The sequence below is a fragment of the Halalkalirubrum salinum genome (assembly GCF_005543295.1).
GTDB lineage: Archaea > Halobacteriota > Halobacteria > Halobacteriales > Haloferacaceae > Halalkalirubrum > Halalkalirubrum salinum.
On record NZ_SRSG01000017.1, the window covers coordinates 54879 to 98281 of the forward strand.

Consider the following 43403-nt stretch of genomic DNA (forward strand, 5'->3'; position numbering starts at 1 on the left):
GCGGGAATGGACACGAACGTAATCGGGCGGTATCGAGTCCTGAACGCGCCCGATCCGCAAGAGCCAGATATTGATCTTATCTATGTTCGCGGAGTGACCGAGGCGACCGAGGGAAACGGGAACGGAATCGGCCTTGCCGATATCACGCGGCGGGCGGCAATTGAGGAGCTCTCACTCAAAAAGACGTACGCAAACGCAATCACGAGTGGCTCCCTATCGAAAGCGTCTGTACCGCTCGTAGCGCCCGACGACGAACTCGCGCTCGCGGTTGCGTGCTCTGCGCTCGGAGGATACGACCCCGAGACAGCGCGGATCGCGTGGATTGAATCCACCGCCGAACTAAGCGACATGTGGGTCTCAGAGGCGCTACTCGGATCGCTTCCAGACGGCGCAACTGTCATGGAAAAAGCGACGCTCTCGTTCGAGGACGGCACGGCAATCTTCGAATCGACATGACGATCGCAGGTCAGCTCATCCACACAACGATCGGATGTACTGGCCGACGTGATCGTCCATGCGACGTTTGAACCCGTTTTGGCGGGCGAGCCGATCGAGTTCACGGCTCACGTAGGTCCCGTACTGGACGGCCTTTTTATCCGCGGTGGCGATCCGATCGGGAAGTGTCCCTGCGGCGATCCGTCTGAGCGCAACTTTTCGCGCTGTCGGCGTCGCAAGGAGTGACGCCGGGAGCCGCAACGCCGCAGCCACGACGCGATCGTGGAGATAGGGGGTGACTGGTTCGACGCCGGCCGCACCCAACGCGAGCACGTCGCGTTCGAGCTGGTTGGGAAGGGTTCCGAGGATTTCGCGGACGGCTCCACGGACCGTGGTCGCCTCAACGCGGTGGTCGTCTGCCGGCTCGACGTGTTTCGCGTAGCCGCCGAACAGTTCGTCCGCACCCTGTCCGAGTGCAAGCCGATCGTACCCGTCGTCGGCTGCAGCCTCTGCGACGAGGAATAACGGGAGCGCAATCGCAATATCCATCGGATTCGTTCGGCCGATCGCCCGGGCGAGTCGCGGGACCGCCTCAATGAGGTCGTCGTGAGAAAGCGAAACGACTCGAAGCTCGCGGTCCATGAGCGACGCTGCCTCTCTCGCTGCCTCAATGTCGTGTGAGCCTGGAAAGCCAGCGACGTAGCAGGGGGCGGCCTCGAATCCGGATGCGACGAGTGCCGAGTCGACCCCCCCGGAAAAGGCGACTGCGACCCTTTCGGGATCGATCGACCCGAGCGTCTCCTCGATCGCGACGGCGAGTCCGTCGATCCCAGCGCGCTCTGAGCGCACCTCGGGCTCAGGGAGCGACCATAGCTGCTCAACCCCATTCTCGGCCGTCGCGATCGAGCCCGCAGGGAACGACACCGGATCTGAAAGTTCAGTCTGGTCGAACGCGATCGATGTTGATTCCGGCGACTCGACGCCGTCAGCGGCCTCGTAAAACAGCGGCTGTCGGCCGAGTACGTCGCGGACGATCGTCGGGCCGTACTCGGTGTGTTCGAGCCGCCCCCCAAACCCCGCGGTCCCCGGAAGCGGGTCGGCGTGATCAATCGACGTAACAACGGTCTGTTCAGTTGCGCCGCGGAGCATCGACACAGTCACAGGAGATCGCTAATCGCCAGGCGAATACGCCGTTTTACACCGCCTGCGGCCTGTTGAAAACTGATGTGCCAGGGCGTTCGTTGCCCGATCACGCTCGTCCGGCCGGTCCGAATCGCCTCAAGAATCGCTTCCTCGGAACGATCGTCCACCCCGACTTCTGTAACCGCTTGCCCGACCATTTCGGAGATGTGGGCGTCGCTGCCGGCAGTCATGGGAAGACCATGTTCGATCGCAAACTGCTCGGCTTTGCGGTTCGCCAGTCCGGTCAACAGCCGTGAGTTGTACACTTCGATCGCGTCAGCGCTCGCCAACTGCCCGGTCGAAATGTGTGGCGCGACGCCGTGGCGGGACTTTTGAAACGGGTGGGGAACGACCGCAATACCGCCTTGCTCGCGGATCCGATCGAGCGTTTCGTCGTAGGATAATCCGGCGGGGACGCGCTCGGAGATCCCGAATGCGAGGACGTGACCCGCCGCGGAGGTGACTTCCATCCCGCGGATACCAACGAGCCCGTACTCCTCGGCGAGGTCAGCAGCAGCGAGGCTCGCGTCGATCTCGTCGTGATCAGTAACTGCGATCGCGTCAAGCCCGACAGCCTGTGCCTGCTCCAACAGCAGTTCGATCGGATCCCGGCCGTCGTACGAGAGCGCGGAGTGAGTGTGGAGCTCGACGGTTAACACAGCTCTCTGTAAGCGGGATGACCTCAAAAATCGCCCGATACGATTCGTCGTTGAGCGATCCCGCCAATCGCGTCGTGGTCTGTGATTGCAATCGCGTCGTGGTCTGTGATTGCAATCGCGTCGTGGTCTGTGATTGCAATCGCGTCGTGGTCTGTGATTGCAATCGCGTCGTGAGAAATACTCTCGACCGAGTCAATTCGCGCCCTTCAAGCGCTACGGAGCGATGGTGCAACGATGAGCACAGTCACGATCGCCGCAAGAATTACGCCAACACCGTACAGTTGGGTGAGGAGATCTGATTGTGTCATTTCGAGACCAATAACCACCGCACCAGCGATCGCAAGCAGGATGCCAACCGCACCCCAGATAGCGTTCTCGTTCATATGCGGGTCTCACACTGCGGCGTTTGAATAATCAATCGGTTTAATCCCGTAGGACTCGTCAGGTTTGGCGTATGCACGTGGCGATCGTGACGGTGGGAGACGAACTGCTCTCGGGTGACACGACGAACACGAACGCGACGTGGCTGTGTGCCCGCCTCGACGAGCGCGGGGTCATCGTCGAGCGCGTGACGACCGTTCCCGATCGGATCGAGGACATCTCTCGGGTTGTCAATGAGTACCGCGCGGACTACGATGCGGTGATCGTCACCGGTGGCGTCGGACCGACACACGACGACGTGACGATGGACGGCGTCGCCGCAGCGATCGGTCGAACAACAGCGCCCAACGAGGCGGCGCTGTCGTGGCTCACAGAACACGGCGGCTACAGCGCCGACGACCTTACCGAAGGGACCACAGATCTGCCCGCGGGCGCAGAGATGATCCCAAACGATGTAGGCGTCGCACCGGGAGCGATCGTCGAAGACATCTACGTCCTACCGGGTGTCCCCGCGGAAATGAAAGCGATGTTCGAGCGAATAGAAGGTCACTTCGAGGGAAAACCAACCTATTCAACGGTCGTCGCCATCGACGAGCCCGAAAGTACGCTCCTCGATCGGTTTACCGCGCTTCGCGAACAATTTCCAGTCGGCGTCGGAAGCTATCCGGGCGAGCACGTCCGGGTGAAACTCACCGGCGCAGATCCCGAAGTAGTCGAAGCGGCTGCCGCGTGGCTGGCGGAGCGATCGGACGTGCTCGAAGACGAACCCACAGAAGAGTGAGACGATCGAGTAGCGTAATCAGCGGTACAAGACGATTCAGTGACGAAATCAGCGGTACAGGTAGGCGAGCCACGCGACGACACTAACGATTCCGACGAGCAGGATCGCTGCGGCGGTTGCCTCGGTCGGGAGCGGTCCCATCGGCGCTTCGAGCGGTATCATGTGCGATCGTTGCACAAGCTCTGATTAAAATCATTCGAGTCAGTCGGCACCACAACGCGCCACTGGCCCCCAGACATTTTGGTCCTCGACGCAAACTACCAGTATGAAGATTGGCGTCGTGCTCAACCCGATCGCCGGCATGGGCGGTCGAGTCGGGCTGAAGGGAACCGATGGGAAGGTTGAGGAGGCCCGGGAGCTGGGCGCAGAACCCCGATCACCCGATCGCGGCCGGCGAGCGATGACAGCACTGTACGAGCGACTCCCCGATGCGGAGATATACGCTGTTGGCGGTCCGATGGGGGCGTCGATTGTGCGTGAGGCGGGCTACGACCCGACGATCGTGTATGAACCGACAGGCGCAGAAACCGACGCAGCAGATACGAAGGCCGCCGTCGAGGCGCTTGACGACGAGCGTGTCGAGTTAATTCTGTTCGTGGGCGGCGACGGGACGGCGACCGATGTCTCGACCACGCTCGCCGATCGCGACAGTACCACGCCGATATTGGGCGTGCCCGCCGGGGTAAAAGTGTACTCGTCGGTATTTGCGGTGTCTCCGGAGGATGCCGCCTCGATCGCCGCGACGTTCGATCGAACGGAAAAACGCGAAGTCATGGATATCGACGAAGACGAGTACCGACAGGGGGAGGTCCACACCGAGCTTCGGGCGGTTGCGACGGTCCCGGTGGCAGACGACCTCCAGTCCTCGAAACAGCTTGGGGGTGGCACCGTGGAGGCGCTTGTCGCAGGCGTCGTCGATGATATCGAGCCGGGTGTAACCTACGTGCTGGCCCCCGGATCGACGGTTGGTGCGGTCAAGGAGGCGCTCGGGTTTACCGGATCGCCGATCGGCGTCGACGTGTGGCGAGCGATCCTGACAGACAAAAACGATCCTGCGGCACGCGACACCCAACGGGAGTGGGAGGGCGAAGTTATTGTCAAAGACGCTTCTGAGTCGGATATTTTGGACGCGCTGGGCGATCGGAACGTGATCGTGGTATCGCCAATCGGCGGTCAGGGATTTGTGTTCGGACGCGGCAACCCACAACTCTCGCCGACGGTGATCAGACAGTGTGATATCGAGATCATCGCCTCACGATCGAAACTCGACGGGCTTCGGACACTGCGGGTTGACACGGACGATCCAGAACTTGACGAAGCACTCCGCGGTTGGACGAAGGTTCGTGTCGGCAGGTTCGAACAACGGATGATGAAAATTACCTAGCAATCAGACGCAGCGGGGGTTATTACATTATTGTCCCTTTGATATCTCGGCTTCTCCTTTGATATTACCGGGGATATACTTTGCATATAGACAAGATTAAGGTCACCCCCGCGATATCAAATGGCATGGAAACGCGGAAAGTCCAGCGGCTCGGCCCGTCGACGCTCGCGATGACGCTCCCTGCGGAGTGGGCTCGCGAGCACGGCGTCAACAAAGGCGATGAAGTCTCGATCCGTCTTGGTGGGAAGGGAACACTCACCGTCCTCCCGAAGTCGGCGGACACCGAAGAGTCAGAAGCGATCATCAAGGCAGACAACCTCGACGCAGGGGCCCTAGAGCGGGCGATCGTCGCCCAGTACGTGCTCGGTCGGCGCGTGATTCACGTCCGAAAAGAAAGCGGCGCGCTCGAAAGCGAACATATCAATGCGGTCTACCAGGCAGAGACACAGCTCATGGGTCTCGGGGTAATTGAGGAAACGCCTGAAGACATTTCGATCCGATGCTCGGTCGATCCCGAGGATTTCACCCTCAACAACCTTCTCGAGCGGCTCGAAAACACTGGTTCGACGATGCGCGGAGAGGCAATCAAGGCGATCGCCCACTCGAATCCCGACCTCGCCCAGCGTGCGTTGAACCGCGAACGACAGGCGAACAAGATCTTTGTCCTGTTGTTGCGGCTCATCTTCACCGCTTACCAGAATCCGAACCTCTGTCGAGCGGTGGGATTGGAGTCGAGCTTCCCGCTCATTGGGTACCGATCGGTGGCGAAGAACCTCGAACTAACCGCAGACAACGCCGAAGACATCGCAGATATCGTCCTCGAAGCGGAGGGCAACTCCCTGGATGTCGACGACTCGACAATCCGACGGATCCGTGACTTTACCGATCAGGTCGACGAGATCACGGCCCTGGCGGTGCGGGCAGTGGTCGAACGCGACTACGATCTGACCGTCGAGTGTCGCTACCGGTTCAAAGCGATCTCCGACAAAGAAGACGAGCTACTCAATGACCTCCCTGAGCTGTCGAACAACGAGCTACTGCAGGTCAGAGAGGTACTCGTGAGCCTCCAACAGACCGCCCAGTACGCGATGCGAAACGCCGAGATCGCAGCCAACCTCGCGCTGAACGAAGAGTCAGAACACGTCGAGATCATCTGAGCCGATCTGTACTAGTGGACGCATCAGGTCGATCGTTTTACTTTTTCGAGCACTCGGACTGACTCGATCGCCGTCCCCGGATACTGGCCGTCAGCGTCTTTTTCTGCGGCTTTGACCATATCCCAGACGACGTTGAGTCCGGTCGTCACGCCTTCGAGGGCCTCCATTTCACAGCCCGTCTTACCGGTCGTCTCGACCGCGACAGTGGCGACGATTCGGTCGTCGTGGACATCAAACTCCGTGTCGACGTTCGTGATCGGGATCTGATGGCACATCGGAATCGTCTCCCAAGTGTGTTTAACCGCCTGGACCGCGCCGATCCGGGCCGTTGCGAGCACGTCACCCTTTGCGAGATCGTTCTCGCGAATTGCGTCGATCGTCGACGCCGACAGGAGAATCTCGCCGGCGGCGACCGCCCGTCGAGTCGTGTCCGGCTTCGACCCAACGTCGACCATGTTGACGCTCCCCGAATCGTCAGTGTGCGTAAGTTCGTCACTCATCAGTGCGAAAAGCGTCCGGGACCCGATCGATTAAATCCGTCGCCACCAGTCCGGATCCGCGATCGTCGACAACAAGATCGCCCGCGCGACCGTTCACGTACGCCGCGATCGAGGCCGCCTCGACCGCCGGTTCGAGACAGAACATCGACGCCGAAACCCCAGCGAGCACGTCGCCGGTTCCGCCGACGGTCATCGACGGATTCCCCGTCCGGTTGACGCGAGTCGTCTCGCCATCTGAGACGATATCATACGCACCTTTGAGGAGGATCGTGGCGTCGAGGCCGCGATCGGTCAGTTCACTCGCGAGATCGACGGCCGCATCCCGGCGCGAGCGCCAGGTGTCGCCGGGATCGTCGCCGCCCATCTTCTGGAACTCCCCGGCGTGTGGCGTACAGACGAGTTCGGAATCCGTGTCGAGGTCTGCAATGACAGCGAGTGCGTCAGCGTCGACGACTGCTTGGCCCGTATAGCTCGCAAGGAACGATCGCACAGCCGCCAGTGTGGTATCCCGTGCGCCCAACCCAGGACCAATAACCGTCACATCGGCCGTCTCTGCGGTCGCCCGGACCGTCTCGAGCGCAGTCGGTGTCAGGTGGTCACCCGGATACGAGCGGACGATCAGATTCTCGGAGAATCCCTGGATCGTGTCTGCGATCGCACTCGGAACCACGAGATATGCGAGATCCGCCCCGGCACGAAGCGCTGCCTGGGCGGTTAACGCTGGAGCACCGGTATACGGACCGCCACCGACGACGGCGACTGTGCCGTGATCGCCTTTGTGGCTGTGCGATCGGCGCGCCTCTCGCTGGATGTCGCCGGGGCCGACGAACGTTTCGGCGGCCGTCGGGATGCCGATGTCTGCGACGGTGACATCGGCGTCGATCGACGTGAGTCCGGGCTTCATGTCGTGAAAGGTCACGACGGCGTCAGCGTCGATCGCTCGGCCCGCGGCCTCGCCGGTGTCGGGATCGAGCCCGGTCGGAACGTCAACTGAGACGACCGTCGCGTCGGCGGCGTTGATCGCGCTGACGGCGCTCGCTTCCGGCTCACGTAGTTCGCCCGCGACGCCAGTACCCAGTATTGCATCGACGATGACGTCGGCATCATCAAGCGCGAGTGAGTCGATCGCGGTACTGTCGCGGATCGTTCGCGTCGAGAGTTCGGCGCGATCGAGTGCCTCCCAGTTCTCGCGGGCGATGTCGGTCCCGATACGTTCTGGACGACCGAGGAGAACGGTTTCAACATCGTACGCCGAGAGAAACCGCGCGGCGACGAACGCGTCACCGCCGTTGTTGCCGCGACCACAGCAAAGGACGACCCACGATCCAGGTTCAGCGTGGTCTTTAATTGCCGTCGCGACAGCGTTGCCGCTCGATTCCATCAGCTGTTTCCGGGGAACCCCGAGCGCGGCCGCGTTCGCATCGACCGCAGCCATTCTGCCAGCACTGATCATACACGCGGATTCGATGGGCAGGTGGTTAAGCGTACGTTGACTGCGACACGTCCACACCGAGGTCTTCGAGCACTGCAAAGAACGCAGGGAACGAGACGTCAACGTGCTCGGCACCAGTGATAGTTGTGGGCCCCGTTGCGACGAGTCCGGCGATCGCGAGCGACATAATGATGCGGTGGTCGTGATAGCCGTCGACCGTCGCACCGTGGAGATCGCTTTCGCCGCCGTGGATTGTCAGCGAGTCCTCGGTTTCAGTGACCGATGCGCCCATCCGTTCGAGTTCGGTTGCCATCGCGGCCACGCGATCGGTCTCTTTCAGACGAACGTGCGCACAGTTTTCGATGACCGTCTCGCCGTCGGCAACCGCGCCGAGCGCCGCGATCGTCGGCAAGAGATCGGGGGTGTTTCCCACGTCGACAGTCGTTCCAGACAACGAAGATCGCTCGATCGTAATCTCGCCTGCCTCGCGGTCCCAAGAGATCGACGCGCCCATCCGTTCGAGGATTTCCACAATCGCGCTGTCACCCTGTGCGCTCGGATACGCACCCTCGACGATGACTGCCTGGTCGGGCGCTGCGGCGATCGCCCCTGCGGCTAAAAGATACGACATCGACGAGAAATCGCCGGGAACGTGGTAGCTCCCGCCAGCCGGCTCGTAGGCCTGTCCGCCCGCCACTGAAAAGCCGTCCGCACCTGCAGATCGAACGCCACCAGCGCCGGTCGCCCCGATCGGCTCGGCGGTGATACCAAAGTCCGCCAGTACTTCGAGGGTGATGTCGACGTACGGCGCGGATTTGAGTTCGGTCGTCAATTCGATCTCGATCCCGTCTGCTGTGACGGCACCTGCCATGAGAAGCGCCGAGATGTATTGCGAGGAGACGTCGCCGGGGATCGACACCTCGCCGCCTGCGAGCGGGCCCTTGATCGCGAGCGGTGCCTGGCCGTTCGCCCGAGTGCTCTCGGCGCGGACGCCGAGATCCGACAGCGCGTCCAACAGCGGCCCGTGCGGGCGCGATCGCAGGGACTCGTCGCCGGTGAGGACGGTGATTCCGTCGGCCAGCGCCGCGGCAGCCGTGACGAGCCGTGTTGTTGTCCCGCTGTTCGCACAGTCGATCACGTCCGCAGGGACGGCAGGCTCGCCCGCGAAGCCGTCGATCGAGAGCGGTCCCTCGTCCGTGCGATCGACCTGCCCGCCGAAGGCCTCGACCGCCCGCATCGTGGCCTGGGTGTCTGCGCTGTCGAGAAAGCCGTGGACGGTCGCGCCGTCGCTGTAGCCGGCTGCGAGAATCGCCCGATGGGTGTAGCTCTTCGACGGCGGTGCTCGAACCCTCCCTTCGACCACTGATGGAGTGACTTCCGCGTTCATATCCGATCGTCTCTCCGTATCCGTATGAGACTACCGAAGCCGGGAAGTATCTGCGTGGACCGATCTCTCGGATTTGGGACTCTCTGCGTGGATCGATCGCCGCTATGCTAACCAATTAGAGGGTCAATCACCAACTTTGCGATATGCAGCCCGATCTTTCGCGTCTAGACGAATACCTATCCGATCGTGACATCGACGGCTACCTCGTCGACGCTGCGAGCAGCGACTCGACCCAGCGATACCTCTCGGGATTTGATGCACCCGATCCATTCGTCACCCTCTACGCTGACGGTGCGGTCCACCTGCTCGTGTCTGGATTGGAGTACGGCCGAGCGAAGTCCGAAAGCCACGCGGCCACGGTCGTCCGGCCAGCCGAGTTCGGCCTCGAGGAGTATCGCGAGGAGTACGGCACGGCAGGAGCACGCGATCGCGTCCGCGCAGACTTCGTTGCCGACCACGGCGTCAGTTCGGTCGCGGTTCCTGAGCGGTTCCCCGTCGGTGCCGCAGACGGACTCCGCGAACAGGGCGTCGAGGTAGCCGTCGATTCCTCAGACGTGATCACAGAGATCCGATCGGTCAAAACCGACGCAGAACTCGATCACGTCCGCGTCGCCCAGCGGGCCAACGAGGCCGCGATGGCCGCGGCTGAGGCGTTGCTTGCGGCCGCTGCCGTCGAAGACGGACAGCTCGTTCACGAGGACGAACCGCTCACGAGCGAACGAGTCAAGACTGCGATCGAGATCGCACTGCTCGAACACGGCTGTGCGCTCGATGAGACGATCGTCGCCTGCGGCGCAGACGCCGCGGATCCGCACAACCGCGGGAGCGGCCCATTGCAGGCCGGTGAGCCGATCATTATCGACATTTTCCCACGCGACAAATCCACGAAGTATCACTCGGACATGACCCGGACGTTCTGTAAGGGCGAGCCGACCGAGACCGCCAAAGAGTGGTACGAGCTAACCGAAGCAGCGCTCGACGCTGCGCTGGCGGCGATCGAGCCGGGTGCGACGGGTGCGGACGTCCACGCTGCTGCCTGCGAAGTGTATGAAGACGCCGGCCTGCCGACGTTCCGAACCGATCCGACCACCGAAGTCGGATTTATTCACAGCACCGGCCACGGAGTCGGGCTCGACGTGCATGAGAAGCCCGGGTTGAATCCTCGCGGCGAGGAGCTACAGCCCGGACAGGTCATCACGATCGAACCCGGCCTCTACGATCCTGATGTGGGCGGAGTCAGAATCGAGGATATCGTTTTTGTCACGGAAGACGGCTACGAGAATATCACCGACTATCCGGTCGAGTTCGTTGTCGAGTGACTAACAGCAGCGAACGCGTCTCGAAAGTGAGCCACAGTAACGGACGCGTCCCCAAAGATACCCCCCACGGGCAACCGGGAACGCAACCGGTTTGACCCTCTCCGGATAACCGCAGACAGTGAACTGGCGGTACCGGCACACAGCGCTTGTCCTCTGTACACTCGCGTTCTTCGCGACGATGGTCGCTCGGTTGGTGATAAGCCCGGTCGTCTCGTTGATCGGCACCGAGTTCACGGTGTCGAACGGCCTCGTTGGGCTTGCGCTCTCGGCAATGTGGTTCGCCTACGCGCTTTCGCAGTTTCCAAGCGGCATCCTCGGCGATCGTCTCGGCGAACGCACGGTCATTCTCACCGCAGTCGGCCTCACCGCGGTGTCCAGCCTGCTGTTAGCGGTGTCACCGACGTTCAACGCCTTCTTTGCGTTCGCGATCGTCCTCGGAGCCGGGGCGGGACTGCACTACAGCGTCGCGACGACGTTTCTCTCCCGGCAGTACGACAACATCGGCCGGGCGATCGGCTTTCACGTCGCTGGCGGTCCCGCCGCTGGGCTGCTCGCACCGGTGTTGGCTGCAGCCGTCGCAGCGCGGTACGGCTGGCGCGAAGCGTTGTTCCTCGGAACTGTCGTTGCGGTCCCCGTGTTCATCCTGTTTGCGTGGAAGATTCGCCCGACAGAGCCACGTCGCCCCGAGCAGCCAATCGGCGAACGCTTTCGGCTTGGTCCGCTCGTCGAGTTACTCTCACGTCCGGAGATCATCTATACGACGATCCTGGCAGTGCTGGGTGCATTCTCTTGGCAGGCGACCGCCTCGTGGCTGCCGACCTTTCTTTCGACCCATCATGGGCTCTCGACGCCAATGGCAAGCGTGTTATTCTCGGCGTATTTCGTGATCCACGGCGCAACCCAGCCGATCACGGGCTGGCTGTCCGATCGCTTCTCTCGAGACGCTGCCGCAATGATCACAATGAGTGTCGGAATCGTCGGCTATGCCGGGATCGTCCTCGCTGACGGACTGTTGCAGGTCGCCGTGGCGATTCCGCTCGTCGGCTTAGCGATGAGCTGGGGTGCGCCGGTCCAATCGCGCTTTATTGACCGCCTTTCAGACGCCGAGCGAAACGCCGGCTTTGGGCTCGTTCGAACCGTCTACATGACGGTTGGTGCAAGTGGAAGCGGGGTCATCGGCGCGCTCTCGGAGTGGTTCGGCTGGGGGGTCGCGTTCGGAGCGATCGCCGCCGTGCTCTCTATTGGCTTTTTAATCCTGCTTGCGAACCGCACGCTTCGGCTGGGGTTGTAGCTGCCCTGTGCGCCGCGCGGTCGAAAGACACTCTTTCAGCTACGTGCTACCTGAGATATGAGTCGAGAGGACGGAACTGCGAAGACAGTCGCCGTGATCGCCACCGCCCCGGAGGGCGTTCAAAAGTACACTGCACACATCTCCGTGGATGCGGGCGGCTCGATCGCCGCGGTCGATGCGGGTGCGCTCGAACGCTTCTTTGAGGTCGTCGAAGGCGGCTCCGGGTCGGCGTTCGCTCGCGTCCGGGCTGTCGACATGACCGGCGAGGCCCGAAACCTCGAGGGCGAAGATCCCCTGTTTTCGGTGACATTCGACGAGCCTGTCGCCGCCGAGTCGATCTCGCTACGATTCGAGACGCTTGTTGGCCACGACGGCGAGACGATCCCGACCGAATCGGTCCGCTTCGAGGTCGTCGACTGATGCTTTCAGCCCGCGTCTCTTCACCGAACGGCTTTTGCTCGATCGACCGCACGAACGGGTATGGAACTGCTCGTTGTCGGTGCCGGCGAGATGGGCCGATGGCTCGCCGATACTGTCGAACTCCCAATCGCGTTCGCGGATCTCGATCAGTCGATCGCCGCTGATGCCGCCGCGAGTCGCCCAGACGCACGCGCTGTCGATCCCGAGACCGACGAGCGGTTCGCCGCAGTGTGTCTCGCAGTGCCGATCTCGGCGGTCGAGTCGGCGATCGAGGCGTACGCGCCAAATGCGGCCGACGCGATCTTTGACATCTCTGGAGTGATGACCCCCGCGGTCGAGGCAATGGACGAGTTCGCGGCCGATCTCGAACGCGCGAGCTATCACCCGCTTTTTGCGCCGCCGCGCGTTCCAGGAAACATCGCGGCAGTGTCGCACGCGATCGGGCCAACCCTCGAAGTCGTTTCCGCGGATTTCGAGGCCGCCGGCAACACCGTCTTTGAGACAACACCCGAGGAGCACGATCGGGCGATGGAGAGCGTGCAGGCGGCTGCCCACGCGGCAATTTTGTCGTACGCGCTGGCCACAGAGAACGTCCGCGCAGAGTTTTCGACACCCGTCTCAAAGCGCCTCGGCGGACTCGTCGGCACGGTCACTGAAGGCTCGCCGGACGTGTACGCCGAGATCCAGTCGGCGTTTTCGGGGGCCGATCGGGTCGCAGAGGCGGCCGCCGAGATCGCAACCGCCGATCGCGATCGGTTTGTCGAGCTGTATCGAAACGCAGGTACCGACACGGCGGCTCGACAGAGACATGACTGACGGACAACCAGCGCTCGCACTACCTGGTGAGCAACGATGATCGACAGGGAGGCCGTCCGATCGAACGCCAAATACCTCCGACGAGTCAGACCGATCGACCCAGAAGAGATCGCCGAGTACATCGAGGGCTACCCGCACCCGGCGGTCGTCCGCCAGACACTCCGGGAGGAGGCGTTCGATCTCGGGTTGTGCGAACGCGAAGACGGGACGTTCGTTCCCGTCGACGAGGAGCCACTGCCCGCGCAGGGGTGGTCCCCAACCGCGTTCCCCGAAGAGTACGCGTTCGCACTCGAGGACCTCCTCGTCGACGCCTACGGCGCGAACTGGCACGTCGGCGACAGCGGCGATCGCCTGCGAGCAGCGATCCGGCGGCTCAAAGCGGACTACTACTTCGGCAACGACGTCGAGTACGACGCGGTCGCCGCCCACGGCTACGCGATCTACCACCTGCCGGATTACTACGCCGTGATCGGCTACGTGCTTGAGACGATCGCCGAGCGCGGCTTGCTCCCGAAACGCCTGCGGGTTCTCGACGTGGGTGCGGGGTCCGGCGGGCCGGCGCTGGGACTCGCCGACTACGTCGGGGAGGACGTGCTCATCGAGTACCACGCGATCGAACCCAGCGCTGCCGCCGGCGGGTTGAAACGATTGCTCGAAGAGACCGGACGAAACGTTCACACAAAGGTCCACGAGACGACGATTGAGTCGTTCTCTCCTGAGTCGATCGAGTCGATCGACTCGACTGATTTGAGCGAGAAGACTAACTCGATCGAGCCAGCCGATCGTGAGGAGTCCGGAGCCGAGACGGACGGACCCTTCGACCTCATCCTCTTTGGAAACGTCTTGAGCGAACTCGACGATCCGGCCGCTGCGGTCGAGCGATCGCTCTCATGGCTCGCCTCCGAGGGCTCGCTCATCGCCTTCGAGCCGGCAGATCTGAACACCGCGACTGGCCTTCGAGAGGTCGAGCGCGCAGTCGCGCCACCGGATGGCGACGTAACCGTCTATGCGCCGACCCTGCGACTGTGGGATGGGATGGGGCCGAGCGATCGCGGCTGGTCCTTCGACGTTCGTGACGACTTGGCGGTCCCACCGTTCCAGCAGCGGTTGGCCGACGGTTCGACAGATGGCTCTGACCACGGTGACAAATTGGCCGGCGGCGACGAGTCCGACGACACTGGTCCGGAGGCGTACATCAACACCGACGTGCAGTTCGCCTACAGCGTTCTGCGGACTGACGGCGAGCGTCGGTTCCAAGTGCGATCGAACCCACGGCGCTACGCACGGATGGCCGACATGGAATCACACGTCACCGATCGCATCGACCTCCTTTCGGTGAAGCTGAGCCACGATCTCACCGACGGCTCTGCGGATCGAAACGCCCTGTTCAAGATCGGCGATGGGAGTCAAAAGCTCGAACACTACGCGGTGCTCACACGAGAAACGACGTTGAACAGCGATCTGCAGGCGGCTGCGTACGGCTCCGTGTTGGCGTTCGAAAATGTCCTCGTTCTCTGGAACGATGACGAGGGAGCGTACAACCTCGTCGTTGACGATGAGACGATTGTCGAGGCGATCGCCGGACGGTAGCGATATCCGACAGCTACTCGAGCCACCTATGCAGGCGTCGGGTTCATACCAGTAGAACCCCTAGATGTGGGTATGTCAACTGAGATTGCGACATTCGGCGGCGGCTGCTTTTGGTGCATCGAAGCCCCGTTCAAAGAGATCGACGGTGTGGAGTCGGTCATCTCCGGATACGCCGGGGGCCACGTCGAGAATCCAACGTACGAGCAGGTCTGTTCTGGCAATACCGGCCACGCCGAAGTTGTCCAGGTCGAGTACGATCCCGATCGACGCAGCTACGCGGATTTGCTGGAAGTCTTCTTCACGGTGCATGACCCGACCCAGCGAAATCGTCAGGGGCCGGACGTTGGCAGTCAGTACCGATCGGCGATCTTCTATCACGACGAGCGCCAGCGCGAGGAGGCTGAGGCATTCATTCAAGAACTCGATGCCGCTGACGCGTACGACGACAGCGTCGTTACCGAGGTCGAACGGCTTGAGACGTTTTACGAGGCCGAGCCACACCACCAGGACTACTACGAAAAGAACCCCAATCAGGCGTACTGTTCGTTCCACATCCCACCAAAGCTCGAGAAGGTACGATCGAAGTTCGCCGATCGGCTAAAGCCTGAACAGGTCCACTAACTGCTGTTAGCCTGTCGTCACTGTCGATGAATCCGTTGTGCGGGTTAACCGCCTGACTGCGCGAAGCGCGACGATCGCGATCAGGATCTCGGCAGCGCCGACAACGACAAACGCCGTGAGATAACTGTACGTGTCGGCGACAGAGCCACCGATTAGAAACCCAGCCAGGAAGCCAAGGCTTCCGAAAACGTTGAACCCACCCATCGCGACCCCACGCTCACCTGGCGGAACCGTATCTGTCACGAGTGCCATCGTCGCTGGCGCGACAAGCGCGCCGCAAACCCCGACGAGAATCATGAGTGCGATCGCAACCTCGACGATCGGTGCGAGCCCGACCGCAATAATCGCGCCCCCATAACAGACCGAGCCGATCACGACCGGGACGAACCGGCCGATCCGATCGGACAACGATCCCAAGGGGTATTGTAGCAGCGCAAACGGGAGGAAAAACGACGCGAGCGCGATCCCCACGCCGGCTGCGTCGAGCCCAAACACGTCGCTGAAGTAGTAGACGCCGACAAGCGAAAAGAAGCCAGCCGTGAGCCGATCAATAAACCCGAACGCGTAAGGGATCTGTAACGCTGGCCGATCGCGGAGCGTCCCTAACACGGCAGTCAGTGACGGCCCGCCCAACGGAGCCCGATCGGTGACGGTCGCCGCAGTCGCTCCAGCAACAACGAGCGCGCCTGCCCCGGCATACACTGGCGCGAACGGATCTACCGCGGCGAGTTGTCCGCCAACAACGGAGCCGATCGCCGCGCCGAGGCCGATCGCAATTCCCGCTGCGCCCATGTTCCGACCGTGTCCGCCACTGAGATCCATAAGCATCGTGATGGAGAGCGAGAACGCACCGATCGTGAATGTGCCGCCGACAACTCGCAGGAGCAACACCGCCTGAAAGCCCGCGTCGATCGACGCCAGAACGGGCAACAACAGGTAGCTACTGGCCCCACCGATCGCGCCGAGGACGACGAGCGGTGTCCGCCGGCCGAGCGTATCGCTGGCCGCACCCCAGACGGCCGCGAAGGCCACGAAGGCACCGAACTCCGCGACGAGAAACCACATACCAGCGCTGATACCACCCGGTGCCCCGAGGGCAACGACCAGCCCATCGAGCCCGGGATACAATAGTACCTGCGAAACCAACACCGTCCAGACGACGATCGCGAGCCGAATCCGATCGAATCGAGGCTCGCGGTCCATACTCGTTGTTGGAGATCCTGACGGAAAGTGTGTGCGCTACTCGAACTTGATGACCGAAAGTGTGTGCGCTACTCGAACTTGATGACCGAAAGTGTGTGCGCTACTCGAACTCGACGGTTGGGGTCCCAAAGAATGCCGTCTCATAGCCTTCGTGTCTGGCGATCTGCGTCGGGGTTTCCACAGAAGCAGTGACCGCCGAGTCTGCGTTCAGATCGGCTACTGACGCGCCGTAGTGGAACCCGAGTTCGGGATCGATCGCCGGCGAGAGTCGGATCGAATCGCCGCCCTCGACTGAGGCCGCTAATCCAAGAAGCGGAATCGCCAGATCGTTGTACCGCGTTCCCGCCGTGACCGCAAGGTATGGCTCTGAGCCAAAGCGATCGGCGTCGATCGCCGCAGCCCGATACTGGATATCGTCCGCCAGCGCGCTTCCGAGCCGATCGTCAGGGAGTTCCTCGACGAAGCCAAGTGGCATTCCTCCCATCGACATAACCTCAAGCGCGCCCGGTTCGCCCTGTCGGTCGGGGTATTCCTCGAAGGACAGGTCGTTGCGATCGGATTCACTGTACTCGAAGTCGATCGAAACGGTCGTTGCGCCGTCGAAGCGGCCTTCATAGTCGCCGTATGCGGTCCCGGAGATTCCTTCGATCGTTACCTCAGCGGTGTAGGTGCCGTCGCCGTCGAGGTGGTAGTTGTCGCCGTAGTGAAAGCCCATCTGCTGAGAGAGCATCGGGTACACCGTCTCGCGTTCGTTTACATCGTTGCCGCCGGTGACGGCGACGTTGACCCCCGAAACCGGCAATGCGGTCTCGGTTTCGGTATCCCAGACGCCGACCATCAGGTGTACCGCGTCCTCGGCTTCGACGTCGAACTGGCGGGCTTCGTAGCCTGAATCGGTCGAAAAGACCCGCCAGAACCGGTGCGGGAACGTATACATGAGTGCCACCGCGAGACCGTTGTCGGCCTGCCCGCGCCCGGTCATCTGCATCGCTTCGGTGTGCGTTGGGACGTAGATCGCATCGGGGCGATCCTCCACGAGCGGCGGTTCGCGGCCGTACGTTGTTTCCCCGAGCACCGAAATTCCGTCGGTGCAGCCAGCGAGCCCCGCGGCAATAACAGCCCCTGAGCTGGCCAGAAGCCTCCGTCTGTGCATATAGCTGGTAGTTGATCCGGTCGGTTACGGGTTCTGGTTCAGTCGTCGAAGGCGGGGCTCGAACCGAATACGTTAGCTGTCTGTAGTACCAAAATCGCCTATGGACGGTGTCGCACCGGCTCACAGCGTCACCGGCGGCACTGCGCTCTCCGTGATTACGATCGCGGGGGTGCTGTCGGCGATCGTCTTCGGTATCAGCGCCGCGGCGTTCCTCAGACGGCGATCGGCCGCGTACCTGCTGTTGACGATCGCGTTTGGGCTCTTGTTCGCCCGCTCCGCGGTCGGGTTCGCATCGCTCACGGGGATGATCCTGGACGGAACGCATCACCTCCTCGAACATGCGATCGATGCCCTCGTGGCTGTGGTCGTCATCGCAGCCGTGTACTATGCCAGACAAGCCGAACGGCGCGCGTCGAGATCTCCCGAGTCGAACGGGTACAGCGATGGGCCGAGAAAACCATGAAGCCGAACCGAACACGACTACTCCCGAACACAATACGAATTAGTGACAACGTATGAACGAAACACGACAACTAATCGAACGACACGTCCGCGAGCGTCCAGGTATTCATTTTAATGGTCTCGTCCGCGAACTGGAATTGGCACCTGGACAGGTACAGTACCACCTAAAGCGACTGCTGAGATCGGACATTCTCGTTTCGGAACCGCGTGATGGGCGGACCCACTACTTTCCGCCGTCGTACGATCCCTGGGAACGACGCGTGCTCTCGCGGTACCGCCGCGAGACGAGTCGAGACATCCTTACGTGTTTGTTAGAGAACGGGCCAATGCGATCGACCGAGGTCACAAACAGCGTTGGTATCGCTCGAAGCACCCTCTCGTGGCATACGACCCGGCTCGCAGAAGACGGAATCGTCGAGCGGGATAAAGATTCCCGTGGTCGTACGATCCTTTCGCTGGCAGATCCACAGTCGACTGCAGCGTTGTTAGACGAGGTGACTCCGTCGAAGACAGCACGGGCGACCGATCGGTTCACGCGGCTGTTTGACGGTTTATTTGAAGGGTGAACCGATGGGAAAGCGTGACGCTGGGCGATCGCGACGATCCTTCCTCAAAGCCGCTGTCGCTGTCGGCGGAACCGCAGCGCTGTCGGCTTGTCTCGAGCGGTTCGATGATGAGGAACCGATCCCGACCGGTACAGACGATCCCTCGTCACTCCCGACGGGCCAACACGAATGGAACGACACACTCGATCGCGACGAAGCGGGCAACGTAGTCCTCCCCGAACATCATCTACTGCTGTACCTCTCGATACGCGGCGATGGTTCGCCGACTGAGGACGATCGCGAAACCGTTGGGGCCGCCCTCGGGACGATCGAGCGCGCCTACGAGCGGAGCAACCGGGGCGCGATCGCAGAGATCGGCTACTCGCCGGCGTACTTCAATCGCTTCGAAACCTCGTTACCAGAATCTGTCGACCTCCCCGAACCCAAGACACTCTCATCGATCGAGGACCCGACCTTCGACACCCAAGACGCGCTGTTGCACCTCACCTCCGATCGGGGCGAAGCGCTGCTGGCGATCGAGGCTGCGATGTTCGGCGAAGAGGGCGATCGTCCCGACGCACTCAACGAGATTTCGGTGTCCGATCGCCTCGGCGAGGTGTTCACCGTCGCAGATCGCCGAACCGGATTTATCGGCCCGGGCCTTCCCGCGGCGAACCAGGATATCGACGGAATCCCAGACGGCGATCCAGTCCCCGAGGCCTCGCCGCTGTTTATGGGATTCAAAGCTGGATTTATTGGAAATCAGGCCAGCGAGTCTGCGGTGGCGATCGAGGCGGGGCCCTTTGCCGGGGGGACGACGAAACACGTCTCTCGGATTAGACAGGAACTCGACAAGTGGTATCCAGAAAACGACTACGAGACGATGGTCGCTCGGATGTTCAGTCCTGAACTCGCAGATCGCGGGGCAGTTGAAGGCGTCGGCGAGAATCTCGGCGAGAGCAATGGAATCACTCCAGAAGTGTTCGATCGCATCCGCGAACACGCAAAAGAGTATGGGCTCGTCGGGCACGCCGAGAAGGCCGCGCGAGCGAATCGTGATGAAAACGGCGAACCGCTGTTGTTGCGTCGACACGTCGAGTCGACCGACGGCGACGTCGCCGCGCTGCATTTCCCGTCGTATCAGCGCGAGATTTCTGCCTTCGATCGGGTACGAGAGGCGATGAACGGCGCCGATCTCACCGACATGCCACAGATCCAACAGCGGGTGAACAACGGAATTTTGCGATACATTTTCACGACTCACCGGGGGAACTTCCTAGTTCCGCCGCGATCGCTGCGGTCACTGCCAACACCGACTGGCGATTAGCTGATAATTGCTCTGTTGAAATCCTCTATCGCTGATATTTTGTTGGGACCGTGCTGAATATAGAGCGCGTATGCAGCACCGAAGGAATTCGTGAGATGTACTCAACAACCAAGGTACGCATTCGTGTATACCACTAGTGAAGAATTAACACACTGCCGTTAGAAGTACCTGTATGGACATCCGACGGAACCTCTACGTCGCTGCATTCGTTGGTGCATCGTTGTCGTACATTTTCAACGGGCTTGCGTTCACTGGTACCTTCGATGTGTTCCGTTGGTTCGTGTTCGCTGTCGTCTTTCTCGGCTTTACTTTTGGGTTTGAGAGGTTCATCGGGTGGCAGATTGGATAGCAAGAGTCTCGATTGGGGCAAGTTGTCATTCAGTGCTGCAGACATGCTCTGTATCTCGCATGGCATTCCTGACAGCACCCCGCCAGTTCAATCAGGCGCTGCTGAATACAGAGCGCGAATCGGTCGTTGGGGAGTTGATACCTAACGAGATGAATAAATAATAGAGACCGGAATTGAACATACAAGCAAGCACGTACTTCCACCAATTCCTTGCCTCAATAGGGTGAACCTCCGCTGTGGCTCAGTCCTCGCTGTTGCTGTCTGCGTCCCACTCTAACTGGACCTCGTGAGTTTTTCCGTCCTCGGTTTCTCGGGCCCATTCAGTGATTGAGATGGCGCCTCTCGGAGAGTTACGTTCGACGACGGTTCCCTTACTTGTTGGCCGCATTCCTTCGAATCGGCCGGTGAGGTCCTCACGAAGCCGCCGTAGATACGTTGCTGCCTCGCCGCGGGTCATCTCAGTATCCAATACCGAAGACTCCTCCCGCTCGTCGACGGTTGCGTCGGCATGGCCAACAGCATTGACCGCAGCTCCGAGCAACAATACGACAGCGCTGAAGTACAGCCAGGTGACCAACAGAAGGATACTTGCGATGAGACTCCCGCCGCCGCTGCCGCTCAGAGAGACGTACACCTGAAAAAGCACTTGCAGGATCGCCCAACCGACGGCCCCGACGATCGTCCCTGAAAGCACTTCCCGTGGCGACACGTCGATGTTTGGAAACAGGTAGTACATCGGGAAAAACACGCCACAGAGACCGACGATCAGTAGCAGAGAGGCCAAGAGCCCAATGAAGGGGACTGACGAGAAGAATGCGACGACGATAGTCGTGCCGACCATCGTGATGACGCCCAGCGTGAGGGTGAAAAGTACCACAAGGCTCTTTTTGATCTGCCCGAGGAACGACCCCTGATCGGTTGTCTCATAGATCTCAGAGAAGGCTGTATCGAGCCCACGGAATATCTTAATCGCTCCCCAGACAAGAGTGAAAACACCGATGAGAGAGGCACTGATCGTCGAGCTTGGGCCGGCGTCACGTTGCTCTTCGATCATCACCTCCATAACGCCACCGACCGATGGAGAGACGCTGTCGGTCGCCACCTCGATTATCTGCTGCTGTAGTTCGGGCGCACCGAACACAGAGACCCCAAGGAGGAAGAACATGACTAGTGGAACAAGTGAGATGAACGCGCTGTATGCAATACTACCGGCGAGAAAAGTTACGTTCTTTTCACTAAAGATGCGAATAGCGGGTTTCGCTCGCGAGACAGCAAACTGGATATCCATGGTTCACAAATCGTATGCGAACATTGTAACAACGGGGGGTTATACAACTCGGCCAGCGTAATTTAACTCTGCAAAAATTCGCGGGGGTAGTGAGCGTGTGTCCAACTTTTTCAACGTAAAACGAACACCACGATCGTGCTGAATCTAACCTCTGTATCTCGCACGCACTTCCTATCAAGCTCTGAGGGTTTCAACAGAGCCCTCATAATCGCTACGGCAGTTCTGCGTCGATCGCATCGGCGATCGGCCCGCAGGACTCCTCGACTGAGTCGTATCCACTGACAATCGATCCCTCGACAACAATACTAGGCGTGCTAGAGATCCCAATGTTGCTCGCACGCTCGCGATCGGCATCAGAGACGGCCTCGTACGTGCGGTTGCTCCCCGCGGCGATCGTCGTGCATGGGTCCGCATCGAGCGCATCAGCCTCGTCACCGACCAGTTGCCAGCTGTAGTTGTCGATCGACTCGTACATTGCCTTCGAGAACGCGAAGAACGCATCGTCCCCGGCAGAATCTTGGACGCTGCGAGCGGCGCTTGCAATCTCGTAGGACCACTCGTCGCTGACGGGGATGGGGAAATCGCGGTGGACAATGTGTGCGTCACCCGCGTCGACGTATTCGGATTCGAGGTCTGGGAGCACTCCGGTCGAAAACGTCGCACAGTGTGGACACGAAAAGTCCTCGAACACTTGCACCGTCACCGGCGCGTCCGACTCGCCGAGCACCGGTGCCTCCATCGACGACACCGTGTCGGGAGCGTCGAGCGAACAGTCGTAGCTGGTATCGATTTCATCGTCGCCAAGACAGCCCGCGACACCGACGATCGTACCGGTTCCGATCGCCGTGAGAACCGATCGGCGTGTGGGGTTCATGTCACAAATATCGATCGGCGCGTATTTAGGCGCGTTGAACCGGAATCGTCGGAATCGTCGGAATCTGACCATGGAATCTGATCCAATTGAGATCGCTGTCCGACAGTACTTTGATAGGCCACTCCCAAGCATTGTGTATGCCTACCGTGGAGTTTCGAGGCAAGTCGATCGAGTGCGAAGAAGGCGAAGTGCTCCGTGACGTGCTCAAACGCGAGGGACTGTCAGTGTACAATGGAAAAGCCAAGACGCTAAACTGTCACGGCATGGGATCGTGCGGGACCTGTGCGGTCCGGGTCGACGGTGACGTCTCCGAGAAGTCGAAACGGGAGGCAGTACGGCTACTTGTGCCGCCGCATCACCCCAATTACCGCCTGCGACTCTCGTGTCAGACCAAGGTCCTCGGCGACGTGAAAGTCGAAAAGTACCCCGGAGCATGGGGAACGGACGTCGGTGACGACCCACTCGGACCGATCGACGAGGAGTGACCCGACACGAACCCGAGACGTACTCGTTCACCCGGTACCTCACCGCAAAGCAGACCGTCGACGACCGCGCCCTCCACCGTCCAACCTGTGATGCCCTGCGACACTCGCTTGCGTCGACGGCTGCGGCGATCGATCGACCGCTCAGAATCCTCGAAGTCGGCGCAGGGGTGGGCACGATGCTCGATCGGCTGCTCGAATGGGGCGTACTCCCGAGCGGCGCGATCGAATACGTCGGCGTCGACACCGACGAGCAGTGCATCGATCGAGCCAGAGTCCGGGCCCGTGGCCTGGCTGGCGGAGTCGAAGTCGATACTCCAGACGATCTAAACGATTTAGACGAGTCGATCGAGACTGAACCCAAAGGACCGATCGAGATCGAAGCCGAGGACACGAGCGTTTCCGTGCGCTACGTGTGCGAGGACGCGATCGCCCATGCCACAGATGCCGACGGGTTCGACTGTGTGATCGCGATGGCGTTTCTCGACCTGATTGACCTCCCCGCAGGGCTCAATCGGCTCGCTTCGGCACTCACACCCACCGGTGTCCTGTATGCACCGGTCACCTTTGACGGGCTGACGTGTTTTCGACCAGTCGCGGACGAGAAGTTCGAACGTGCGCTGCTGGCGAGGTATCATGAGACAATGGACGCGGCTGACAGAGCGGGCGGATCGACAACCGGCCGGAAGCTGTTTGATATTGCAGAACGCTGTGGGCTGTCGATCGTCTCTGCTGGCGGTTCCGACTGGGTTGTCCACCCCAACGCAGCGAGTGAACCCGAAGGCGCGTACACGGCTGACGAAGCGTACTTCTTGCACCACATTGTCGACACGGTCGATGGGGCAGTTCGGGACGCGATCGACGAGACCGGCAGCGACAACGAGACCGACCGAAGCGTAGACAGCGTCCTCTCACCCGATCGCGTGGCGGGGTGGGCCGACCGCCGACACCACGAGATCGAAGCCGGCGAGTTGACATATACGGCGCATCAGTACGACGTGCTCTTCGAGCGAACGACGGAGTAGAAAGAAGAGACCGCGTTTGTCCTACAGGGCCGCACCGACGTACAACACGGCGACGAGGAACACCCATACGAGGTCGACGAAGTGCCAGTACATCGAGGCTGTACTCACAGAGAGGTGCCGTTCAGCGGAGTACTGACCGTACAACGATCGAACAAAGACGATCGAGAGAATCACGACACCCATAGCGACGTGGAGGCCGTGTAGTCCAGTCAACCCGAAGAACGCCGAACCGTAGACGCCTTCTGCGTAGGTGAAGCCGTAGTGACCGATGAACTCGTAGTACTCAAGGGCCTGTCCGCCGAGGAAGACGATGCCCAACAGTACGGTGAGGCCCATCCCGCGAACGAAGCTTTTGCGATCGTTGTGCCGGATAGCGTGGTGCGCCCAGTGGAGGGTGAACGAGGAGGCGATCAAAATTAGCGTGTTGACGATGATGAGCGAGCCGGTCAGCGACTCGATCGGGACCGCGTCCGGCAATGCCCACTCTGTTCCCGCGCGGTAGTAGAAGTAGTACGTGAAGATCGCGCCGAACGTCGCGAGCTCACTGCCGAGGAATGCGATCATCCCCCAGCGTAACGACACCGGTCCAGCGCTCGTGATCTCACGGGACCAGAACTTTGCAATGAATGCGTGGTACAGCCAGCCGTAGATACCGACTAAGAACAATCCAATCGCTCCGACGGCCACGCCGATCCCGATTAGCGGCGTTCCAACGACGTCCTGGAGGATCCAAAGCGCCATGCCGATGTAGATGCCTGCGCCGCCGATCGCGGTGACGAACGGCCACCAGCTTGCTTCGCCAAAGCCCCTCGGCCAGTCCTCGACGGCCGGGAGGTGGTGGTGGCCATGATCGTCGTGCCCATCCTCGGTTTGGGTACTCATGAGCGTTCCTTGTGATCGGATCGCTAAAAATCCTCCCAACCCGTCGCGCCGTCCGAGGCGGCGATCGAAGTCGCAAGCTACTCGGGTAGCGTGGCCTTAGCGTCGACAATGCGGCTCAAGGGAGATCCTGCCAAAGACAGGAGTTCTATCTCCGAATCAGGTGGACACATACTGAGACGATCGGCAGCGGTGGCTGTGGCTGTCGCGATTGTGGCTGCGATCCTCGCCTTCGCTGCCCCGGCGGCCGGCCACGCCGCGGGCTTGCGGGACGCAGGACCAAGCGGCGTGGAAGTCCCGACCTGGCTGTTTCTCACCACCGGCGGCGGTGCCGTTGGAGCGTCGTTCCTCCTTGCGAGTTTCGTGACCGATCGTGCATTTATTCGATCGATCCACGCGTGGGGAACGGAGGTTCCCGCTCCGGGCCGGCTTGCGCGGTGGGCGGTCCGCACGATCGGCGTTGGCCTCCTCGCGGTAACCATCTACGTCGGCTTCGTCGGTCCAACAACCGGGTACCGGAACTTCGCCATTCTCTTTGTCTGGGTCGTCTGGTGGGGTGGGTACGTCGCCTCGACGTACCTCATCGGCAACACATGGCCAACACTCAATCCGTTTCGGACAGTCGCAGAATTGCTGCCAACACTCGACGTGAACTACCCCGAACGGCTCGGATCGTGGCCGAGCGTCGTCGGCCTATTAGCGATTATCTGGATTGAGGTGGTGAGTCCACTAGCCGACGATCCACGAGCGCTCGCGACGGCGATCGCCGTGTACGGCGCGATCACAGTGGGTGGTGCGGTTACGTTCGGCACATCGGTGTGGTTTCGAAACGCCGACCCGATCTCGCGGGCATTTGCCTGTTTCGGCCGCGTTGCCCCGATCGAACGGACAGACTCTGGGATCTCGATCAGGCTTCCCGGAACAGCACTGTCGGAGGGCGGGCTTGTCGAGAGCCGAGCCGACGCGGCATTCGTCATCGCGCTGTTGTACGTCACGACGTTCGACGGCTTTGTCGCGACGTGGCTCTGGCGCGATCTCGCGACGTGGCTCGTCGGAGCGGGCCTCCCGCCGCTTTTTGTCTATTTCAGTGTCTATCTCCTCGGATACGGAGCGTTTTTGACGGTGTTCCAGTGGGCGATCGGGCGCGCTCGATCGGACGCGGATACCTTCCGCTCGCGGGCGGCACTGTTGCGGCGGTTCGCACCGTCATTTCTGGCGATCGCAGCAGGCTATCACATTGCACACAACCTCGTCGTTCTCATCGGTCTCGCGCCCTCAGTAATCGCAGTTGGGGCTGCACCGTTGTCGCCGCCACAGCAGCCGCCGGTCCTCGCAAGTGTTCCTGGCTGGCTGACCGGCGTCGAACTGGCATTCGTGCTCGTGGGACACTTTCTGGCGGTCTGGGTCGCACACGCGATCGCCTACGAGCTGTTCCCGGCTCGAATGGACGCAATCAGGAGCCAATATGGGATCACGCTCGTCATGGTTGCGTATACGGTCATCAGCCTCTGGATCGTGACCACGCCGATCGTCGAACCGCCGTTCCTCGCGGGTGAGTCCCTCTCATGACTCGTCAGACGGCCGAAAACCGGAGTGAAGCGGGCGAAGTCGAGGAGTCAGCTTTCGATGTTCCAGCGGATAGTGAGCCGATCGTCTGTCCGTACTGCTCGATGCCGCTTTCGACAGAGCGGCAGCGATCGCTGCACATTGGGCTCGATCACTACCACGAGAGCACCGATCGCGAACAGGAGGCGTTTCGCGAGGCGTACGCCGAGGAAGAAAAGGAACTCAGTCGGTTTCGGATTGTTGCGCTCGGCGGGCTCGTCGCCCTGTATTTTGGATTCCTCCTTGTCTACGCCCTCTTGGCAGTTTAAGCGCCACCCACAACTGAAGTTGTGTATTTTCTGCTCGACAATGCGAACGTGGGCCAGAGATTGCTTCGGATTCTTTTGGCTGTAATCAACGTCTGACGGTCCGGAAAGTATTTCCCTCGGCTGACGGGAGGTTACGCCAAATGGATCGCGAGATAATCGAAATAATCACCGAGTGGGACTCGGCTCCCTTCGACGGCGGGCACGACGAGCTCACGGATCTTGCCGATCGTCGATTTTCAGGCGCGATCAGCGACGGGACCGCCTGGGCATTTTTGTCCAACGGCAAGCTCGTTGGAATCGTCGACGGAGACCTCGACACCTTCTCGGAAGCGTCGGGCACAGTGTATGAGGCCTCTGAGGCGGTCTTGCCGCTTTTGTGTATAATGCGTGCAAAGGGAGGCGAAGAGCGCGGAAAATACTATACTGAAGAAACCCCAGTTGAGACAGTCAACGAAACGCTCTCATCTGGTGGGTTCACGGGCTATCTCGAACTCTCTGAAAACGTCCTGTCAGGCGATTACTACGTGGTCTACTACGGCGGCAAGGCGATGAGCGTCGCGTTCGTTGGCAACAGCCGAAAGCTCCACACCGACGAGGAAGCATTCGATCTACTCACCGATGAGGTCGGTATCTATACTGTCAGAAGTGTCGATATTGCGGTGACAGAGATTCCGAGCGCAGATTCCGATACCTCAGTTGGCCCATCAAGCGGAGATGATAGCGACACTGGGAGTGAAATAGAAGCCGCGAGCAACCCCACAGAGACGAGTGAGCCAGACAACACAGACGACACCACCGAGGCAGCCGATACAGCCGACGCAGACTCCAGCGAAGGAGCAATTGTTGCGGGTAGTGACGCGGATAGTGACACGGAACCAGAGGCTGACACCGCCGCAGCTATCGAATCAGTTTCAAACACAGCAGCCAAAGAGACAACGGCAAAGCCGAATGAGTCGACAACAACCGATTCAGAAGTGCCGGTCGATCAATCGACAACGACTGTCGCGAGCGACGCTCCGAGAACAGCTGAATCATCTCCAGAGCCCGGTGAATCAGACGATCCGCTGGCAGACGATACCCATCCCGGGGCTTCCGAGCGAGAATCTGGCTCTTCTGAGGGTTCAACGGTAAGCGCTGACCACTCGAGCGCATTTCGTGGAGAGGCCCAATGGCGCGAGACACGATCGATCCCGTCGCTCGATCCGGCAAAATCTCGCCCCGACTCAAACGGTGCATCGGGTGCGAAAGCATCTCCCCAACAGGGAGGTGCAAACAGCGTCCGAACGGTGAAACAACCGAACCAGCCACCGCAATCAGCCAAGTCAGATCGTTCGCGGCAGCGTCGGTCAGCGCGCCATTCCGAGCGAGACGGGGCCGAAGCAAAACTCGCCCGGGCAAAAAAGCTCTACAAACAGCTCCAAGAGAAGGCCGAACGCCTCGAGGCCGAACGTGACAGTGCCCGTGAGGAGCGCGATGAAGCCGAAAAAGAAGTCGATCGGCTCGAATCGAAGGTCGAACGCCTCGAATCAGAGATTGAACGACTCAACGCAGAGATCGATCGGCACGAATCCGATCAACCGGCGACGAGCAACCAGTTTGGGCGATCGATTTCGGCGACAGAGGCGATCGCTGGTACGAACCTCTTTGTACGCTATTCGAGCAAAGGTAAAACGACGCTCGAAGACATCCACGACGGCGACGGGAATCAAACAGACTTACGAGAGAACCTCCGACTGGAGAAACATACCACCTTCGAGACTGATGGCTGCACCGTCGAAGGTGAACCTTACGAGGAGTTCCTGACCGAAACAATCCAGTACCGCTTCACCCGGTGGGCCGTCGAGGAGTTGTTGTTCGAAATTATCGAAACAGGCAATCACACCGGTCTTAGTGGGCTATACGATAGTATCCCGCACATCGATCGTGCGGAGTTCGACGGCGAGGTTGAACTCCAACCGGCGGAGGGAGAAGGAGACGAACCGCTCATGGCCACCTTCGACGTGGTGTTGCGGGATCGGATGGGCGAACCACTGTTGATCGCGAACTTCAACGACTCCAGACAGCCCGCTCGATCAGGGATGATCGAATCACTCGTCCGATCGGGCAAAGACCTCTGTGAGCGAAGCGACTCCTTCGGCGGGGCGATCGCCGTCACATCGAGCTTTTTCGATCCCAGCGCGCTGGAGGCCGCAGGCGATGCGACTGGCGGTGGGCTACTCAGCAGAAATAAGGCAAAAAGCTACGTCAAGATCGGACGAAAGCTGGGGTTCCATCTGTGTCTAGTCGAGAGCCGTGAGAACGACTTCCACATGAGCGTTCCCGAACTCTGATCGACCGACAGTTAACGCTAATTTTCGATTTCTGCGGCGTCGTCGATCCGCATCGTCGAGAGCTTCTCGACGGTTTCGTCGAGTTTCTCGTCGAGTTCATCGACGAACTCTGCGGTGCGCTCGGTCGTAATCGCACCCTGGCTCGAGGGCTCGATCAGGTTCTCCTCTTCGAGTACACGGAGGGAGTATCGCACCTTGTGGTGTGGGTATCCAGTCTCGTTCGACATCTTGACGATGCCGATCGGCTCGTTCTCGATCACCATGCGGAGCACTTGCAGATGCCGTTCCAGCATATCAACTTCTTTTTCAAGTCGGTCTATCATGCCATTTGTTAACTTGTCTTTTTGGGTTTTAAAAGTTGCTGTCTACGATGCCGATCGACTGCGTGAGTCGCACATTTTTCATGAGAGGAGTTAACAGTTCGGGTTTGTGTGAACACGACGCACAATCATGAACAATACATACCATTGCACTACCGCTATTGTTGAAACATACATATATACACAAATGTGTATTGTATGCGGTCGACGACCGTAATGTGTTTATCGGGCGCTCGAGAACCTCCGCACATGACCGTCACTATCGTCGGTTCCCAGCTTGGCGACGAGGGCAAAGGCGCGCTCGTCGACCTGTGGGGTGGCGACGCGGACGTCGTCGTTCGATATCAAGGCGGCGACAACGCCGGACACACTGTCGTCGAAGGAGGCACCGAATACAAGCTGTCGCTCGTGCCGAGCGGAGCTGTGCGAGGAAAAGTCGGCGTGCTTGGCAACGGGTGCGTCGTAAACCCGAATACGCTATTTTCGGAAATCGATGATCTGCGCGATCGCGGACTCGACCCCGACGTACGGGTCGCAGAGCGCGCGCACGTGATCCTCCCATATCACCGCGTGCTCGATGGGATCGAAGAAAAGGCAAAGAGCGGCTCGGATCTCGCTGCAGGGACGACAAAGCGCGGCATCGGCCCGACATACGAGGACAAGGCCGGCCGCCGCGGGGTTCGCGTCGGCGACCTGCTTGATTCGGACGTCCTGCGCGATCGGCTCGAATACGTCGTTCCACAAAAGCGCGCACTTGCAGACGCGGTCTACGGTCTGGATGTCGACGAAGGTGAACATGCCGACGCCTTCGATGTCGACGCATTGTTCGAGCGCTACCGGGCGATCGGCGAGCGGCTCGCCGACGAGGAAATGACTGTCAACGCCGGTGATTTCCTCGGTAATCGGCTCGATGGCGGCGACGAGTTGCTGTTCGAAGGCGCGCAGGGAACGTCGATCGACATCGACCACGGCATTTACCCGTTTGTCACCTCCTCGAACCCGACTGCGGGCGGCGCAGCGACCGGCACCGGTGTCGGCCCAACTGTTATTGGCCGCGGCGAGGTCGTCGGTATCGTCAAAGCCTATCTTTCGCGGGTTGGTACCGGACCGCTACCGACCGAGCTCGACGGTAACAAGGCCGACGAGGAACTTGCCGATTACATCCGCGAGAAGGGCGGTGAGTTCGGTACTGTGACCGGGCGTCCGCGCCGGATCGGCTGGCTCGATATGCCCATGTTGCGGCACGCAACGCGGGCAAACGGGTTTACCGGCCTTGCGGTGAATCACATCGACGTGCTCGCCGGGCTGGACGCAATCAAGGTCGGCCACGCCTACGAACTCAACGGGGAGACGATCGAAACCATGCCCTCGACAACAGAGCGGTGGGGTGACTGTGAGCCCGTGCTCCGATCATTTGAGCCGTGGCCAGAGGTCGATTGGACCGACGTTTCAGAGTCCGGCTACGACGCGATTCCTGAAAACGCGCAGGCGTACCTCGAATACATCAGCGACGAGCTTGATGTGCTGATCTACGCGATTGGCGTCGGTCCGGATCGCGAAGAGACGATCGCACTCGCGAATCCGTTCGAACAGTAGCTACAAGTTGCGAATCCGTTCGAACAGTAGCTACAAGTTGCGAATCCGTTCGAACAGTAGCTACAAGTTGCGAATCCGTTCGAGCAGTACGCGGTCACAAAAACACAGCCCACCGAGGAGCCAGAGCACTTGCCAGCGGAGTTCAGTCGTGTCTGAACGATCGCATGCCGGTGAACGCCATCGCAATGTCATGGTCGTCAGCGGCGGCGATTACGTCCTCATCGTTGACTGATCCCCCAGGTTGGATCACGGCGCGCACGCCGGCTTCGGCGGCAACCTCCACGCCGTCGGGGAAGGGGAAGAACGCGTCAGAAGCCATCACTGTCCCTTCTGCGTCTTTGCCGTCGGCGTCGCGATTGGCCTTTTTCACCGCAAGTTCGACCGCGTCAACGCGTGAGACCTGCCCAACCCCGAGGCTCACGGTCTCTGTGCCCGTCGCGAAGAGGATGCCATTCGATTTGACGTGTTTGAGTGTTTTCCACGCAAACAGCATCGTTTCAATCTCTTTATCCGTCGGGGTTCGCTCGGTCACAAACTCGAGATTATCTGCGGTGACTGTCGAGAGATTGCGCTCTTGAACGAGGCGGCCGCCGACGATCGGCTTTTCGGCCATCCGCTCTGTAATCGTTGAGACGTCACCGACCGCCAACACGCGGAGGTTCTCCTTGCGAGTAAGCACATCCAACGCGGCGTCGGTGTATTCGGGCGCGAGGACGACCTCCTTGAACGAGTCGACGATCTGTTCGGCGGTCGCGGCGTCACACTCGCGGTTGAGCGCGACGATGCCGCCAAAGGCGCTCTTTGCGTCGGTCCGCAGCGCGCGATCGTACGCGTCCGCGAGGGAGTCGGCTACGGCTGCGCCGGCGGGGTTCGTGTGTTTGATGACCGCCGCAGCGGGGCGATCGAACTCCTTGATCAGGTTTAGCGCACCGTCTGCGTCGTTGTAGTTGTTGTACGACAGGGCCTTCGCACCCTCGTTGAGCTGTGTCGCGGTAACGACATTCGCCTCTTCGCAGCCGTCGTCGGCGTACACTGCAGCCTCCTGGTGAGGGTTCTCGCCGTAGCGAAGCGAGTCCGCTAAGTCATCGGAGACAACCCGCCGCTGGGGGAAGTCTCCGCCGGTGTCGCCGTCAACTTCGACAGTTCCCACGTCCCGATCGACTGTCACACGATCCTCCGCGAACCACCGCACCGCTCGTGGGTAGGCGCTGAACTCTGCGTCGTACAGCACCCGCTGTTTCAGGCTGTCGACGTCGTCATCCTCGTAAACAGGGACTGCCTCCTGGGTGACGATCGGGCCAGCGTCGATTTCCTCTGTAACCACGTGGACCGTACAGCCGCCCATCCGAACGCCGGCGTCGAGGACCTGTTCGTGTGCGTCCATTCCGGGGAATGCCGGCAACAGTGAGGGGTGAACGTTCAGGATCGTTGGCGCCTCGGTGATGAATGTCTCCGTCAAGACACGCATGTAGCCGTCCAGACAGACGAGATCGAAGTCGTACGCCTCCAGTCGCTCGAGGATCCGCTGCTCGTGGGACGCTCTCGATTCGCCGTCCTCGCGGGTGACGACTTCCGTCGGGATGCCGTACTCGCTGGCGGATTCAGTGATCGGCGCGCCCTCCTGATTTGTCACCACGACAGAGACCACCGCGTCGCCGGGTTCGGTTTCAGCGATGTGCAGCAGATTCCGTCCGCGGTTGCTCGCCAGGCCTGCGATCTTTCGCATACGTCACCTCTCAGAGCGGTAGCGAAAAACAGTTGCGGTCGACCTGAGGTGTGTACACAAATGTATGTATTCAAATGCTGAATATTCGGGATAAATCGTCGGTTTGTATCCACAATTTTGCATATGATTGTGTCGGATACTGTTGATAACCGATATCCTTTTTGCGAGTTCGTCTCGACGTTGCGGTATGACACTGCCCAGATCGGATCCGCTTTCGGCGGTCTCGCCGATCGACGGCCGCTACGCGGGTCGGACCGCGCCGCTGTCGCCGTACACCAGCGAATCCGCTTTGATGCGGGCTCGAACCCGCGTCGAGGTCGAGTACTTGATTGCGCTGGCCGCACACCCCGAGACAGCCGTGTCGATTTCTGAGGCGGAAGCCGACGCGCTCAGAGCGATCGTTTCCGGGTTTGACGCCGAGGACGCACGCGTAATCAAACAGCTCGAAACCGAGGGTTCCCACGGCTACAGCGCGACAAATCACGACGTGAAAGCCGTCGAGTACTTCCTCAGAATTCGGATCGACGATGCGAAAGCGATCACTGACGCCGAGCGACTCTATCCGTGGATTCACTTTGGACTGACCAGTGAGGACGTGAACAACCTCGCCCACCGCCTGCTTGTCTCGGGGGCACTGGAGTCTGTAGTACTGCCGGCGGCCAGAGACGTCCGCGACTCGCTCGTTGACCTCGCCCAGGAGAACCGCGACGTGGCGATGCTTGCGCGGACCCACGGACAGCCTGCAACGCCGACGACGTTCGGCAAGGAGATGGCCGTCTACGCTGCACGACTCGGACGAACGATCGCCCGCACGGAGGCGGCCCGCGAGGAACTGAGCGGCAAACTCGCCGGCGCTTCAGGCACGTACGCAGCACATGTCGCAGCCTACCCAGATATCGACTGGCAGGCATTCGCGGAGTCGTTCGTCACCGACCTCGGGCTACAGCACACCCCGCTTTCGACACAGGTCAACCCCTGTGACGACCTTGCGGCAGTCTTTGACGCGCTGGCGGCGATCAACAACGTCCTCCTCGACCTCAATCGCGACATGTGGCTGTACATCTCCGATCGCTATCTCGGTCAAGAGAGCGCCGCCGGCGAGACGGGCTCGTCAACGATGCCCCACAAAGTGAATCCGATCGACTTCGAAAACAGCGAGGGGAACCTCTCGAAGGCCACGAGCGATTTGACGTTTCTCCGAGACTACGTGACGACCTCACGGCTCCAACGAGACCTCTCGGATTCGACGGTTAAGCGCAACATCGGCGCGGCGTTTGCTCACTGTCTAATCGGCTATCGAAAGACCGAAGCCGGACTCTCGAAGGTTGTTCCAAACGAGATGGTCATGCGCGAGGAGTTGGAGGCGACACCCGAGATTATCGGCGAAGCCGTCCAGACGATTCTCCGCCGCGAGGGCGATACCGAGGCCTACGAGCGCGTCAAGGCACTGACCCGCGGCCAAGAAGTTACGATCGAGGACTTCCACGAGCTGTTTGCCGACCTCGATGTCTCTGAACCGGTCCGCGAGGAACTCTTGGCACTCACGCCGACTGGATACACCGGGATCGCCGCAGAACTCGTCGGTCGGATCAACAAGTAATCCCCGCCACGATCAAAGTGCCAGCATGCCAGCTGGGATGGGGGGAAGCACCGAGGACGAAATTGAGAGCAACGTTTTTGGGTTTTCCACGAGCAGTGTCGATCGATGCCCTCCGACGACTACTCGGTCTTCGAAGAGACCGAAGACGATGGATCGACAACACAAGCAAAAACTGACGACGCGACAGCGAAGACGACTGAAACGCTTAATTTGGGCCACAAAGATGAACGCGGCTGTCCGAAGTGTGGCTGTACGGAAGCCGATTTCGACGAGATCGCGACGAGCGGTAGCGGCCTCACCAAACTATTTGATATCCAAAACAGACAGTTCACTGTTGTCTCCTGTGTTGAGTGTGGCTACTCGGAGCTGTACCGCGGCCAGTCAAAACACAACGTGTTGGACTTCTTCCTCGGCGGGTGATCAGCGTCGTCACTGAGTGATGGAACACAAAGAAGCGACACCACGGCTACCGATCGGCCCGTGCGTGGGCAACAATGACCGGAGAGACCGCGTGGTCTGTGACGTCTGTTGTTGTCGAACCGAACACAAACCGCATGAGTGGCCCTGACTGTGGGGCACCAATGACGGTCACATCGTAGTACCCGGACTGTTCGACAATCGCATCCGCCGCCGTCGGTGCCTCAAACAGCCACGTATCGATCTCGATAGCCGCGGACTCACCAATTGCGGCCCGCACGTTTGCGAGGAGCCGCTGTCCGTCGACATCACTGTCCGGCGTTTGGACGTGGAAGAGATCAACCGCCGCACCGGAGACTTCAGCCAACGCGATCGCTGCTTCGACCGCCAACGGCGAGTTTGGGCCGTCAGTAATTGGGACGAGAATCGACGCGACCGTGTCGAATTGACCGTCGTGATCGATCGTCAACACGTCCGCGTCACCGTTTCGGGCGAGCTTCGCTGCCGTAGTCGATCGAAGGTCGTCGAGCAGCCCACTCCGGCGTTCCCGATCGGTGACAACCACAGCGGCGTCAACGCGGTCAACCAACAGATCCAGACGCTGGTCGTATTCTGGGACAGATTGAACATCCACGCGGCGGTTTGCGGAGCGTTCGGATACAGCTGAGACAGACTCGGGATCGACCGCAGCATACAGCGGTACATCCCACCAAGCGGCGATCGATTCTGCGAGCACGGTCGGGGCTGCTGCTGGGAGATTCTCGCAGTCGTCGACGGTAGGGGCAAACAAACAGGCACCCGAAGGAGCGCTCCTGTCGAGAGTGAGGTCGACCGAGTCACGCACGTCCGTGAGCATGTACTCACAGATGAAACGGCATCTTACATAAATCACCGCGATAACTCTCACTCAACAGAATTTGTAAATTGTGTCCGCAACTGCTCGCAGCTATGATATGAATCGGTCAACAGCCGTCGAGAGAGCCGTTGCGGCCGTTTTGACCGCAGCTACCGGAACGTACTCTCGATCGCTGTGTGCGACGGCGCCAGACTTGTCGGCGAGGACACCGGGACCAAACACCACCGTTGGCGCGGGCGCAAAGTATGACGCCTCAGTTGCGGCGGTGAACGGACGCACGTCGCCGGCCGCGCAGTCGGTCTGTTCGGCAGTTGCGTCGGCCAGCGTTCTGACCAGTTGGTGGCCCGGATCAGTGCTAAACGGTCCGAGAAACGGCGAGGGGCGGTCGGTCAAGTCGAACGAAACACCGACTGCCGACGGGACGGCCTCACGAACCGCAGATTCGATCGCAGCACGGAACTCCTCTTGGGTCTCCGGAGGGATCGAGCGGCGATCGAGCGTGAGCGTACACTGTGCAGGCACCTGATTCGTCGACTCGCCGCCGTCGACGACTGTGGGGGTCAACGTTGCGGATCCGAGTTGTGGGTGTGGCGATCGCCCCTCGTCGAACGATCGAATCGCCGCGAGGGCAGCCTCCAACGCAGCGATCGCGTTCACCCCACTCTTGGGCTCCGCAGCGTGTGCGCTCACACCAGAGAGCATCAGTTGGCCCTGAAACCGACCTTTGGCGGCCGTGCACACATCGAGACCAGTTGGCTCGCCAACGATGTAGCAGTCGCCGTCGATGGGGTCAACGTCCTGGTGGTCGAGCTTGCCAGTCAACGCGGCCGCACCGGTCGACAGCGTCTCTTCATCCGGTGACACCGCAAGTGTCACACGGCCGCGATCAGGATCGACCGAAAAAAACGCCGTGAGCAACGCGGCCAACGGTCCTTTCGCGTCACACGATCCCCGACCGCGAATAATGCGGTCGTCGCGTTCGTAGGGCACGTGTGGACGAACAGTGTCAATATGGGTGTTCAAAACGAGATGGGGCCCGTCGTCGGGACGATCGCTCCGCTTGGTCGCGATCGTGTTGCCCGCCGAATCGACTGTGGCGGCGACTCCGTGGCGTTCGATCGTCTCCAGCAGGAACGATCGCATCGTGGTAACATCTGCCGTCGAGTCAATTTGTACCGCCTGTTCGAGAAACTCGACCGGATCGAACCCAGAGGCCGCCGCAGCCACGGTGGCTACGCCACCTCCGGTGCCACAACCGCCAACTCCCCGGTGAAATCAAGCGCAACAGGGCCGGTTAGCGTCGCAGGGCTGCGATCGGGAACGGTGATCGTGAGCGTCCCGCCCGGCGGGCTCACGTCGACAGGCACGTCGGCTTCGAGGCGTCCGGTTCGCTTCGCAGCGGCGACTACCGCGACCGCGCCGGTTCCACACGATTGGGTCTCGCCCTCGACACCGCGCTCGAACGTCCGCTGCCGGTAGCCGGCAGTGTGGTCGCTCGCGTCGACCGGGGAGGCAAACGTCACGTTCGCTCCCTTGGGGAATGCATCGGCGTGTCTGATCGGCGGTGCGATCGCTTCAAGATCGATCTCGTCAACGTCCGAAACGAACCCAACCGTGTGCGGTACACCCGTATTAACCGCAGTGACGGCTTGCCCCTCAATCGGCGTGTCGATGAGCGGGTCGTCGAACGACGCCGACAACGGCACACGACGAGGATCGAACGCCGGCGCACCCATTTCGATCGTGATCGTCTCCTCGCCGATCTGTGCGTGACGAGTCCCCGCCTGGGTATCGATCATAATCTCGGTTGCGCCGGTTCGCTCAGCCGCCCACGCGGCCGCACAGCGCGCGCCGTTTCCACACATTGCCGCAACAGACCCATCGGGTTGCACGAGCGTCATAATCACCCGCGGCGGTGAGAACCGATCGCTGAGATCCAAAAATAACACCCCATCCGCGCCTGTCCGTTCGGTCCCCTTGGCGGTCACTCCCGTCTCGCGATCGCAGTATCTCCTTGCAAATGCGCTCCGGTCAGGCACTGATTCGGTCGCATCGACGATAATAAAATCGTTGCCGGTGCCGTGGTACTTCTCGAACGAGACGGTATGCTGGTAGGTGCTCATGGTTCCGAACAGATCGCGTGTGATACTCTCATCATTCCTCTGGTAGGTTGGCCGATCGGACGCTGCCCGTGAGTGACTGTGTCGATCGACCCTTGCTATCAGTTTCCAATGCGGACAGTGCTGAAAGCTCTTCGGCCCGCCTAACGAGGCGATATTCGCCGGCTTTTCCGGCGACCTCTGGCGGCCGCGGCCGAGAATTGTACGTGCTCGCCATCTCGTATCCGTACGCGCCGGCGATCCCGATGGCGAGGATATCCCCACGCTCGGGGCGAGCTAAAAGACGATCCTCACAGAAGACATCTGCAGTCTCACAGATTGGCCCAGCAACGGTGACTGGTGTCTCAGGACCGTCACGCGAGAGATTCGAAATGGGGTGGTAGGCGTCGTACATCGCCGGACGGAGCAGTGTGGTCATTCCGGCGTCGGTGCCTGCCACGAGCGTGTCACGAGCAGCCTTGACCGTGTTCACGCGTGTCAACAGGACGCCTGCGTCGGCGACGACGTATCGCCCAGGTTCGATGGCGAGCTCAACGGGATCTCCCGCCGTAGTTTCGAGTGCTCCGATCGCCGCACGCGTCGTTTCCGCAACCGCATCGAGTTCCAGTGGCGGTTCATTCTCTCTGTAGGGAACGCCGAAGCCACCGCCGATGTCGACGTATTCGAGGTCGATCCCCGCCGAAAGCACGTCTCGAGCGAGATCGCCCATTCGTTCGACCAGCGCGCGGTGATTCGAGAGGTCCTCACCCGAGATACCCGATCCCGCGTGTGCGTGAATCCCAACGACGTCGAAGTGCTCGGCAGCGTCATGAATGAGTGATTCCGCACGCTCGATCGGGACGCCGAACTTCGCGGCCGCACCCGTTCGGACCTTCTCGTGGTGGCCCGCACCGACGCCTGGGTTGACCCGCAGACAGACGCTGCCGTCAAAGCCGCGCGCGGCGAGGCGCTCAAGCGTGTCTTCCGCACCGACAGTGATCGTGAGTTCTGGGCGATCGACCCACAGATCGGTGACGTAATCGAGATCTGCGGCTGGCGGGTTAACTGCGGTGTAGTGGATCCGCTCGCCAGGAAACCCGGCGGCGATCGCACGCATGACCTCGCCCGCGGAGGCACACTCGGCGTCAAAACCCGCCGCACGAACCGTTTCGAGCACCGCCCGTCCAGTGTGTGCTTTCACCGCGTACCGAACGTCGGCGTCCGGAAACGCCGCAGAAAGTCGGGCACAGTTCGCCGTAACACGATCGAGGTCTGTGACGTACAGCGGCGACCCGTACGTTTCGAGCAGCGATCGAAGGAGTTCTTCGTCCCAATCAGCGAGGCGCCGGACCGAGGGGCTCTCACTGGATACAGCCTCGTCGTCTTCGGAGTCGTGGCGATCGTCGGACGATGCACCCTCGTCAGTTGTCATTCCCGGAGCGCCTCCTCGCGCCGCGTCGCTTCGAGGGTCTCCTCGGCGACGTCGGTGGCGACGACTGCAGGTTTGTACGCGCCGCCTTCAAACAGCTCGTGATCGCTTACAGACGACTCGACGTAGCGGGTGAACGCTCGTCTGTTGGCCGGCAGGTGCCCGAAGATGACCGTCTCCTCGACGAGATCGTACACCGGGATCCGAGGGGTGAGGAGCGTGTTCTCGCCGACGATCGAGTTCTCGCCGATCCGAAAGCCCGAGGTGACCCGACAGCCCGCCCCAAGCGAGACGTTGTCTTCGAGCACAACGGGCGCGTCCTCGACAGGTTCGAGCACGCCGCCAATGAGGGTGTTCGCGCCGAGTTTGACGTTTTCGCCGATCTGTGCACACGAGCCGACGGTATCACAGGAATCGACAAGCGTTCCGTCCCCGACATAGGCGCCCGCGTTAACGAAGGATGGACTCATCATGATGCAGTCCGAGCCAAGGTAGGCACCACGACGGATCGTCGTCCCATCGGGCGTATTTCGGGTGCCACGATCGCCAAGGTCCTCGGTGTCTCGAAGCGGTAACACGTCGTAGTAGGTCACGTCGCCGTAGCGGCGCGGTAGCGTCTCTCTGAGCCCGAAGTTCAGGAGGATTCCTCGTTTGACCCACTCGTTTGCCTCCCAGCTCGTTACGTCGTCGCCGGTTTTTTCGGCGGCTCGGACCTCGCCAGCTTCGAGGGCCTCGAGAAACGCCTCGAGCGTTGCGTACTCCTCGTCGCTCGCCTCCGCAGCGGTCAGTCCGTTCTGGTATCGGTCCCACAGCGTTGTGATTTCGGATTGAATCGTCATTGGTGATACCTGCGTCTTCGTCGGTTAAGTATCGTCGATTACGTCAAAAAAGTCGTAGCGTCCGGGCGGTTGCTCGGCCAGCCACTCCGCAGCGTCGATCGCGCCGATCGCGAAGATCGATCGATCGCCCGCGCGGTGGCACAGCGACACCGTCTCGTTGTTGCCGGCGAGAAGCACCTCGTGTTCGCCCGCAATATCGCCGGCACGTCGTGCGTGGACGCCAATCTCGCCGGATGACCGGGGGGCCTCACCGACTCTGCCGTGGACCCGATCGTCGATATCAGTCCGAACGCCTTCGATGTCGTCGATGAGCGTGTTGGCGGTCCCACTTGGCGCGTCGCGCTTGCCGTTGTGGTGCGTCTCTGTCACCTCGATGTCGTAGCCGGGCAGCGCCTCGACTGCTTGTGTGACCGCACGTCGAAGCGCGGCGATGCCCCGCGAGAAGTTCGTCGCGTGCAACAGCGCCGTTTGCTCGCTCGCATCCGCTAGGGCCGTCTGGTCGGCCTCGTCGAAGCCGGTCGTTCCCGTGACAAACGCGACGCTGTGGTCCGCACAGTGGGCGGCGTACGCCGTGGACGAGGCGGGACCGGTAAAGTCGACGACTGCGTCGGGCGATCGTGCGGCCAGCAGGTCCTCAAAGCGATCGGCCGATTCGATCTCGACACCGGCGATCGGCTCGTCGACTGGACTTCGGTTGACCGCGAAAGCCACCTCGACAGCTTGGCGGTCCACCGCAATACCGAGTACCTCCCGGCCCATTCTGCCGTTCGCGCCGGTGACGGCGATCTCTACGGCCATTATCCGGTCGCCTCCGCGGGCGCTACCTCGTGGTCGCCATCCAGCTCGTCGAGCAGTTCCTGGAGCCGATCGCGATGCTCCTCGGAGAGCTCCGACAGCGGTGATCGGATGTGCGGCGGCGTGTGCCCGCGCATCGCCATTGCGGCCTTGACGGGGATCGGATTCGTCTCGACGAACAACTGGCGAATGAGCGGTCCTAGCTCGTGGTGAATCGCCCGCGCGAACGCGTAGTCGCCGTCCAGTGCTGCACCAACCATCGCACACGTCCGCTCGGGTTCGAGGTTTCCGACGACCGAGATCGTTCCCGTGCCGCCGATCGACAGAACCGGCAGCGTGAGCCCATCGTCGCCTGAAAGGATCGAAAAGTCAGCGTCACGGGTGCGTTCGACCACTTCAGAGATCTGGTTGAGATCGCCCGAAGCAGCCTTGTACGCACGAATGTTTTCATGCTCAGCCAGCGCGACGGCAGTGTCCGGCTGGATGTTCTGGCCGGTCCGTGAGGGCACGTTGTAGACGATCTGTGGCAGGTCGACCGCGTCCGCAACTGCCGCGAAGTGATCGTACATCCCCTGCGGTTCGGGCTTGTTGTAGTACGGCGAGATGAGAAGCAGCGCGTCAGCGCCGGCGGCCTCGGCGCGTTCGGAGAGCTCCAGCGCCTCTGCAGTGTTGTTCGAGCCGGTGCCCGCGATGACCGGGACGTCTTCGACGGCGGCGGCGACGGCCTCGATGACCTCGACGTGTTCGTCGTGGGTCAGGGTCGCGGATTCGCCGGTCGAGCCGACCGGGACCAGACCGTCAACGCCAGCGGCTTCGAGCCGTCGAGCGTCCGTCTGGAGTGATTCGATGTCGATTCTGTTGTCGTCGGTGAAGGGGGTCACCATCGCCGGAAAAACCCCGTTGAAGTCGATGTTTGTCATGGCTGTGGATTCGTGTTGGTCGTGGGTCGCATGTCGGGAGCGATCGTCCCGACAGCAGCGTTTGTTGATTGCGTATCGGTGCGTCGCGATCGATGCACACAATGCGTCGATAATCGCATCGCTGTGGGAGTCGGGTGCTCACCCGGAACGGGGTCGCCACGCCCGCACCGAGCGATCGTTACGCGCGTTTTTTGAGAAAATCTACAGACGCTGCTTTCGAGAGATGTCCGGCCGTGTCGATCGCAGCGTGAGTCACACGTGTACGATGGTGAGGAATTGGATTTATACCTTTTGACTCACGGATGAGACTGACAATCTGTGGGCGTCAATCTGCAGTCGATAGCTTGAATTGCGAACCGCCACAGCGATCGGACATGTCCGATCGAGCACCGACTGCATCGTCGATCGACGAGTTTGTCGCTGTGGCCGAATCCGCAGCCCGTGCCGGTGGCGACTATGTCCGCTCTGTCTTTCGATCTCGCGCTGTCGACGGTGAGTTCAACGGGACCGACGTCAAGACCCGGACCGATCGGGAGGCTGAATCCCGTGTTCTCAACAGTATTACCGATCGGTTTCCAAACCACGCAATCCACGCCGAGGAGTCTGGAAAGCGCGGTGACAGCACCTACCAGTGGGTTATCGATCCGCTTGACGGAACGAACAACTTCGCGAGCGGAATTCCGATGGTCGCGACCGCTGTCGCGCTGTTGGCGGAGGGCGAACCGATCGTCGCCGCGATCTACGCGCCGCTCACTGACGTGATGTACGTGGCCCGTCGAGGAGAGGGCGCGACGCTCAATGGCGAGCCACTGACGGCACAGTCAGACCTTCCCTTAGCGCACGGGACCGTTTCGTTCGTCGTTGGGCTCGATGCTGTTCGCGATCCGGCGGTAGCGCCGATCGTCCGTGGAATCAAGGACGCAATCGAACCGGCGTGTAAGCGGGTCCTCCAGACATGGGCACCGTGTCTCGACTGGGGGCTGGTGTCCGGCGGATCGATTGAGGGGATTGTCTGCTACCGACCGGATGTGTACGAGCACTACGCTGGTAGCCTTCTTGCGCGTGAGAGCGGCGTACATACGACAGAAACTGAGGATATATTCGTCGGGGCTGCGGAGCAAGCTGTTCACGATCAGCTACTCGCGCACGTTCACAACGCCACCAAGCCATAGGTCGCCGTATTGATCGAGCGTGTCGCTAGGCGATCGGTCTACAAAAAGGGGACGGCCGTGGTGTTAGTGTTGGGTGTGGGTTGAGTGTGTCACGGAATGCGGTAGTTGCCGCAGTGTCCCCATCAGTCGCGTTACAAAAGCGCCTTTATAAATTTTCTTATGGGCGTCTCAGAAGACTATTTGGCGTCTCTACAGGAAAGACAGGCCGAGTGCCTCGGGGTCATACGGAAGACGAAGTATTCCGTGATGACGAGTGGTCTTCGGTGCTCACGTTCTATGAGTTCTATCAGCTGCGGGCGATCGTCATCTCACGCTTCGCTGTCAATGCTTTCGTCGGTGCCACCTTCATCGCCTTGTTCAGTGCCTGCATCTTCTCTGTCGCCATCTTCGGTACCCGTGTCGCTCTCGTCGCCATCCTCGGTGCCCGTATCGCTCTCGTCGCCATCCTCGGTGCCCGTATCGCTCTCGTCGCCATCCTCGGTGCCCGT

The 43403-nt window shown here is 60.7% G+C and carries 43 protein-coding genes and 1 pseudogene (1 of these 44 only partly in view); 23 read left to right on the forward strand and 21 right to left on the reverse strand.

Annotation, left to right across the window (positions count from 1 at the left end; translation table 11 throughout):
• Positions 1-456 carry the end of a DUF362 domain-containing protein gene (locus E5K03_RS07185; protein ID WP_138005853.1) on the forward strand. Its footprint begins 843 nt before the window's first position, so only the last 456 of its 1299 coding nucleotides appear in the window; its start codon lies beyond the left edge, outside the window; the stop codon is at positions 454-456.
• A gap of 15 nt (positions 457-471) precedes the next feature.
• Here the strand turns inward: E5K03_RS07185 and E5K03_RS07190 are convergent, their stop codons facing one another.
• The 3 genes from E5K03_RS07190 to E5K03_RS17150 all read right to left on the reverse strand — a co-directional run bounded on the left by E5K03_RS07190 (position 472) and on the right by E5K03_RS17150 (position 2659).
• Complete coding sequence (locus E5K03_RS07190) at positions 472-1584, reverse strand: asparagine synthase C-terminal domain-containing protein (protein ID WP_138005954.1); 1113 nt, start codon at positions 1582-1584, stop codon at positions 472-474.
• An 8-nt stretch (positions 1585-1592) separates the two neighbouring features.
• On the reverse strand, positions 1593-2276 hold the full coding sequence (locus E5K03_RS07195; RefSeq protein ID WP_138005854.1) for a PHP domain-containing protein: 684 nt from the start codon (positions 2274-2276) through the stop codon (positions 1593-1595).
• Positions 2277-2482: 206 nt separating this feature from the next.
• Complete coding sequence (locus tag E5K03_RS17150) at positions 2483-2659, reverse strand: hypothetical protein (RefSeq protein WP_171006627.1); 177 nt, start codon at positions 2657-2659, stop codon at positions 2483-2485.
• A 71-nt stretch (positions 2660-2730) separates the two neighbouring features.
• On the opposite strand from E5K03_RS17150, the gene E5K03_RS07200 reads away from it, so the two are divergent.
• The 3 genes from E5K03_RS07200 (at position 2731) to E5K03_RS07210 (ending at position 5979) form a co-directional block, all read left to right on the forward strand.
• Positions 2731-3438, forward strand: a complete 708-nt coding sequence (locus tag E5K03_RS07200) for a competence/damage-inducible protein A (protein WP_138005856.1) — start codon at positions 2731-2733, stop codon at positions 3436-3438.
• Between the two features lie 265 nt (positions 3439-3703).
• Positions 3704-4822 carry an ATP-NAD kinase family protein gene (locus E5K03_RS07205; protein ID WP_138005857.1) on the forward strand — a complete coding sequence of 373 codons (1119 nt, stop codon included), beginning with the start codon at positions 3704-3706 and terminating at the stop codon, positions 4820-4822.
• A 125-nt stretch (positions 4823-4947) separates the two neighbouring features.
• Positions 4948-5979, forward strand: coding sequence for a phosphate signaling complex PhoU family protein (locus tag E5K03_RS07210; protein WP_138005859.1), 1032 nt, complete (start codon positions 4948-4950; stop codon positions 5977-5979).
• 23 nt (positions 5980-6002) lie between these two features.
• Here E5K03_RS07210 and moaC read toward each other — a convergent pair whose 3' ends face one another.
• From moaC to aroA, 3 genes are read right to left on the reverse strand one after another with little or no spacing between them, the layout of a single operon-like run.
• Positions 6003-6479 (reverse strand): cyclic pyranopterin monophosphate synthase MoaC, encoded by a 477-nt coding sequence (gene moaC / locus E5K03_RS07215; protein WP_138005861.1) that lies wholly within the window; start codon positions 6477-6479, stop codon positions 6003-6005.
• Positions 6472-7932 carry an NAD(P)H-hydrate dehydratase gene (locus E5K03_RS07220; protein ID WP_138005863.1) on the reverse strand — a complete coding sequence of 487 codons (1461 nt, stop codon included), beginning with the start codon at positions 7930-7932 and terminating at the stop codon, positions 6472-6474. The genes moaC and E5K03_RS07220 overlap by 8 nt, the downstream gene beginning before the upstream one ends.
• A 25-nt stretch (positions 7933-7957) precedes the next feature.
• On the reverse strand, positions 7958-9298 hold the full coding sequence (gene aroA, locus E5K03_RS07225; RefSeq protein WP_138005867.1) for a 3-phosphoshikimate 1-carboxyvinyltransferase: 1341 nt from the start codon (positions 9296-9298) through the stop codon (positions 7958-7960).
• Positions 9299-9441: 143 nt separating this feature from the next.
• Between aroA and E5K03_RS07230 the strand changes: the two genes are divergently transcribed.
• The 6 genes from E5K03_RS07230 to msrA all read left to right on the forward strand — a co-directional run bounded on the left by E5K03_RS07230 (position 9442) and on the right by msrA (position 15355).
• Entirely contained in the window at positions 9442-10617 is a 1176-nt protein-coding gene (locus E5K03_RS07230) for a M24 family metallopeptidase (RefSeq protein WP_138005870.1), read from the forward strand.
• Positions 10618-10735: 118 nt separating this feature from the next.
• Positions 10736-11908: an MFS transporter gene (locus tag E5K03_RS07235; RefSeq protein WP_138005871.1), complete on the forward strand. Its 1173-nt coding sequence runs from the start codon at positions 10736-10738 to the stop codon at positions 11906-11908.
• 57 nt (positions 11909-11965) lie between these two features.
• Positions 11966-12328 (forward strand): hypothetical protein, encoded by a 363-nt coding sequence (locus tag E5K03_RS07240; RefSeq protein WP_138005874.1) that lies wholly within the window; start codon positions 11966-11968, stop codon positions 12326-12328.
• Positions 12329-12388: 60 nt separating this feature from the next.
• Positions 12389-13144, forward strand: a complete 756-nt coding sequence (locus E5K03_RS07245; RefSeq protein ID WP_138005877.1) for a prephenate dehydrogenase/arogenate dehydrogenase family protein — start codon at positions 12389-12391, stop codon at positions 13142-13144.
• 36 nt (positions 13145-13180) lie between these two features.
• Positions 13181-14734 carry a small ribosomal subunit Rsm22 family protein gene (locus E5K03_RS07250; RefSeq protein ID WP_138005880.1) on the forward strand — a complete coding sequence of 518 codons (1554 nt, stop codon included), beginning with the start codon at positions 13181-13183 and terminating at the stop codon, positions 14732-14734.
• Positions 14735-14806: 72 nt separating this feature from the next.
• Entirely contained in the window at positions 14807-15355 is a 549-nt protein-coding gene (gene msrA, locus E5K03_RS07255; RefSeq protein WP_138005883.1) for a peptide-methionine (S)-S-oxide reductase MsrA, read from the forward strand.
• Positions 15356-15361: 6 nt separating this feature from the next.
• On the opposite strand, the gene E5K03_RS07260 is transcribed toward msrA, so the two are convergent.
• Positions 15362-16558, reverse strand: coding sequence for an MFS transporter (locus E5K03_RS07260; protein ID WP_138005886.1), 1197 nt, complete (start codon positions 16556-16558; stop codon positions 15362-15364).
• Positions 16559-16658: 100 nt separating this feature from the next.
• A complete protein-coding gene (locus tag E5K03_RS07265; RefSeq protein ID WP_138005888.1) occupies positions 16659-17711 on the reverse strand; it encodes an iron transporter in 1053 nt (350 codons plus the stop codon).
• A gap of 100 nt (positions 17712-17811) precedes the next feature.
• On the opposite strand from E5K03_RS07265, the gene E5K03_RS07270 reads away from it, so the two are divergent.
• The 4 genes from E5K03_RS07270 to E5K03_RS17155 all read left to right on the forward strand — a co-directional run bounded on the left by E5K03_RS07270 (position 17812) and on the right by E5K03_RS17155 (position 20394).
• Positions 17812-18174 carry a DUF7471 family protein gene (locus tag E5K03_RS07270; protein WP_138005890.1) on the forward strand — a complete coding sequence of 121 codons (363 nt, stop codon included), beginning with the start codon at positions 17812-17814 and terminating at the stop codon, positions 18172-18174.
• Positions 18175-18226: 52 nt separating this feature from the next.
• The gene (locus E5K03_RS07275; protein WP_138005891.1) at positions 18227-18739 is read left to right on the forward strand and encodes a winged helix-turn-helix transcriptional regulator; all 513 of its coding nucleotides are present in this window, start codon (positions 18227-18229) and stop codon (positions 18737-18739) included.
• Positions 18740-18743: 4 nt separating this feature from the next.
• The gene (locus E5K03_RS07280) at positions 18744-20045 is read left to right on the forward strand and encodes a DUF7405 family protein (protein ID WP_138005892.1); all 1302 of its coding nucleotides are present in this window, start codon (positions 18744-18746) and stop codon (positions 20043-20045) included.
• A 172-nt stretch (positions 20046-20217) separates the two neighbouring features.
• Positions 20218-20394 carry a hypothetical protein gene (locus E5K03_RS17155; protein WP_171006629.1) on the forward strand — a complete coding sequence of 59 codons (177 nt, stop codon included), beginning with the start codon at positions 20218-20220 and terminating at the stop codon, positions 20392-20394.
• A gap of 241 nt (positions 20395-20635) precedes the next feature.
• On the opposite strand, the gene E5K03_RS07285 is transcribed toward E5K03_RS17155, so the two are convergent.
• Positions 20636-21682: a YihY/virulence factor BrkB family protein gene (locus E5K03_RS07285; RefSeq protein WP_138005894.1), complete on the reverse strand. Its 1047-nt coding sequence runs from the start codon at positions 21680-21682 to the stop codon at positions 20636-20638.
• A gap of 211 nt (positions 21683-21893) precedes the next feature.
• Positions 21894-22556, reverse strand: a complete 663-nt coding sequence (locus E5K03_RS07290) for a DsbA family protein (RefSeq protein WP_171006630.1) — start codon at positions 22554-22556, stop codon at positions 21894-21896.
• Between the two features lie 137 nt (positions 22557-22693).
• Here E5K03_RS07290 and E5K03_RS07295 point away from each other — a divergent pair, with 137 nt between their 5' ends.
• Together E5K03_RS07295 and E5K03_RS07300 are read left to right on the forward strand one after the other, a co-directional pair.
• Positions 22694-23041, forward strand: coding sequence for a 2Fe-2S iron-sulfur cluster-binding protein (locus E5K03_RS07295; RefSeq protein WP_138005897.1), 348 nt, complete (start codon positions 22694-22696; stop codon positions 23039-23041).
• Positions 23038-24063, forward strand: a complete 1026-nt coding sequence (locus tag E5K03_RS07300; protein WP_138005900.1) for a class I SAM-dependent methyltransferase — start codon at positions 23038-23040, stop codon at positions 24061-24063. The genes E5K03_RS07295 and E5K03_RS07300 overlap by 4 nt, the downstream gene beginning before the upstream one ends.
• Positions 24064-24084: 21 nt before the next feature.
• Here the strand turns inward: E5K03_RS07300 and E5K03_RS07305 are convergent, their stop codons facing one another.
• Positions 24085-24945: a cytochrome c oxidase subunit 3 gene (locus E5K03_RS07305; protein ID WP_138005902.1), complete on the reverse strand. Its 861-nt coding sequence runs from the start codon at positions 24943-24945 to the stop codon at positions 24085-24087.
• A gap of 195 nt (positions 24946-25140) precedes the next feature.
• Here E5K03_RS07305 and E5K03_RS07310 point away from each other — a divergent pair, with 195 nt between their 5' ends.
• The 3 genes from E5K03_RS07310 to E5K03_RS07320 all read left to right on the forward strand — a co-directional run bounded on the left by E5K03_RS07310 (position 25141) and on the right by E5K03_RS07320 (position 29146).
• Entirely contained in the window at positions 25141-26511 is a 1371-nt protein-coding gene (locus tag E5K03_RS07310) for a hypothetical protein (RefSeq protein WP_138005904.1), read from the forward strand.
• The gene (locus E5K03_RS07315) at positions 26508-26816 is read left to right on the forward strand and encodes a DUF7410 domain-containing protein (protein ID WP_138005906.1); all 309 of its coding nucleotides are present in this window, start codon (positions 26508-26510) and stop codon (positions 26814-26816) included. Before E5K03_RS07310 ends, E5K03_RS07315 begins: the two co-directional genes overlap by 4 nt.
• Positions 26817-26956: 140 nt before the next feature.
• Entirely contained in the window at positions 26957-29146 is a 2190-nt protein-coding gene (locus E5K03_RS07320; RefSeq protein ID WP_138005909.1) for a bZIP transcription factor, read from the forward strand.
• 17 nt (positions 29147-29163) lie between these two features.
• Here E5K03_RS07320 and E5K03_RS07325 read toward each other — a convergent pair whose 3' ends face one another.
• Positions 29164-29469 (reverse strand): hypothetical protein, encoded by a 306-nt coding sequence (locus E5K03_RS07325; protein ID WP_137199005.1) that lies wholly within the window; start codon positions 29467-29469, stop codon positions 29164-29166.
• A 246-nt stretch (positions 29470-29715) separates the two neighbouring features.
• On the opposite strand from E5K03_RS07325, the gene E5K03_RS07330 reads away from it, so the two are divergent.
• Complete coding sequence (locus tag E5K03_RS07330; protein ID WP_138005911.1) at positions 29716-31062, forward strand: adenylosuccinate synthase; 1347 nt, start codon at positions 29716-29718, stop codon at positions 31060-31062.
• 142 nt (positions 31063-31204) lie between these two features.
• Here E5K03_RS07330 and purN read toward each other — a convergent pair whose 3' ends face one another.
• A complete protein-coding gene (gene purN / locus E5K03_RS07335; protein ID WP_138005914.1) occupies positions 31205-32788 on the reverse strand; it encodes a phosphoribosylglycinamide formyltransferase in 1584 nt (527 codons plus the stop codon).
• Positions 32789-32975: 187 nt separating this feature from the next.
• On the opposite strand from purN, the gene purB reads away from it, so the two are divergent.
• Both purB and E5K03_RS07345 read left to right on the forward strand, forming a co-directional pair.
• Positions 32976-34388, forward strand: a complete 1413-nt coding sequence (gene purB, locus E5K03_RS07340) for an adenylosuccinate lyase (protein ID WP_138005917.1) — start codon at positions 32976-32978, stop codon at positions 34386-34388.
• 105 nt (positions 34389-34493) lie between these two features.
• Positions 34494-34808 (forward strand): zinc ribbon domain-containing protein, encoded by a 315-nt coding sequence (locus tag E5K03_RS07345; protein ID WP_138005920.1) that lies wholly within the window; start codon positions 34494-34496, stop codon positions 34806-34808.
• Between the two features lie 46 nt (positions 34809-34854).
• Here the strand turns inward: E5K03_RS07345 and E5K03_RS07350 are convergent, their stop codons facing one another.
• The 7 genes from E5K03_RS07350 to dapA all read right to left on the reverse strand — a co-directional run bounded on the left by E5K03_RS07350 (position 34855) and on the right by dapA (position 41743).
• The gene (locus tag E5K03_RS07350; protein ID WP_138005923.1) at positions 34855-35661 is read right to left on the reverse strand and encodes a universal stress protein; all 807 of its coding nucleotides are present in this window, start codon (positions 35659-35661) and stop codon (positions 34855-34857) included.
• A gap of 90 nt (positions 35662-35751) precedes the next feature.
• Entirely contained in the window at positions 35752-36888 is a 1137-nt protein-coding gene (locus E5K03_RS07355; protein ID WP_138005926.1) for a M20 family metallopeptidase, read from the reverse strand.
• A 5-nt stretch (positions 36889-36893) separates the two neighbouring features.
• A complete protein-coding gene (dapF, locus tag E5K03_RS07360; RefSeq protein ID WP_138005929.1) occupies positions 36894-37784 on the reverse strand; it encodes a diaminopimelate epimerase in 891 nt (296 codons plus the stop codon).
• Between the two features lie 31 nt (positions 37785-37815).
• Complete coding sequence (gene lysA / locus E5K03_RS07365) at positions 37816-39192, reverse strand: diaminopimelate decarboxylase (protein WP_138005931.1); 1377 nt, start codon at positions 39190-39192, stop codon at positions 37816-37818.
• A complete protein-coding gene (locus tag E5K03_RS07370) occupies positions 39189-40028 on the reverse strand; it encodes a 2,3,4,5-tetrahydropyridine-2,6-dicarboxylate N-succinyltransferase (protein WP_138005934.1) in 840 nt (279 codons plus the stop codon). The genes lysA and E5K03_RS07370 overlap by 4 nt, the downstream gene beginning before the upstream one ends.
• A 24-nt stretch (positions 40029-40052) precedes the next feature.
• A complete protein-coding gene (gene dapB / locus E5K03_RS07375) occupies positions 40053-40826 on the reverse strand; it encodes a 4-hydroxy-tetrahydrodipicolinate reductase (RefSeq protein WP_138005938.1) in 774 nt (257 codons plus the stop codon).
• Positions 40826-41743: a 4-hydroxy-tetrahydrodipicolinate synthase gene (gene dapA / locus E5K03_RS07380; protein WP_138005941.1), complete on the reverse strand. Its 918-nt coding sequence runs from the start codon at positions 41741-41743 to the stop codon at positions 40826-40828. Before dapA ends, dapB begins: the two co-directional genes overlap by 1 nt.
• Before the next feature lie 374 nt (positions 41744-42117).
• Between dapA and E5K03_RS07385 the strand changes: the two genes are divergently transcribed.
• On the forward strand, positions 42118-42915 hold the full coding sequence (locus E5K03_RS07385) for an inositol monophosphatase family protein (protein WP_138005944.1): 798 nt from the start codon (positions 42118-42120) through the stop codon (positions 42913-42915).
• Between the two features lie 308 nt (positions 42916-43223).
• Here the strand turns inward: E5K03_RS07385 and E5K03_RS17160 are convergent.
• Positions 43224-43403 (reverse strand): annotated as a pseudogene (locus E5K03_RS17160) (hypothetical protein); the annotation flags it as partial.

What these genes read in the sequence shown, in the direction of transcription:
- E5K03_RS07190 (WP_138005954.1), bottom strand. Translation starts at nt 1,584, where the DNA reads ATGCTCCGCGGCGCAACTGAACAGACCGTTGTTACGTCGATTGATCAC.
- E5K03_RS17150 (WP_171006627.1), bottom strand. Translation starts at nt 2,659, where the DNA reads ATGAACGAGAACGCTATCTGGGGTGCGGTTGGCATCCTGCTTGCGATC.
- E5K03_RS07200 (WP_138005856.1), top strand. Translation starts at nt 2,731, where the DNA reads ATGCACGTGGCGATCGTGACGGTGGGAGACGAACTGCTCTCGGGTGAC.
- E5K03_RS07205 (WP_138005857.1), top strand. Translation starts at nt 3,704, where the DNA reads ATGAAGATTGGCGTCGTGCTCAACCCGATCGCCGGCATGGGCGGTCGA.
- E5K03_RS07210 (WP_138005859.1), top strand. Translation starts at nt 4,948, where the DNA reads ATGGAAACGCGGAAAGTCCAGCGGCTCGGCCCGTCGACGCTCGCGATG.
- moaC (WP_138005861.1), bottom strand. Translation starts at nt 6,479, where the DNA reads ATGAGTGACGAACTTACGCACACTGACGATTCGGGGAGCGTCAACATG.
- E5K03_RS07220 (WP_138005863.1), bottom strand. Translation starts at nt 7,932, where the DNA reads ATGATCAGTGCTGGCAGAATGGCTGCGGTCGATGCGAACGCGGCCGCG.
- aroA (WP_138005867.1), bottom strand. Translation starts at nt 9,298, where the DNA reads ATGAACGCGGAAGTCACTCCATCAGTGGTCGAAGGGAGGGTTCGAGCA.
- E5K03_RS07230 (WP_138005870.1), top strand. Translation starts at nt 9,442, where the DNA reads ATGCAGCCCGATCTTTCGCGTCTAGACGAATACCTATCCGATCGTGAC.
- E5K03_RS07240 (WP_138005874.1), top strand. Translation starts at nt 11,966, where the DNA reads ATGAGTCGAGAGGACGGAACTGCGAAGACAGTCGCCGTGATCGCCACC.
- E5K03_RS07245 (WP_138005877.1), top strand. Translation starts at nt 12,389, where the DNA reads ATGGAACTGCTCGTTGTCGGTGCCGGCGAGATGGGCCGATGGCTCGCC.
- E5K03_RS07250 (WP_138005880.1), top strand. Translation starts at nt 13,181, where the DNA reads ATGATCGACAGGGAGGCCGTCCGATCGAACGCCAAATACCTCCGACGA.
- msrA (WP_138005883.1), top strand. Translation starts at nt 14,807, where the DNA reads ATGTCAACTGAGATTGCGACATTCGGCGGCGGCTGCTTTTGGTGCATC.
- E5K03_RS07260 (WP_138005886.1), bottom strand. Translation starts at nt 16,558, where the DNA reads ATGGACCGCGAGCCTCGATTCGATCGGATTCGGCTCGCGATCGTCGTC.
- E5K03_RS07265 (WP_138005888.1), bottom strand. Translation starts at nt 17,711, where the DNA reads ATGCACAGACGGAGGCTTCTGGCCAGCTCAGGGGCTGTTATTGCCGCG.
- E5K03_RS07270 (WP_138005890.1), top strand. Translation starts at nt 17,812, where the DNA reads ATGGACGGTGTCGCACCGGCTCACAGCGTCACCGGCGGCACTGCGCTC.
- E5K03_RS07275 (WP_138005891.1), top strand. Translation starts at nt 18,227, where the DNA reads ATGAACGAAACACGACAACTAATCGAACGACACGTCCGCGAGCGTCCA.
- E5K03_RS07280 (WP_138005892.1), top strand. Translation starts at nt 18,744, where the DNA reads ATGGGAAAGCGTGACGCTGGGCGATCGCGACGATCCTTCCTCAAAGCC.
- E5K03_RS17155 (WP_171006629.1), top strand. Translation starts at nt 20,218, where the DNA reads ATGGACATCCGACGGAACCTCTACGTCGCTGCATTCGTTGGTGCATCG.
- E5K03_RS07285 (WP_138005894.1), bottom strand. Translation starts at nt 21,682, where the DNA reads ATGGATATCCAGTTTGCTGTCTCGCGAGCGAAACCCGCTATTCGCATC.
- E5K03_RS07290 (WP_171006630.1), bottom strand. Translation starts at nt 22,556, where the DNA reads ATGAACCCCACACGCCGATCGGTTCTCACGGCGATCGGAACCGGTACG.
- E5K03_RS07295 (WP_138005897.1), top strand. Translation starts at nt 22,694, where the DNA reads ATGCCTACCGTGGAGTTTCGAGGCAAGTCGATCGAGTGCGAAGAAGGC.
- E5K03_RS07305 (WP_138005902.1), bottom strand. Translation starts at nt 24,945, where the DNA reads ATGAGTACCCAAACCGAGGATGGGCACGACGATCATGGCCACCACCAC.
- E5K03_RS07315 (WP_138005906.1), top strand. Translation starts at nt 26,508, where the DNA reads ATGACTCGTCAGACGGCCGAAAACCGGAGTGAAGCGGGCGAAGTCGAG.
- E5K03_RS07320 (WP_138005909.1), top strand. Translation starts at nt 26,957, where the DNA reads ATGGATCGCGAGATAATCGAAATAATCACCGAGTGGGACTCGGCTCCC.
- E5K03_RS07325 (WP_137199005.1), bottom strand. Translation starts at nt 29,469, where the DNA reads ATGATAGACCGACTTGAAAAAGAAGTTGATATGCTGGAACGGCATCTG.
- E5K03_RS07330 (WP_138005911.1), top strand. Translation starts at nt 29,716, where the DNA reads ATGACCGTCACTATCGTCGGTTCCCAGCTTGGCGACGAGGGCAAAGGC.
- purN (WP_138005914.1), bottom strand. Translation starts at nt 32,788, where the DNA reads ATGCGAAAGATCGCAGGCCTGGCGAGCAACCGCGGACGGAATCTGCTG.
- purB (WP_138005917.1), top strand. Translation starts at nt 32,976, where the DNA reads ATGACACTGCCCAGATCGGATCCGCTTTCGGCGGTCTCGCCGATCGAC.
- E5K03_RS07345 (WP_138005920.1), top strand. Translation starts at nt 34,494, where the DNA reads ATGCCCTCCGACGACTACTCGGTCTTCGAAGAGACCGAAGACGATGGA.
- E5K03_RS07350 (WP_138005923.1), bottom strand. Translation starts at nt 35,661, where the DNA reads ATGCTCACGGACGTGCGTGACTCGGTCGACCTCACTCTCGACAGGAGC.
- dapF (WP_138005929.1), bottom strand. Translation starts at nt 37,784, where the DNA reads ATGAGCACCTACCAGCATACCGTCTCGTTCGAGAAGTACCACGGCACC.
- lysA (WP_138005931.1), bottom strand. Translation starts at nt 39,192, where the DNA reads ATGACAACTGACGAGGGTGCATCGTCCGACGATCGCCACGACTCCGAA.
- E5K03_RS07370 (WP_138005934.1), bottom strand. Translation starts at nt 40,028, where the DNA reads ATGACGATTCAATCCGAAATCACAACGCTGTGGGACCGATACCAGAAC.
- dapB (WP_138005938.1), bottom strand. Translation starts at nt 40,826, where the DNA reads ATGGCCGTAGAGATCGCCGTCACCGGCGCGAACGGCAGAATGGGCCGG.
- dapA (WP_138005941.1), bottom strand. Translation starts at nt 41,743, where the DNA reads ATGACAAACATCGACTTCAACGGGGTTTTTCCGGCGATGGTGACCCCC.
- E5K03_RS07385 (WP_138005944.1), top strand. Translation starts at nt 42,118, where the DNA reads ATGTCCGATCGAGCACCGACTGCATCGTCGATCGACGAGTTTGTCGCT.